Here is a 57,319-nt window from a genome sequence, read left to right as displayed (position 1 = left end):
GGCCGTGCTGAAGCGCGTGCGCGGCCGCCTGCGCGGCGTCTGGCGCTACGGGCTGGCCAACGTGTCGCGGCGCGCGGCGGTCAGCGTGGCGCAGATCAGTGCGCTGGGCCTGGGCCTGATGGTGCTGCTGATGCTCGGACAGGTGCGCGGCCAGCTGCTGGACCGCTGGCAGCAGGCCATTCCCGAGGACGCGCCGAACCGCTTCGTGGTCGGCGTGCAGGCCGACCAGGTCGAGGGCGCGCTGGAAGTCATGCAGGCGCGCGGCGTCGAAGCGCCGGGCCTGCTGCCGATGGTGCGCGGGCGCCTGGTGCAGCACAACGGCGAGGCGGTCACCGGCGAAAGCTATGCAGAGCGCGGCCAGCGCGCGCGCCGGCTGGCCGAGCGCGAGTTCAACCTGAGCTGGGCCCAGGATCTGGCCGTCGACGGCAACCCCGTGGTCGCCGGCCGCGCCTGGGATCCGGCCGGCACCGCGCCCGAAGTCTCGGTGGAGCAGGGCATTGCAGAGACGCTGGGCTGGTCGCTCGGCGACCGCATCGCCTTCGATGTGGCGGGTCGCGTGTTCGAGGCCGAGATCACCAGCCTGCGCGAGGTCACCTGGGAGGGCTTCCGACCCAACTTCTTCGTGATCGCCAACGCGCCCGCGCTGAAGGATTCGGCGGCCAGCTACATCACCGCGGTCAATGTGCCCCGCGGCGATGTCGAGTTCACGCGGGCCCTGGTCGGGCGCTTTCCCAATGTGTCGGTGATCGACGTCGACGCCATCATCGAGCAGGTCCAGCGCACCGCGCGCCAGGCCACGCTGGCGGTGGAGTACGTGTTCTTCTTCACCCTGGGCGCCGGACTGCTGGTGCTGGTGGCCGCGGTCACCAGCAGCCAGGACGAGCGCCTGCTCGAGGGTGGGGTGATGCGCGTGCTCGGCGCGCGGGGTCTGCAGCTGAGGCTGGCGCAGGCCAGCGAATTCCTGGCGATTGGCGTCATCGCGGGCGGTATCGCCGCGCTGGCGGCGACCGGGCTGACCGCGCTGGTGGCGGACATCGTGTTCGAGCTGCCCTTCGCGCCCGATTGGGGGCACGTGGCTGCAGGCTTCGGCGCCGGCGTGCTGGCGGTGCTGGTGACCGGGCTGGCCGCCACGCGGCGTGTGGTCAGCACCCCGCCGGCCATCACCCTGCGGGCGCTGCAGGGGTGAGACCCGTCGCCGGAGCATAGGGTGGGGCCCTGGCCCACCGCGGCATCAAGTCTCGCCGGAGGCTCGGAGAGACGAGTCATAGGGTGGGCCCTGGCCCACCGTGAGCTTTGTGCTCGTCTCGGTCCGCCGTGTTTGTCGCCCCGTTGTTCGCGCACCGGGGCAAGGTTCAAGGCCATGGTGGGCCAAGGCCCACCCTATGCCCTCGGCGTTGGCTCGCGCCGCGCCATGCTCCGGCGAATCCCGAATCCCGAATCCCGAATCCCGAATCCCGAATCCCGAATCGCCGATCCCCCGCCGCAGCGTTGAGTTTCGCTGGGGCAGGACCCACCCTATGCAGGCTCGAAACACCGCCGTGACGCAGCACCTGCCCGCGGCACGCCCCAAGGAACTGGAATGCCCGACATCAAGATCTACAGCACGGCCGTCTGCCCCTACTGCGTGGCGGCCAAGAACTTCCTGAAGCAGCGCGGCCAGAGCTGGGAGGAGGTCCGTGTCGATCTCGACCCTGCCGTCCGCAAGGAAATCGTGGAGAAGACCGGCCGTACCTCGGTGCCGCAGATCTTCATCAACGGCCAGCACATCGGTGGCTTCGACGACATGGTGGCGCTGGACCGCGCGGGCGGCCTCGCGCCCCTGCTGGAGGCAGGCGCATGAGCAGCCGCGTGCAGGAGTTCACCGATTTCCGCAAGCGCATGAACGAGCGCATCTTGTCCGAGGACAACCAGGTGGTGCGCCGTTTCTTCGCGCTCGACACCCAGACCTACAAGGACGGCGCGCTCGACCACAAGACCAAGGAGCTGCTGGGTCTGGTCGCCTCGATGGTGCTGCGCTGCGACGACTGCATCAGCTACCACATCGCCCAGTGCAAGGAAGCCGGCGTCAATCGCGAGGAGTTCTTCGAGACCTTCTCGGTGGCGCTGGTGGTGGGCGGATCGATCGTGATCCCGCACCTGCGCCGCGGCGTGGATTTCCTGGATCAGCTGGAGGCTCCGGAGAGCACCTGACGGTGCTTCTCGGAGCCGGGATTCGGGAGTGGGGATTCGGGATTCGCTCGCGGCCTTCGGTTGAGTAGCGACGCATGCATCGATCGATGCATGTGGTGGTCGCCCAAGCGAAGCCCTTCTGGACCAAGGCGTGGCCGCCCCGAAGCGGCTTGCCTCAGACGCAGGAACGCTGGATCCCGTCCCCGCCTCCGCGAAAACAGGCTCTTTGCGGGGATGACCCGCCAAGGTTCCTCAAGGACAGCTGATCCCGCAAGCGGGGTACGCAAGCTCGCCGGTCAAGCAAGGGCTTGGCAGTCACGCCGCGGCACACTCTCATCCGAATCCCGAATCCCGAATCCCGAATCCCGAATCCCGAATCCCGCGCAACACATCGCCCAACATCAACGCACCCACAGCGAGGCCGCGCCCCATGAGTTCCCTCTACGACTTCAGCGTGCAGGACATCGATGCGAAGCCGCAGTCCCTGCGCGACTTCGCCGGCCGCGTGCTGCTCATCGTCAACACCGCAAGCAAGTGCGGCTTCACGCCGCAGTACAAGGGGCTTGAGGCCCTGCACCGCAAGTACGAGGGCAAGGGGCTCACGGTCATGGGCTTCCCCTGCGACCAGTTCGGCCATCAGGAGCCCGGCGACGAGGCCGAGATCAAGAACTTCTGCAGCCTGAACTACGACGTGCGCTTCCCGCTGTTCGCCAAGGTCGAGGTCAACGGCAAGGGCGCGCATCCGCTGTTCCAGTACCTGAAGAAGGAGGCCAAGGGCATCCTCGGTAGCGAGGCGATCAAGTGGAACTTCACCAAGTTCCTGATCGACCGCGAGGGCAGGGTGGTGCGGCGCTATGCGCCGACCGATACGCCGGAGTCGATCGAGCGGGATATCGTCGAGCTGCTGGGCTGAGACGCCGCCGCGGGTTCATGGGGTGGGCCCTGGCCCAACATGGGCTCCGCTCTCGCCTCGGTATTGCTTCGTCGCTTCGTCGCGCGAAGCTCGAAGCGAACGGCAACAGCTTTCGGTCAGTCCTCCGGGCTGCCCGACCTCGGTGCTGTCATAGGGTGGGCCCTGGCCCACCATGAGCTGCACGCTCGCCTCGGTATTGCTTCGTCGCGTTGTTGCTCGAAGCAAAGAGCAAGAGCTTTCGGTCAGCCCTTCGAGCTGCCGCTCCCCGCGACGGATATAGGGTGGGCCCTGGCCCACCATAAGCTCCAGGCTCGCCTCTGTCGTGTTTCGCCGCTTCGCCGCTCGAAGCGAAGAGCAAGAGCTTTCGGTCAGCCCTTCGGGCTGCCCGACCTACCTTTCTTTGCGTGGCCAAAGAAAGGTAGGCCAAAGAAAGGCCACCCCTCGTCCGCGCCCTTCGCGCATCCGTGCGCGAAGGGTTCGCGTGAGTCCGTGGGTGTTCGTGGACAGGCCGTCCCTGGCCTGTCACGAACATCGGCCGCATCCCTGCGGCCGCCCCTGCGGGCTGATCCACGGCCTCCCGCCGCTCCCCAGGGGCCCCGAGAAGAGCGCGGGCTCCTGCCCGCAGAAGCAGCAGCAAGAGCATGAAGCCGAAGCGCAGAGCCGAAGCGCAGAGCCAAAGCGCAGAGCCAAAGCGCAGAGCCAAAGCGCAGGGCAAGAAACGCCTCGCGTCCTGCGATCCCACAGGCCGAACCACGCCACTGCCCGCCCCAACGCCTTCGTGCCGCACAATACGCGGCTGCGCTCTTGAACCCCTCTCCCCACGGGAGGGGGGCAGGGGTGAGGGGCCGGTCAGGCGACAGCCCTGACGCCGCCGGCTCCGAATCCCCACTCCCGAATCCCCAATCCCGGCCTCCCAATGCCCCTACTGCAACTGCTCAACCTCAGCCACAGCGTCGGCGGTCCGCCGCTGCTCGACCGCATCGACCTCACCATCGAAGCCGGCGAGCGCGTCTGCATCGTCGGCCGCAACGGCGCGGGCAAGTCGACCCTGCTGCGCATCATCGCGGGTGAGATCACACCGGATGAAGGCGAGCGCCGGGTGTCCTCGGGCGTGCGCGTGGCGCGGCTGGCGCAGGAAGTGCCGCAGGCGACCTCGGGCAGCATCTTCGAGGTCGTGACCGCGGGCCTGGGCGATCTCGGTCACTGGCTGGCGCGCTACCACGCGCTGCTGCCGCGAATCGAAGAGCCCGCCATCGCCAACGAGATCTCCGACCTGCAGGAGCGCATCGAGTCCGCCCAGGGCTGGGATCTCGACCAGCGCGTCGAGGCCGTGCTGACGCGCCTCGGCCTCGACGGTGAAGCGCAGTTCGCGGCGCTCTCGGGCGGCATGAAGCGTCGCGTGCTGCTGGGCCAGGCGCTGGTGTCGGCGCCGGACATCCTGCTGCTGGACGAGCCCACCAACCACCTGGACATCGACTCGATCGACTGGCTGGAAGAGACGCTGAAATCGCTGCAGACCGCGCTGGTCTTCATCACCCACGACCGCCGCTTCCTGCGCGCGCTGGCCACGCGGATTCTCGAGATCGATCGCGGCCAGCTGACCAGCTGGCCCGGCGACTTCGACAACTACCTGCGCCGGCGCGAGGAGCGCCTGCATGCCGAGGCCCAGGCTGCTGCGCATTTCGATCGCAAGCTGGCCGAGGAAGAGGTGTGGATCCGCCAGGGCATCAAGGCCCGCCGCACCCGCAACGAGGGCCGCGTGCGCGCGCTGAAGGCGATGCGCCGCGAGCGCATGCAGCGCCGCGAGCTGCAGGGTCAGGTCAACATCCAGATGGCGGCAGCCGCGCCGTCCGGCAAGCGCGTGGCCGAGGCCAAGAATGTCACTCATGGTTACAACGGTCGGGTGCTGCTGCGCGACTTCTCGGTGAGCATCCAGCGCGGCGATCGCATCGGCCTGGTCGGCCCCAACGGCGTCGGCAAGACCACCCTGATCCGACTGTTGCTCGGTGAAACAAAACCCGATGCTGGCGAGATCGAGCTCGGCACCCAGCTGGAGATCGCCTACTTCGATCAGCACCGCCTGAGCCTGCGCGAGGACTGGAACGCGCTGGAGAACGTCGCCGAAGGCCGCGAGTACATCGAGCTCGACGGCCGCCGCAAGCACGCGCTGGGTTACCTGCAGGACTTCCTGTTCACGCCCGAGCGCGCGCGTGCGCCAATCACCATGCTCTCCGGCGGCGAGCGCAACCGCCTGCTGCTGGCCAAGCTGTTCGCCCAGCCCAGCAACCTGCTGGTGATGGATGAGCCGACCAACGACCTCGATGTCGAAACCCTGGAGCTGCTCGAAGAGAAGCTCGGCGAGTACCCCGGCACGCTGATCCTGGTCTCGCACGATCGCGAGTTCCTCGACAACGTGGTGACCAGCTGTCTGGTCTTCGAAGGCGATGGCGTGGTGCGCGACTACGTCGGCGGCTACAGCGACTGGCTGGTGACGCGCGATGCGCAGAAGGCGGCAGGCGCGGCCACGTCAGCCGCTACTGCCTCGACCGCCAGCGCATCGACGGCGAGTGCCGTGACGGCTGCCGCCGCCGCGCCCAGGAAGAAGCTGAGCTACAAGGACCAGCGCGAGCTCGATCTGCTACCTGCACGCATCGAAGAGCTCGAAACCCGCATCGCTGGCTTGGGTCAGCGCATGGCTGATCCCGGCTTCTATCAGCAGCCTGCCGCCGAGGTCGCGGCGGCCGGTGCCGAGCTGTCGAGCCTGCAGGCCGCGCTGGAGGTGGCCTATGCCCGCTGGGCCGAGCTGGACGGCTGACACGCGACTGCAGAGGCGGCAGCGCCTCCCCGTTTGCCGCCCGCTGCCGCTGTGCTGTCAGCGAAGGACCTCTGAACGCGACGAGGTCCGCAGCTGGATCAGTCGCTCGGACGCGGCGGCATCCAGCCGGTTGCGCGCGGCATCGAGCAGGTCCGGCAGGTCGCTGGAAGTGAGGCCCGCAGCAGGCTCAAGAATCACCCAGCCGTCGCGCCCGCGGCGCTTGGCGGCGTAGACCGCCGCATCGGCGAGATCGACCACCTGGGCCCAGTCGAGCGCGTCCGGATCGCCGGGCAGGAAGGGCAGCGCGGCGGCGCCCACCGAGCAGGTGCACTGCAGGCGTTCACCGGAGTCGAGCAGGAATTCGCGCTCGCGCGCCGCGCTGACGATGCGTTCGGCCAGCACGTGGGCCTGTGCGGCGTCCGCCTGTCTGGCCACGACCAGGAACTCCTCGCCGCCCCAGCGCACCGCATAGTCGGATTCGCGTACGGCCTCCGACAGCAGGTGCGCGAACTGCCGCAGCACGCAGTCACCGGCGGCATGGCCGTAGCGGTCGTTGATCGCCTTGAAGTGGTCGATGTCGACCAGCAGGAACAGGATGTCGCGCTGCAGCCCGGGTGCCGCCGGCGCGCGATAGCTGCGACGGCACTGCGCGAGGTCGGCCTGGATCTGCCGCAGCAGGTAGCGGCGGTTGGCGAGTCCCGTCAGTGGGTCGGTCAGCGAGGCCTGCTCCAGCTGCGCGTTGGCCTGCGCCAGGGCCTGCGTGCGCTGCTCGACCAGCAGTTCGAGCGCCTGCCTGCGCGCGGCCAGCTGGCGCAGGCGCAGGCGCACCAGCAGAGCCGCGAGCAGTACCAGCACGAGGGCTGCCAGCAGGCGCGAGGACAGGCGCTGCCACGGCGCCGGTTCGATGGCGAAGGCGAACTCGCTGGACGGCCCCCATTCGCGCAGACCCTCGCGTGCCTGCACTTCGAACACATAGCTTCCGGGCGCCAGGGCGGGGAAGGTGATCGGCTGGTAGGGCTGCGGCGTCGACCACTCGCCACCGTCTCCGCGCAGGCGATAGCGGTAGCGCAGCTGCGTGCTGTGGCCCAGCCTGAGCGCCGCGAAGCTGAAGCTGATGTCGCGCGTGCCGGCGGCAAGCTGAGCGCCGGGCAGGGTGCGCTCCCCGGCGGCGGTGACCTGCTCGATGAGCACCCGTGGCGGTGCTTCCGCGCCGCGCTCGCTGCCGACATGGCGGACCAGGCCGAACCCGCTGCCGAACCACAGGCTGCCGTCCGAGGCCCGCAGCGCTGCCGTGGCGGTGCCTTCGGGATGCAGCAGCCCGTCCGCCTCGGAATAGGCCTGGACCTCATCACCGCGGATGCGCGCCAGCCCCCGGCTGGTGTAGGCCCAGACCTGGCTCTCGGCGTCGACCAGGACGCTCCAGACAAAGTTGTCGGGCAGGCCTTCCGCGCGTGTGTACTGCCGGATGCTGCCGTCCGCGCCGAGTCGGAACACGCCGTCGCCATTGCTGCCGATCCAGACGCCGTCCTCTGCGTCGACATCGAGATCCCAGAGGATTTCGTTGCTCAGGCCCTCATCGCGGCCGAGGCGCTGGACGCTGCCGTCCGGCCGCATCCGCAGCAGGCCGTGATGCAGCGACGCGAACCAGCGGCTGCCGTCGCGGGTGGCGTCGATGGCAAGCACGCGCGCGACCGACAGCAGCGGGTCCGCGGCGCGCCGGAGCACGTCGTCCTGGAGGACGGCCACGCCGGTCATGGTGCCGATCCAGAGGCGGCCGTCGGGCTCGGCGCGCAGCGATCGCACCGCATTGGCGGGCAGGCCCTCGCTCTCGGTCAACAGGCGAACGATGCCGCGGCCTGCGCGCCATTCGGCCAGGCCATGCTCGGTGCCGATCCAGGCCTGGTCCGCGGCTGGCAGCTCGATGTCGTAGACGCGTTCGTCGATCAGCCCGTCCGCTGCCCTCAAGGTGAAGCTGCGGCGCGGGTCCGGCTCGCCCGCGTGCAGGGGCAATACCTGCACGCCCTCGCGGGTGCCCAGCCAGAGCCGCCCGGCATCGTCCTCGTCGAGCGTGCGTACGAAATCGGCCAGCAGTCCCTCGCGACGCGTGTAGGCGCCGAAGCTGCCGACCTTGAAACGGCTAAGGCCGCCGTCGCCACCGACCCAGATCGCGCCCTCGCTGTCGCGCAGCACGCTGTGATTGACGAGGCTCGCCAGGCCGTCCTCGGGCGTCTCCAGACGCAAACGGTCCTGCGGCCCGCGCAGCAGTCCGCGATTGCCGGTGATCCACAGCTCGCCTGCGCTGTCGCGCGCGATGCCGCTGATCGCCATGCCCTCGGCCGCCGGCGGCAGCCCGGCAGGCGGGCCGAGCGCTTCGCCTTCGAGCAGCAGCAGGCCTGAGCTGGTGCCGATCCACACCTGTTCGCCATCGACGTGCAGGGCCGACACCATCGGCGCGCTGGCCAGGGGCAGATGCACGGAGGCGTACTGCCCGGTGACCGCGAACCAGCGCAGCAGGCCGTTGGGCGTGCCCACCCAGACGCTGCCGTCCTCAGCGCGGGCCAGGCTGGTGATGTTCAGATCGGAAATGATCGTGTGGACCGCAGGCGGGTCGAGTCCATCGGAGCCCGCGACCGGCTCCAGCTGGTAGAGACCCTGCGAGGTGCCGACCAACAGGTTGGCGCCGCGCGCGCTCAGGGCCTGCACCGAACTGGTGGAGATGCCCGGCAGGTCGGGGCAGGCGAAGCGCGTCGCGCCGCGCTTGAGGCTGCACAGGCCGCGCGTGCTGCCGATCCACACCTGGCCGTCGGCGCTGCTGGCGATCGCCTGCACCGAATTGCTGGCCAGGCCCTCGGCGGTGCTGTAGATCCTGAACTCGCGGCCGTTGAAGCGGCCGAGGCCGCTGTAAGTGCCGACCCAGAGGTAGCCGTCCTGATCCTGGTGCAGGGCCAGCACCTGCTGCTGCGGCAGGCCATCGCCGGTGTCGTAGTGCTGGGGTCGCGCCTGGGCGCCGCCAATGATTGCCAGCAGCGCTAAGCAGCCCGGCAGCCAGCTCGCGAGCCTTCGCAGGCAGACCGATGCCGGAGCGTTCGACCGCTGCTGCGACGCGCGTGGGTGGGTCTGGCGATCGGGCATGGGCGGCGCGGTGGTCGAGGCGGGAAGGCGCCGGCCAAAATGCGAGCCAGACACCCGTCGCGCTGTGCGGCAGCGCACATTTCCCGCCGGACCCGCCCCGAGCCCTGTAGGAGATTTCCTGCCTGCGCCCTGTGCCAGGCGTGTCCGCCGCGCGCGCCGCGGGCTCAGCGCGTCCAGGGCGCGGCGTGGATCTCCCCGCGCCCGTAGCGATGCCGTGCAGACGCCACAGCCGCAGCGGGCACCGCGCCCTCCGCGTGCAGCGCCTGCAGGGCCGCGATCACGATCGATTCGGCATCGACCTCGAAGAAGGCGCGCAGGCCCTCGCGGGTGTCGCTGCGGCCGAAGCCGTCGGTGCCGAGCGTGGTGTAGCGACGCGGCAGGTAAGCGCGGATCAGCTCGGGCCAGGCGCGCACGTAGTCGCTGGCGGCGATGATCGGCCCGCAGGAATCGGCGAAGGCGCGGGTGACGAAGGGCGCATCCGCTTCCATGCCCAGCCGGGCCTCGCGCTCGCGCGCCATGCCCTCGCGCTGCAGCTCGCTGTAGCTGGTCGCGCTCCACACGGCCGCCTCGATGCCGAAGTCCTCGCGCAGCAGGCGCTGGGCGCGCTGCACTTCGGCTAGGATCGCGCCCGAGCCCAGCAGCTGCACCTGCGCATTCCCGGCATGGGCATCCGGCAGCCGGTACAGGCCGCGGACGATGTCGGCGCTGTCCACGCCGGGCGGCAGCGAGGGCTGCTGCAGGTTCTGGTTGACCACCGTAAGGTAGTAGAAGACGTCCTCCTGCCGCTCCAGCATGGCCTGCATGCCGTGCTCGAACAGCACCGCGAGCTCGTAGGCGAAGGCCGGGTCGTAGCTGCGGCAGTTGGGTACGCTGGCGAACATCGGCAGCGAGCTGCCGTCCTGGTGCTGCAGGCCCTCGCCGTTGAGCGTGGTGCGGCCGCTGGTCGCGCCCAGCAGGAAACCGCGCGCACGCTGGTCGGCGGCCGCCCACACCAGATCGCCGACGCGCTGGAAGCCGAATATCGAGTAGTAGATGTAGAACGGCAGCATCGGCACGTCGTGGGTGCTGTAGCTGGTCGCAGCGGCAATCCACGAGCTGATGGCGCCCGCTTCGGAGATGCCTTCCTCCAGGATCTGCCCGCGCGTCTCCTCGCGGTAGTAGAGCATCGAGCCGAGGTCCTCCGGCTCATAGAGCTGGCCCTGCGGCGAGTAGATGCCGACCTGGCGGAACAGGCTGGCCATGCCGAAGGTGCGCGCCTCATCAGCCACGATCGGCACGATGCGCGGGCCAAGCACGCCATCCTTCAGCAGGTTGCCGAGCATGCGCACCGCCGCCATCGTGGTCGACATCTCCTTGCCCTCGGCCTCGAGCGCGAAGCCCGCCCACTGCGCGCGCGGCGGCACAGGCACCGGCGCGCTGGCCTGCGGCCGGCGGCGCGGCAGATAGCCGCCCAGCGCCTGCCGCCGCGCATGCAGGTAGCGCAGCTCGGGGCTGTCCTCGGCAGGGCGGTAGAAGGGCAGGGCGTCCAGATCCTCATCGCGCAGCGGCAGGCCGAAGCGGTCGCGAAACTCGCGCAGGTGCTCGACGTCGAGCTTCTTCTGCTGGTGCGTGGTCATGCGGCCCTGGCCCAAGCTGCCCATGCCATAGCCCTTCATGGTCTTGGCGAGGATGACGGTCGGCTGGCCGCGATGCGCCACGGCCGCGGCGTAGGCTGCGTAGAGCTTGCGCGCGTCGTGGCCGCCGCGGCGCAGGCGGTCGATGTCGGCGTCCGACAGATCCGCGACCAGCGCGGCCAGCTCGGGCGACTGCGCAAAGAACCGCTCACGGTTGTAGGCGCCGTCATTGGCCGAAAGCGTCTGGAACTGGCCGTCGACGGTCTGCGCGAACGCGCGCAGCAGCTCGCCGGTGGCGTCGCGGGCGAACAGCAGGTCCCAGTCCGAGCTCCACAGCACCTTGATCACGTGCCAGCCGGCGCCGGTGAACAGGGCTTCGAGTTCGTCGACGATGCGGCCATTGCCGCGGACCGGGCCATCCAGCCGCTGCAGGTTGCAGTTGATGACGAAGGTCAGGTGGTCGAGGCCTTCGCGGGCGGCGAGGCCGAGCGCGCCGATCGACTCCGGCTCGTCCATCTCGCCGTCGCCGAAGAAACCCCAGACGCGGCGCTCGCCGCCCTCGCGCAGACCGCGATGATGCAGATAGCGCAGGAAGCGCGCCTGGTAGATCGCATTGATCGGGCCCAGCCCCATCGAGCCGGTGGGGAACTGCCAGAAGCCCGGCATCAACCAGGGATGCGGATACGAGCTCAGGCCCTGTCCGCTGATCTCGCGGCGGTAGTGGTCGAGCTGGGCCTCGCTCAAGTGCCCTTCGAGAAAGGCGCGGGCGTACACGCCGGGCGCGGAGTGCGGCTGGAAGAACACCAGGTCGCCGCCTTCGGCGTGGCCATCGCCCTTGAAGAAATGCTGGAAGCCGACTTCGAACAGATCGGCGGCGGAAGCATACGAAGCGATATGCCCGCCCTGCTCCAGCCCGTCGCGGTTGGCGCGCATCACCATGGCCATCGCGTTCCAGCGCAGGGCCGCGTTGAGCTTGGCCTCCAGCGCCTCGTCGCCGGGATAATGCGGCTGCCGCGCCAGCGGAATGCTGTTGCAGTAGGGCGTGACCCTTGCGCGCGCCGACTGCACGCCGCGGCCCAGCGCGTGGTCGGCCAGCCGATCGAACAGGAACTGCGCGCGCTCGCGGCCCTCGCGCGCGATCAGCGCATCGAAGGCATCGAGCCACTCGCGGGTTTCCGTAGGATCGATGTCGGCCTGGCCGTGGCTGGCTGAGATCAGATGGCCGGAGGCGTTGAAGCGGGGCTGCATGCGGGGCTCGCTGGACTCGAGAACAAGCCGCGCAGCCTGCCGTGCGGCCGCCGCGCTGTCACCTGCTTCTGCAGTGGTATCGACCGCGCACGTCCGGCGATCGGCAGCACCTGCCACGCGCGCGTGTCGTAGGGTGGGCCCCGGCCCACCATGGCCTCCACCCCGCATCGAGCCGCGTGTCCGCGGGGCGATCGCAACGGCGCTGGCGCGAAAAACAAAAGGCCCCGGCGTGAGCCGAGGCCTTTGTCTGGAGCTGGTGGGCAGTACAGGGATCGAACCTGTGACCCCTACCATGTCAAGGTAGTGCTCTACCGCTGAGCTAACTGCCCGTCGATGCGGGGCGCGCACTCTAACACAGCGTCTTCGCGAATCACAACGCCCGTCGTGAAACGCCCCGCTTCGCGGCGGTGTCAGGCCATCTGGCTCTCGACGAAGTCCCAGTTGACCAGGTTCCAGAAGGCCTCGACGTACTTGGCGCGGGCGTTGCGGTAGTCGACGTAGTAGGCGTGCTCCCACACATCGCAGGTCAGCAGGGCGCGATCCTCGCCGGTCAGCGGGGTGGCCGCGTTCGAGGTCGAGACCAGCGCCAGGCTGCCGTCCGGACGCTGCACCAGCCAGGCCCAGCCGGAGCCGAAGGTGGTCAGCGCGGTCTGGGTGAACTTCTCCTTGAAGGCCTCGAAGCTGCCGAAGGCGGCGTTGATCGCGTCCGCCAGCTTGCCGGTCGGCGCGCCGCCGCCGTTCGGCTTCAGGCAGTGCCAGTAGAAGGTGTGGTTCCACACCTGGGCGGCGTTGTTGAACATGCCGCCGCTGCTGGTCTTGATGATGGTTTCCAGGTCCTTGCCCTCGAACTCGGTACCAGCGATCTGGTTGTTCAAGTTGGTGACATAGGTCTGGTGGTGCTTGCCGTAGTGATACTCGATGGTCTCGGCCGAGATGTGCGGGGCAAGAGCGTCGCGGGCGTAGGGCAGGGCTGGCAGTTCGATGGCCATGACGGTTCCTTCAGGCGAGCGTGGAAAGGGAAGGGTGCTTCGCATCGCGCCCGGCGGCGATGCCGGCGGGCCACGCAGCCGGCGAGGCGGGTGGCCGAGCAGGATGAAATCGCTGCAGGGCCGGCTGGTGTGGGAAAATTGTAGCAAGCAGGCCGTGTGACCCGTTTGTGAGGTTCGCGCAGGGCCGCTCCCGACTTTCCCCGCAACCGTGCCCGTGCCTGCGCCGGGCCGTGATGGAGACCGCATGAACGCCACCGTCGATCGCATCAAGGCCGTGCTGGCCGAACACCCCATCGTGCTCTTCATGAAGGGCACCCCGCAGTTCCCGATGTGCGGCTTCTCTTCGCGCACGGTCGAGGCATTGAAGGCCTGCAAGGCCCAGTTCCATGCGGTCAACGTGCTGCAGGACCCGGAAGTGCGCGCCAACCTGCCGCGCTTCTCGAACTGGCCGACCTTCCCGCAGCTGTTCATCAATGGCGAGCTGATCGGCGGCTGCGACATCACCCTGGAGCTGCACCAGGCCGGCGAGCTGGCGCGCATCGTCAGCGAAGCGCAGAAGCCGGCATGAGCGAGGCGGCCAAGCCACTGGCAGGGCGCTCGCTGCTGGTCGTCGGCGCGCACGGCGCCTTCGGCTCCGAGGTTGCGCGTGCGGCCGGGCGTGGCGGCGCGCAGGTGGTGCTGCTCGGGCGCCGCGTGCCCAAGCTGGGCCAGGTCTACGACCAGCTGGTGGCCGATGGCTCGCCCGAGCCGGCCATCTATCCGCTGGATCTGGAAGGCGCCACGCCCGCCGACTACGAGCAGCTCGCCACCACGCTGCGCGCCGAACTTGGCGGCCTGCACGGCGTGCTGCACGCCGCTGCCGACTTCAAGCATCTGGCCTCGATCGAGAACAGCGAGCCCTTGGACCTGGTGCGCGCCATCCACGTCAACCTGACCGCGCCGCTGATGCTGAGCCGCGCGCTGCTGCCCCTGCTGCGCGAGAGCGGCAGCTCGGAGCGGCCGTCCTCGCTGGTGTTCATGCTCGACGACCTTGAGCGCGTCAGCCGCGCCTACTGGGGCGGCTACGGCATCGGCAAGCACGGGCTCGAAGGTGCCTTCCGGATTCTCGCCCAGGAGCTTGAGGGTTCGACAGTGCGGGTGAACGCGGTGCGGCCGGAACCCACCCGCACCAACCTGCGCTCGCGCGCCTATTTCGGCGAAGACCCGGGCCTCTTGCCGCCGGCGGCCGAGCGCGCACCGGCCATCGTCTCGCTGTTCGACACCTCCGCCACATCGCCCCATGGCGAGGTCATCGCCCCGTGAGCACCCTGTCGGCGGCGATCCTGCTGTTCATGATCCTCGACCCACTGGGCAATGTTCCGATCTTCCTGAACCTGCTCAAGAGCCTGCCGCCCGCGCGGCGGCGCTGGGTGCTGGCGCGTGAACTGTTGATCGCCCTGGTGGTGTTGTTCGCTTTCCTGTGGGGCGGCCAGCACATCCTCTCGGCCATGCACTTGCGCCAGGAATCGGTGGCGATCGCCGGCGGCATCGTGTTGTTCCTGATCGGCATCAAGATGATCTTCCCGACACCGGAAGGCCTGTTCGGCGAGACCCCCGAGGGCGAGCCCTTCATCGTGCCGATGGCAATCCCGCTGATCGCCGGCCCCTCCGGCATGGCCGCGGTGATGCTGATGTCCAGCAACGAGCCCGAGCGCATGGGCGACTTCAGCCTGGCCCTGTTCCTGGCCTGGCTGGCGACGGCGGTGATCCTGTTCTCCTCGACCTATCTCTACCGTCTGCTGGGCCGCCGCGCGCTGGCCGCGATCGAGCGCCTGATGGGCATGCTGCTGGTGGCGCTGTCGGTGCAGATGTTCCTCGACGGCATCGGCGCATATCTGGCGCGCTCTGCCGGGGCGGCCTGAAGTTCAGTCGGGGAACGTCCGCCATCCGCGTTTCATCGATGGCCTGCATGCTGTGCCGGACACGGAGATGCGCATGAGTTGGAAGACACTGGACGGACAGCCCCCGCAGGTCATCGCCCATCGCGGCGCCAGTGGGCTGCTGCCCGAACACACCCTGGCGGCCTATGCGCTGGGCCTCGGCCAAGGCGCCGACGTGATCGAGCCGGACCTCGTGCCGACCCGCGATGGCGCGCTGATCGCTCGCCACGAGCCCGGTCTTGCGCGCAGCACTGACGTCTTCGACCGCGGCGAGTTCTCGCACCTGAAGCGCGAGGGCGACTGGTGGAGTACGGACCTCACGCTTGACGAGAGTCGTCGCCTGCGTGCACGCCAGCCCTTCGAGGGCCGCAGCGACCGCCACGATGGCCATCACGCGGTGCCGAGCTGGCAGGACGTGATCGACTGGGCTGCGCAGGCGGCGCTGGAGCGTGGGCAGACGCTGCGCCTGTACCCGGAGCTCAAGCACCCTGCGCGATTCGCCGCGCTCGGGCTCGACCCTGTCGCCCTGTTCGCGGAATCAGTGCGCGCTCTGCCGTCGGGAGTGGAAGTGCGCGTGCAGTGCTTCGAGGCTGACGCGCTGCGGCGCGTGCGTGAAGCGACGGGCCTGCCTTGCACCCTGCTGCTGGAGCAGGGCGCGGACTGGCGCGCTTCCATCGCCGAACACGGTGCGTGGCTGTGGGGGCTCGGGGTCGACAAGCGCCTGCTCTGGAGTGCGCCGGCCCGTGCCAGCGGGCTCGTCGAGGCGGCCCATGCTGCGAGCCTTCGCGTGCACCCGTGGACCTATCGCGATGACCGCGTGGGCGAGGGCCATGCAGATGTGAGAGAAGAGCTGCGCGCGGCTTTCAGGCTCGGCGTGGACGGCGCGTTCTGCGACTTCCCGGCGACCGGTGTGGAGGTGCGCGACAGTCTGCGTGCTGCTTTCGATTGACTCCGGTTTCCGTCTGCACTTCCGGCAGGCGACGTATCGCTGCGCGCCTGTCGCGGGCCCGCGCGATGCGAGTTGCGAGTTACGGGCGGCCATCCACCGGGCGGAGCCTTGGATCAGAGCCCCGCCGACCCGCCGCGCTACTCCTGGTCCAGATTCAACCGCACACCCTCGACGCTGTTGCTGACCAGGCTCACGTTGAAGCGCGGCCGGCCCCAGCGCCGCTTGACCAGCACGTCCTCGCCGTCATCGACCTCGATGCGGTAGTTCTCACCGATGGCCTCGCGCAGCGCGTCGCGGACGCGGCGGGCGACGCCGTTCTCGCTGGTGCGGTGCTCGACCTCGACGCGCACTTCGGTGGCAGCACCATCCTTGGGCGTGAATGCCAGCACCAGCTCACCGCTGGACTCGGCATTGCCGCTGAACTGCAGGCGCCACTTGTTCTCGATGGGAGCGCCTTGGGCGATGCCGGCGAGAAGCAGCAGGAAGGTCGGCAGGATCAGGCGCATAGGGGCGCTCCGCGCGGGGTTGAGTGGGCGCACATCATCGCTCCGAATGCCCAGCCTCGTCATAGCCGCCGCGGGCGAAGGCGGCGGGTTTGATCTGGTCGACGAAGGCGCGGGCCTGGGGGCTCAGGTACTTGCCCTTGCGGATCACCACGCCGTAGCTGCGCGGCGGGAAGTATTCGCGCATGTTGTGCACGAACAGGCGCTGGCGGTCGGCCTCGTTGATGCAGATGCTGGTGACGATGCTGATGCCGAGCCCCATCGCCACGTACTGTTTGATGACCTCCCAGCCGCCGACTTCCAGCGCGACGGTGTAGGGCACCTTGCGCTGCTGGAAGATCAGGTCGACCAGACGATAGGTGGTCAGGCGCTTGGGCGGCAGGATCAGCCCATAGGGCGAGAGGTCCTCCAGCGTCGGGTGCTTCGCGCGCGCCAGCGGATGGTCGGGCGGGGTGATCAGCACCGGGTCGAAGGAGTACAGCGGTGCGTAGTCGATGTCGTTGGGCACGTCGAGCATCGAGCCCACGGCGAGGTCGACCTCGTCGGAGCGGATGAGCGCCAGCCCATCCTTGCCGGTGACGTTGTGCAGGCGCAGTTGGACCTCGGGATGGCTGCGGCGGAACTCGGCGATCAGCTCCGGCAGCAGATAGAGGATGGTCGAGGCGCCGGCGGCGATGTTGAGTTCGCCGCCTTCCAGGCCCTTCAAGCGGCTGTTGAACTCGGTCTCCAGGCCGTCCAATCCATCCACCAGCGGACGCGCCAGTTCGTAGAGCACCTGGCCTTCGCGGGTCAGGTTGAGTCGCCGACCGTGGCGCTCGAACAGGCTGTGGCCGAGCTCGCTTTCGAGCGCGCCCAACTGCAGCGAGACCGCCGGCTGGCTCAGGAACAGCGCCTCGGCCGCGCGCGTGACCGAGCCCAGACGCGCAGCGTGGCAAAAGGCGCGCAGCTGTTTGAGCCGGCTGCCCTTGTAGTAGAAGCGCGCGGGCGATTTGCTCATCGCCGCGGCGGCTTCAGGCGTTCTCGAAAGCGTCGGCGGCGGCCTGTGCCTGCCACCAGTGGCCGAGCTGGCGCAGGCCTTCCAGCACGCTGACCCGCGGCTGGTAGCCGAAGTCGCGGCGCGCGGCGCTGATGTCGTAAAAGTGGGTGGTCGACAGCTGTTCGGCGAGGAAGCGCGTCATCAGCGGCTCGCCCTTCAGAGGCAGCACGGTCCACGCCGCCTCCATCGCGGCGCCGATCCAGTAGGCGGCGCGGAAGGGCATGAGGTCCTTGACGATCGGCGCACCGGCCGCGCGCAGCAGGCCGTTGACGATTTCCGAGATCGGCTTGGGCTCACCGTTGGAGATGAAGTAAGCCTTGCCCGCGCAGCGCGCGCCGGGGTTGCCGTGCAGGGCGTCGAAGGCATCGAGGTGCGCCTGGGCGGCGTTGTCGATATAGGTGGTGTCGATCTTGTTCTGGCCGTCGCCGACAAAACGCAGCCGTCCCGCCTTGGCGCGCTCGACCATGCGCGGCAGCAGGTGGTTGTCGCCGGGGCCCCAGATCAGGCGCGGGCGCAGGGCCACGGTCGCGAGGTCCTTGCCGTTCGCTTCCAGCACGGTTTCTTCGGCAATGCGCTTGGTCGCCGGATACCAGGCCTTGAAGCCCGAGGCCAGCGGCACCTTGGCCTCGGACAGGCCGACCACCGGCGTCGAGGCGTGGTGGGTGACGCTGGGCGTGCTGGTGTACACCAGGGTGCGCACCTCGTTGAGTCGACAGGCCGCGAGCACGTTGCGGGTGCCGCGCACGTTGGCGTCGAAGTAGTCGCGGAAGCTGCCCCAGGCGCCGGCCTTGGCGCCGACATGGAAGACCGCGTCGACGCCGACGCTGGCCTCGGCCAACGCATCGAAGTTGGCGAGGTCGGCCTGCACCTGCTTGACGCCCAGCGCCGCCAGGCCCGGATACAGGCCGCGATTGAAGCTCACGACGGTGAGCCCGCGATTGACCAGGCGCGTGCAGATCGCCTGTCCGAGAAAGCCGCCGCCGCCGGTGACCAGAATCTTCATGCCTTGCCCCTGCCAAGGATGTCCGCAGCCCAGCGCGCCAGCGCTTCGCGGCCGATCTTGGCATTGTGCCGGATGTCGACCGGGAAGCCTGCGTGGAAGAGCACGCGCTGGATGCCGCGCGTGTGTGCGTGCTGGCCGCCCAGGTTCAGCAGCTCGGCCTCGATGGCCGAGCGCTCGCGGGTGGTGCCGGGCTTCAGCTCGACGCACAGCACGGGTGTCTGCGCGCCAAAGCTGCCGACGCCCACGAGGGCCGTGCGCCGCACATCGGCGTGGGTGTTGAACACGGGTTCGACCTGCTCCGTGTAGAGCGGGCCGCTCGCGGTTTCCACGCGCTGGCTCTTGCGGCCGCAGAACCACAGCCGGCCGGTCTCGTCGAACCAGCCGAGATCGCCCATGCGGTGGACGATGCGCTCGCCGCCGTCGGGCAGGCGCTCTCGGATCTTTGCGAGCCGCGTGGCCGCCTCCCGTTCGAAGTAGGCGTCGGTGGCGCTGGGGCCGGCGACCGTGATCTCGCCAATCGTGCCGTGTGCCAGCTCCTGCACCCCGCTCCAATCGGCGATGGCTTCGTCGGTGATCGCGATGACGCGCACCGTATTGGCGGCGACCGGCCGGCCCACGCAGGTGCCGGCGCCAGCCTCGGTGGCGGCGCGGGTCTCGGCCAGCTCGCGGCCTTCGATCACCGCCACCGGCAGGCATTCGGTGGCGCCGTAGGGCGTCCAGATCTGCGCGTCGGCCGGCAGCATGGCCTGCATGCGCTGGACCACGGCGAAGGGCACCGGCGCACCGGCCGAAGTCACGCGCTTCAGCGACGGCAGGGTGACACCGTGCTGCTCGCCATGGCGCGAGAGCGTGTCCAGCAGGGCTGGCGAGCCGAACATCTGGCCGACGCCGAACTCCTTGATCGCAGCGATCAGCTTTTTCGGATCGGCCTTGGCCGGGCGCGTCGGGTCCATGTCCGGGATCACGCTGGTCAGGCCGAGTGCCGGATCGAACAACGCGAAGGGCGGGAAGGTCGGCAGGTCGACGCCACCGGGCTCGATGCCGAAGGCGCTGCCGAGCAGATCGATCTGGGCGACGAAATGGCGGTGGCGGTAGACCACGCCCTTGGGCACGCCGGTCGATCCGGAGGTGAACAGGATGGCCGCGACTTCATCGGGTGCGGTGTCCGCCAGCTGCGGCCCGGCGCCTGCACCCAGCGCCTCGATTTCGGCCAGGCTGTGGCCGCCGAAGGGAAAGCGCCGGCCGACGGTGACGATGTGCCGCACATGGCCACGCCCCCAGCCCAGCAGCACGCGCGCCAGCTGTGCCAGTGGAATGCCGATGAAGCCCGCGGGCGCGGATTCACCGAGGCACTGCTTGAGCGCGCGTTTGTCGATGCCCGGGTCGATCAGCACCGGCACCGCACCCGACTTGAACAGTGCGAACATCAGCAGGAAGAGTTCGGGCGAGGGCCGCACCATCAGCGCCGTGCGTACCCCACGGCCGATGCCGATCCTCGCTAGACCCGCGGCGATCGCATCGCTGCGGCGGTCGAGTTCGGCATAGCTCAGGGTGAGGCCGTACTCGGCGCTGCCGTCCGCGCGCCGGCCGGACGGGCAGCGGATCGCGATCTGATCGGGGCGCTCTTGCGCCAGCCGCGGCAGGCTCGCGGCGATATTGCAGGGGGAGGTCATGCGGGGGATTCTAGCCGCTGGGCGTGGGTCAGGCCCGCGCTGCTACCATCCTCCAGCACGCATCCAGTGGGAGCCCACCATGGCCCATGCCCAGCCTCGAAGCGGTGAGTTCAGCTACGCCGACTACCTCGCCTGGCCGGAGAGTGAGCGCTGGCAGCTGCTGGATGGCCACGCCTACGCCATGGCACCGCCCAGCACGGCACATCAGCGTGTGGTGTTCGAGCTCGGCGCGCAGATTCGCAACCAGCTGCAGGGCACACCTTGCCAAGGGTTCTCAGCGCCGATGGGCGTGCGTTTCCCGGTCGGTGATGAAGCGGACGATGACATCCGCACCGTCTTCGAACCTGACCTGCTCGTCGTCTGCGATGCGTCCAGGATCGATGCGCGCGGCGTCCGTGGCGCGCCTGACTTCATCATCGACGTGCTGTCGCCGAGCACGGCCGCGTTCGACTTGGTCGACAAACGTCAACGCTACGAGCAGGCCGGCGTCGGCGAGCTGTGGCTGATCGACCCGGTGTCCAGCGTGCTCACCGTGTACCGGCGCGAGGGCGAACAGTTCGCAGCCGCCGACATCCGCGTCGGGCAGGGTCGGCTCGCAGTGCAGTCGGTGCCGGGACTGGCGCTGGAGCTGGACTTCCTGCAGTCGATTCGCAGCGCTGAAATCGCGGAAGAAGCCGCGGCCTACGAGGCCTTCATGGCCTGAGCGCGTCTCTGCCCTCCATCGCGGTCCAGGTGTTCCCCGAGAAATCCGACTTCATCCGATTGCGCGACCGGTAGGAGCCTGCTTGCAGGCGACTGCAGCCTGCATCCTGCAGCCAGGCTTTGGGTCGCGAGCAAGCTCGCTCCTACAAACAGCCGGTCCGCGCAAGGCGACTGCAGCTGGTGTTGTGGCGAGCCGACTCTTGCGTGAGCGCGCGGTGTCGCCGCTTCAGCCCCGCCACTCCAGCCCGAGGACATAACTGCGCGGCGCGCCCGGGAAATAGCGGCGCTCGCCGAAGCCGAAGTCGGCGCGCTCGGCGTAGCGGATGTCGCCGAGGTTGCGGATCGCCGCGCTCACCCGCCAGCCCTCGCGGAGTGCGCGCGACCAGCGCAGATGGGCGAGGTCGTGGCCGGCGTGCCAGAAGGTGTTGCCCGCATCGGCGAAGTAGCCGCCCTGGTGCTGCCACTCCAGCTCGAACTCGCCCAAGCCATCGAAGGCGCGGCGCAGGCGCAGGCCGCCCAGCCATTCGGGCGCGGTGTCGACGCGGTTGCCGCGGCGAATGGTTTCGCCGCCGCCGAGCGCGCGTTCGAAGCGGTAGGTCTGCTCCGACCAGCCGAGATTGGCATCGAGCTGAACATCCAGCGGCAGGGTCAGCGACAGCTCCAGCTCGACGCCGACATGCCGGCTGCGGCCGTCGCCGACGTTGAAACCCGCGGCATCGCGGAAGATGCTGCCGCGCTTGTCCATCGCGTACACGACGCCCTCGATGCGGCCGCCGGGCAGGGGCAGCCCGCCGCCGAGCTCCAGCGATTCGGCGCGCTCGGGGCCGAGATCCGCCACCGACTGTCCGCGCTGCAGGCGGTAGAGCTCTCCGGCCTGCGGGGCGCGGAAGGCGCTGGCCGCGCGCAGGAACAGCCGACGCCCGTCCTCGTCGACACGCAGCAGGCCGAGGTTGGCCGTCGGGCGGGTGTAGCGGTCGCTGCGGTCTTCCGGGCGCTGGTAGAGGCAGCCGCCGAAGCCGCAGGCGCTGCCGTCCTCGGCGAGGTTGCCGGCGTCCATGCGATTGTCGTAGCGGTAGCCGATCGACTCGATGCGCGCGCCGCTCTGCAGGCTCCACAGCGCGCTGAGCACGGCGTCCCACTGCACGAAAGCTGCAGTGCTGTCCGAGCGCACGCGATAGTCGTAGTGGCGGCCGGCGGGGCGGATGGCGTTCTGCGCCGCCGTGCCGCTCGTGAGCGCTTGCGCCTGGCGCTGCAGCAGATCGCCCTCGGCGAACTCGAGGTCGATGCCGCTGCGCAGTGCGCCGCCCAGCGCGGCCACGCCCAGCTGCAGGCCGAGGCTGTCGCTGCCGTTGTCCTCGATCGGCTTGCCAAGCAGGAAGTGCTGGATGAACTCGCCGCGATCACTGCGCGCATACGGCGTCAGCGAGAGATCGAGCGCGTCGAGCGCGAATTGCCAGCGCCCGGACAGTCGCGCCGACTGCGCTTTCCGATAGGCCTCGGGATTCGGATTCAGGCGCCGCCGCGCATCGGCGAAGGCGCGGTCGCCGGTGATGTAGCCGGCGGTGTCCTGGTCCAAGGCCTGCGCCGAGAACAGGAACTCCGGCGCGCCCGGCGCCTGCGGCAGCGCGAACTGCGCCAGTGCGCGCTGCTGGGTGTAGCCCTCGTCCTCGCGGAAGCTGCCGCTGTCGGTGGCCGAGACGTCGATTCGGAAGGGGCGCGCCGCGCTGCCGCCGGGCAGGCCGGCGATCAGCTGTGCATAGTCGAAGCTGCCGGCGCGCAGGGCGACGCGCGCCGGCGCGTCGATGCGCGGCGCACGCAGCTCGATGACCCCGTGCAGGGCATTGCTGCCGTGAACCGCAGCGCCGGGGCCGCGCAGCACCTCGACGGCGCCGGCCAGTTCGATCGGCAGCTCGAACAGCTGGTTGACGTTGCAGAAGCCGGCCGGTCGGATCGGGATGCCCTGTTCCAGCACCAGGAAGGCACCGCAGGCACCGGTGCCGGCCAGCACGGGCGAGCGGATGGCGAGCAGCTGTTCCTGCCCGCTGCCGCGGCTGGCCCAGGCGCCGGGCACGCGGGCGAAGGCCTCCTGTGCGTGTTGGGGCGCGATGCGGTCGAGCGTGTCTGCGTCAAGGCGCGAGGCCGAGGCGGTCTCGGCGGCGGCCGCGCGCGGCGCGCGGGCGGTGACGTGGATGGCATCGAGTGCAGCCGGGTCTTGCGCGGCCAGCAGCAGGGGCAGGGCGATCAGCACAGAGGTCTTCGCAGGTTCTAATTCGCCGCGCAGGTTAGTCGCGGCGAGGTGGTGGCCACGGCAAGGCCAGCAGCTGGGCGTGCACCTCCTCGGCCCAGCGCGCATGGCCAAGCTCGGAGGGATGGAAGCCATCGCTGGCGAACAGCTCTGGCGCGGGCTGCACGCGCACCGGCGAGTGCAGGGCCTGGTGCCTTTGCGCTGCGGCGACGCCGAGCGCTTCGAGCCTGCGACTGCGGCCGCCGAGCCAGGCGCGCAGCGGCTGCGGCAGCAGCGGGAAGGCCTGCATTGGCGGAATGCCGAGCAGCACGATCTGCGCCTGTGGCGAATGCGCGCGCAGGTCCGACAGCAGGCCATCGAGCGCCTGCGCAAACCTGCGCCCGAGAGTCAGCCCGGTAACGTCGTTGACGCCGATCGAGACGAGGATCAGATCGAAGGGCTGGGCCTCGATCTTGGGCAGCAGGCGCTCGCGCAGGCTGCCTGCGGTGGCGCCGTTCTTCGCGAGGATTCGCCAGTCCACGCGCAGGCCGTGAGCCTCTGCGATCAACCCAGCCAAGCGCACCGGCAGCGTATCCACGATGCGCGCGATGCCCACGCCTTCGAAAGGCGAATCGCCCAGTGCGAGCAGGCGCAGGCGCGGTGCACCAGTGGCACCTTCAGAGCCCTCGCGCGCGCCTTCGGCCGCGGCCGCGCGCGGTGCCGAGCGCTTCAGCCACAGCGCCTGCGGCAGCATCAGCGGCAGGGCTGGCCAGAACAGCGCACTGCGTGCGAACAGGCGATGCACGCAGGGATCAGTCGAGGTCGATGATCACCGGGGCGTGGTCGGACGGCCGCTCCCAGGTGCGCGGCTCGCGGTCGATGATCGAGGCCTTGCAGCGGGCCTTGAGCGCTTCTGAGACCAGGATCAGATCGATGCGCAGGCCGAGGTTGCGGCGGAAGCCGGCGGCGCGGTAATCCCACCAGCTGAACTGGCCTGCTTCATCGGAGTGCAGCCGGAAGCTGTCGTGCAGGCCCAGGCCGCACAGCCGCTGCAGCGCCTCGCGCTCGGGCGTGGAGCAGAGGATCTGCTCGTGCCAGGCGACCGGGTCGTGCACGTCGCGATCGTCCGGCGCGATGTTGAAGTCGCCCAGCACGATCAGGTTCGGATGCCGCGCGATCTCCTGCGCCACCCAGTCCTGCACCGCGGCCAGCCAGCGCAATTTGTACTCGTACTTCTCGTCGCCCACGGCCTTGCCGTTGACCACGTAGAGATCGATCACCCGCAGCTCGCCGAAGCTCGCCGCGATCACGCGCTTCTGCTCGTCCTCGAAGCCGGGAATGCCGACCTGCACCTCGCTCGCCGGCGTCTTCGAGAGCAGCGCCACGCCGTTGTAGGTCTTCTGCCCGGCGAACACGCTGCGGTAGCCGAGCGCGGCCAGCTCGGAGTCCGGGAACTTCGGATCCTCCAGCTTGGTTTCCTGCAGACCGACGATGTCGGGCTGCGCCGACTTCAGCCAGTCCGACAGATGCGGCAGACGTACGTTGAGCGAGTTGACGTTCCAGCTGGCGATGCGCATTTGGGGGCCGGGAATGGGGAATCGGGAATGGGGAATCGTGGGCTGCGCTTCAGGATGGGACGAGCCCTCGCGGGACCAGGACTATAGCCTCTGCGTGCCGGGCATCGGCAGCTGGGCCCGGCCCACGCAATGGGATCACCCACTGGCAAAGGCCTGCGATCGTCGATTCCGGATTCCCGGCCTCAGGGGCTCACCGCGCCGTCCAGCCCCCATCCAACGTCAGGGTCGTCCCCGTGATGTTGTCCGCCGCCGCGCTGCAGAGGAACACCGCCGCACCGCCGATGTCCTCGGGGCGGGTGAAGCGCAGGCTGGGCTGCTTCTCGGCCAGCAGGGCGCGTTCGGCTGCCGGGCCATCGAGGCCTTCGCGCTCGGCGCGGGCGTCGATCTGCTTCTGCACCAGCGGGGTCAGCACCCAGCCCGGGCAGATCGCGTTGCAGGTGATGTTGGCCTCGGCGTTCTCCAGCGCGGTCACCTTGGTCAGGCCGACGATGCCGTGCTTGGCGGCGACGTAGGCCGACTTCTCCACCGAGGCCACCAGCCCGTGCACCGAGGCGATGTTGATGATCCGGCCATAGCCGCGCGTCTGCATACCGGGCAGGGCGCAGCGCAGGGCGTGGAAAGTGGCGGAGAGATTGATCGCGAGGATCGCGTCCCAGCGCTCGGCCGGGAAGTCCTCGATGCGTGCGGTGTGCTGGATGCCGGCGTTGTTGACCAGGATGTCGAGGCGACCGAAGCGTGCCTCGGTGGCGCGCACCAGGGCTTCGACGCCCTCGGCGCTGGAGAGATCGGCGCCATGGAAAGCGACCTCGACCCCATGGGCCGCGACCCTCGCGCGCGCGGCCTCGATCTGCTCGGGCGCGCCGAGCCCGTTCAGCATGATCCGGCAGCCAGCCTGGGCCAGCGCTTCGGCCACGGCCAGGCCGATGCCGCTGGTGGAGCCGGTGACGAGTGCGATGCGGGGCTGATCCATGGCTTCGTCCTTTTGCGAGAAGTGGAAAGTGGCAGTCTGTCAGCGGATCGCCGCCGCTGCCATCGTGCTTTGGGCCAGTCACGAGCTTCAGCGCGTCGCATCGCATCCATGCGCGGCGGTGGGCTTCGCGGTGTCGGTCAGCACGAGCACGAGGCGACAGAACTGTCTTTGCAAACGGCTGTCTTGCTGGCAACCTGCGCGCGCTCAATCGCCGCGTGTGCCCGTGGCGGGGCGTGGGCCTGTGTCCGCTGTGATCACTTCCATAGGGGTTTCATCGATGTTGACTGCATTCCTGCGCGCGCCCAGCGCGCTCGCCTGTGCGCTCCTGCTGCCGGCGTTGGCGCTGGCCGAATCACCGGCTCCGGCGGCTGCTGCTGCGCCGCCGCCGATCGAACATTTCGTCGAGCGCGACGCCTTCTTCGACATCAAGATCTCGCCTGACGGCAAGCATCTCGCCGCCAGCGTGCCCCAGGAAGAGGGCAGCGCGCTGCTCGTGCTGGAGACCGATTCCCTCAAGAAGGCCGGGCATTTCTTCGCGGGACGCCGCAGCGAGATCGCGGATTTCTGGTGGTCCAGCGATGAGCGTCTGCTGATGTCGATGGCGGAACGCTTTCTCGGCAGCGAGGCGCCCGGCCTCACCGGTGAGATCTACGCCGCCAACTTCGATGGCACCCGGCCCATCGCGCTGGCTGGCGTGCGCGCGGGCGATGGGCGGCAGGGCAGCCGCATCAAGGTGCGTGAGAGCGAATTGGTGGCCGTGTTTCCAATTGACCTGCTGCCAGGCGACAGTCGCCAGGCGCTGGTGCAGGTGCTGCCGCCCTCGGGACGCAGCGAGGCCTATGCTTCGATCGAACGCATGGACACCGAGAATGGACGGCGCAGCCGCCTGGGCACCTCGCCTGCCCAGCGCGCCGAGTTCACCACCGATGCCGAGGGGCAACTGCGATTCGTCGCCGGCCTCAAGGTCACCAACGACGCCGTGCTCCACTACCGGGAGAACGACTCCGCCGATTGGCAGCTGCTGAACGACGAGACCAAGAGTGGTCAGCGGGTGTCCGTGCTCGGTTTCGCTACGGGCTGCAAGAGCGCCTACCTGAGGGTTTCCCGTCCGGAGGGGCCTGACGCTATCGAGCGGTTCGAAGTGGACAGCGGGACGCGCTCGGAGGTCTTCCGGCACGCGCGTCGGGACCCTGCCAGCGCGATCCGCACCCTGGACGGCCGGTCGGTGATCGGCGTGAAGTACTTCGACCCGATGCCGCAGATGCACTTCTTCGAGCCAGACCACCCGGAGGCGCTGCTGCGTCTCAGCCTGGCTGCGGCCTTCAAGGGCTACAGCGTGGACATTACGTCCGCCACGCAGGACGGGCGTCGCGCCATCCTTTTCGTACAGAGCGACCGCAACCCCGGCGAGTACTTCCTGTTTGACCGCGAGACCAAGAACGCTCGCCATATCGGCAGCCGCGGCCGGCAGATCGTTCCTGAGCAGTTGGGCGAGACCCGCGCCATCCAGATCACGGCGCGCGACGGGCTCGTACTCGATGGCCTGCTGACCCTGCCGCCCGGCGCGGACGAGCGCGCACTACCGCTGGTCGTGCATCCGCACGGCGGGCCTTTTGGCATCGAGGATCGCTGGGGCTTCGATCGCCAGGTGCAGTTGCTGGCGACCCGCGGCTATGCCGTGCTGCAGCTCAACTTCCGTGGCTCCGGCGGGTTCGGCCAGGCGTTCGTGCGCGCCGGCTATCGCCAGTGGGGTGGCGCCATGCAGGATGACCTCACCGATGCGACCCGCTGGGCCATCGAGCAGGGGATCGCCGATGCGCGGCGGATCTGCATCTATGGTGCGAGCTACGGCGGCTACGCCAGCCTGATGGCGGTGGCGAAGGAGCCGGATCTGTACGCTTGTGCGGCCGGCGATGTCGGCGTCTACGATCTTGCGCTCATGCATCGCCGTGGCGATGTGCCCTACAGCTTCTCGGGCCGCAACTTCCTCAAGGACGCTCTGGGCGAAAAGGACCTTGCCGAACACTCCCCCAACCTGCTGGCGGATCGCATCCGCGTGCCGGTGATGTTGTCGGCCGGTGAGAACGACCGCCGAGCCCCGATCATCCACACCGAGCGCATGGAGTCCGCGCTCAAGAAAGCAGGCGTGCCCGTCGAGGCGCTGTACTTCCGGGGCGAAGGCCACGGCTACTACGCGACGGACAACCAGCTCAAGTTCCAGCAGCAGCTGCTGGCTTTCCTCGATCGCCACATCGGCAGCGGCTGGCAGGCACCGGGGCAGGCGCCTGCAGCACCCTGAGATCGCAGCGCAGTTTCAAGCCCAGCGGCCCGGCGTGCCTCGCACACGCCGGGCCGCTACACTTTGCGGCCTTCGCGCGACTGTCAGCGCGGCACCCTTCAAGGCCTGGAGCCACGCATGAGCATCAAGTCCGACCGCTGGATCCGCCGCATGGCCGAGCAGGGCATGATCGAGCCCTTCGAGCCGGGCCAGGTCAAGCAGAACGCGGCCGGCGAGCGCATCGTCAGTTACGGCACTTCGAGCTACGGCTACGACGTGCGCTGCGCGCGCGAGTTCAAGATTTTCACCAACATCAACAGCACGATCGTCGACCCCAAGCATTTCGACCCCAGCAGCTTTGTCGACGTGGTCGGCGACACCTGCATCATCCCGCCGAATTCGTTCGCACTGGCGCGCACGGTGGAGTATTTCCGGATCCCGCGCGACGTGCTGGTGGTGTGCCTCGGCAAGAGCACCTATGCGCGCTGCGGCATCATCGTCAACGTGACCCCGCTGGAGCCCGAATGGGAAGGGCATGTCACCCTGGAGTTCAGCAACACCACCCCGCTGCCCGCGCGCATCTATGCGGGTGAGGGCGTGGCGCAGATGCTGTTCTACCAGTCGGATGAAGTCTGCGAGACGAGCTACAAGGACCGCGGCGGCAAGTACCAGGGCCAGACCGGGGTGACGCTGCCGCGGACCTGAGGGCACGCGGCCGGCGGATTCGTTCGGAGCGTCACTTCCAAGCTGCGGGAAGCCGTGCGGTCGGTCCGGCTTGCTCGCGACGCTTGCCCTTCGAAGTGGCACAGATTCGAGTCGCCCGCGAAGTGACTGAGGCGGTGACGAGGACCGGGGCTGGCGCGGGGCTCATGGTGGGCCAGGGCCCACCCTATCCGATGGGCTTGACCGCGAGCCCCGCTTCGCGAGGCTTGCCCCGAATCCCGAATCCCGAATCCCGAATCCCGAATCCCGCCGCGCCAAGGGCGCGAATCACACCTCGTCCGAACCCTCGTTGATGCCCTCGAACAGGAAAGTCGAGAGGTAGCGCTCGCCGGTGTCGGGCAGCATCACCAGCACCTGGCTGCCGGGTTCCAGATCCTTGGCCAGCTCCAGCGCGGCGGCATAGGTCGCGCCCGCCGAGATGCCGACGAAGATGCCTTCCTTGCGCGCCAGCTCCAGCGAGGTGTCGCGGGCGACCACGTCATCGACCGGGATGTTGCGATCGAAGATCTCGCGGTTCAGCACCGGCGGAATGAAGTCCGGCGTCCAGCCCTGGATCTTGTGCGGCTTCCACTCGTTGCCGGCGAGCAGCGCCGCACCCGCGGGTTCGGTGGTGCAGATCTTCAGATCAGGCCGCGCCAGCTTGAGGATCTCGCCGGCGCCGGTCATGGTGCCGCCCGTGCCGTAGCCGGTGACGTACCAGTCGAGGCGCTTGCCGGCGAAGTCCGACAGGATCTCCGGTCCCGTGGTGTTGCGGTGGAAGGCCGGATTGGCCGGGTTCTCGAACTGCCGCGCGAGGAAACCGCCGACGCGCTCGGCGTACTCCTTGGCCGCGCGCACCATGCCGGTGGCGCGCTCGGCGGCCGGTGTCAGCACCACCTTGGCGCCGAGTGCGCGCATCAGCTTGCGGCGCTCGATCGAGAAGGTCTCGACCATGAAGGCGACGAAGGGGTAGCCGCGCGCGGCGCAGACCATGGCCAGCGCGATGCCGGTGTTGCCGGAGGTGGCCTCGACCACCGTCTGGCCCGGCTTCAGCAGGCCCTTCTGTTCGGCATCCAGGATGATCGCCAGCGCCAGGCGGTCCTTCACCGAAGCCATCGGGTTGAAGGCCTCGATCTTGACGAACAGATCGACGTGTTCGGGCTTGTAGCGGTTGATGCGGACGATCGGCGTGCGGCCGATGGTGTCGAGGATGCTGTTGTAGATCATGGCGGGGCCTTGGATTGCAGTCGGGGGATTGCACGCGGTGCGACAGGGGGCGGACCAGTGTTGCCCTCGCCTATAGTCCGGCGCGTCATGTCGAGCCGGCGCGTGGGTGCCGTGGTGGACTAGCGCGCACGCGCGGGCGGCGCGACCGCCATCAAGCTTCGGAGGGAGTGGGCGACAGCAGTTGCAGAACCGTCTGGCGCTGCTCGGCGGACATGAACGCGGCATCGGGAATCGGCATCGCCAGCCCCGAGCGCAGCAGCAGCACCAGCGTGGCCCGACTCTCCACCACGGCGACGTAGCTGCGGGCCGGGTAGCGGCCCTCGCCGTGGAGACTGCGAGCCGTGATGCCCGACGCATCGATTCCGAGCTGCACCCGCAGCGGGAACGGACCCTGCAGATCGACCAGGCGCAGGTTCATGCGCCGGGCGCGAGCGACTTCGGCGGCGTAGGCCAGACAGCCGGCCAGCAGCAGCCCCGCCAATCCCAGCCACGCAGGCGCTCGCAAGGGCTCCGCGGCGGTCTTCAGCGCCGCGAACACAAACATCAGGCTCGCGGCGATCAAGACCCAGAGGAAGAGGTTCGCCAGCATGGGCCGCCAGGCGCCCTGGGTGGCCGTCGCGCAGAGGTAGCCTTGGGACACCGCCTGCGCGGCCTGCAGGTGCGAGCGTTCGAGGTCGTACTCGAGGTGCACGGCTGTGTCGGAACGCTCGGGGCCAGTCGCCATGGGTCTCGGGTCTCTTCTGCTCGCATGTGGGCTTGCAGCATGCAGCGAAGCCGCGCCTGGCCCAAGTGCGGTGCCGCAAACGCAGACGCCCGCCGTGAAGGCGGGCGTCTGCGTTCAACACCGGAGCCGAGGGATCAGTCGATCGTCTCGAAGCCGTTGGCGAAGATCGCGTCCGGCAGCGGCGGGCTGACGAAGAGCACGAAGCCGTCGTGGTCGGAGCTGCCGGTGGGCACCCAGCTGCCCGGGCCCTGCGGACAGAAGGTCGCGTCACGCAGGGTGTAGTTGCAGGTGCGGAAGCGCTGGGTCGACGCGTCGACGTTGGCGCGGCCAAAGGCCATGCCGGTCACATAGGGCGCCGCAACGCTGTTGAACAGGCCGTGGTCCAGCACTTGGTTGGTGGCCAGGTCGCGGCCGGTGCTCCCCTGGATCGGACCGAAGTCCTCGGTGAACTTGTAGGAGTAGCGCTCGTCCTCGTCGATCACGTCGACCGCGTTAACCAGCGCGGGCACCACGATGTTGGCGCCGCCCGGCAGCTTGCAGGTGGTGACCTGGTTGGCCGGGGCGCAGGTGTTCTCGGCATTCACGTAGGTACCGGCGATCAGGCCCACCACGTCCACATAGCCATCGGTGAACTGGAAGGCATTGTGGTCGCCGATCACGAACAGCGGGACATCGGCGGTGGCTTCATCCGTCTGCAGGTCCTGCACCAGGTTCGCGATCGATACCGCCTGCAGGTAGCGCTTGGCGCGGATGCGCTCGCCGTTCGCGTCGCTGACGTCGACACCACCGCGCGAGCGGGTGTGGTTGTTGATCACATGGAAGCGGAACGGCCGCCCGTTGCCGATGAAATCGGCGGCCAGCAGCAGCGGCGGGCGATCGTGCAGGGTCGCGGTCGCGGAGCCACCCGGATCGTTCCAGGTTTCGGCATCCGCCAGCTGGGTCACGGTGATGCCCGTGACGCGTGCGGTGTTGACCAGGTAGCCGACATCGATGCCGCCCACGTCATTGCCTTCGACCAGATGCGCTGAATAGGTCGGGCCGCCGTCCGCTGCGATCTGCGTCGCCAGGGCCTCCAGGATTCCAAGGTTCTCCACCTCCTGCATGCCGATCACGTCGGGGCTGCGCAGGACCTGGCGGATATACGCGCTGACCTGGCCGAGCTGATGGGTCACGCGGTTCGGATCCGTTTCGAGCGCGGCCGTGGCGGCACACAGGACCGTGCTGGGCGGCGGGTTGTCGCGCACCGCGTCGCACAGGCGGAAGGCGTTGAAACTGCCGATGGTCAGCTCACCTTCGCTCGCTGCGGGCACCGGGCGCACAGCTTCGTTCGTACCATCGACGATGGTGAGCTCGCTGGCCCAGAACTCGTAGTCGCCGAAGTCGTAGCCGATCACGCCGGTCGCACTGAAGCGGGTGCCGCCCGCCAGCTCGACGCCGGGGCTGGTCGGCGCCGACAGGAAGTCGGCGTCGAACTCGATGATCTCCGGGTTGCCGTCCCACACGCCGGCAGCGGCGTTGTCGGGGGTGAGTACGGTGCCGGGCAGTGCGCCCTTCTCGCGCACGCCGCGCTCGCCGTAGGGCGAGATCCAGGTTTCGGCGTACAGCTTGGCCGCACGCCGCTGGTTGGCAACGGTCACCGCGCCATTGGGGATGGAAACGCGCATGCCTTCGAAGCACTCGAAGTTGCCGAGCGCACCGCAGCTCAGGTTGTCCGGATCCTTCGAGGGGATCAGCACGCTGCCGCGCGTCGGCGCCTCGCCGAACACGATCGCGGTCGGCAGGGTCTGGTTGCTGGCCTGGGTGAGGATGCTGTTGGCGGTATCGCGGGTGCTGTTGACCACGATCTGGGTCATGCTGAAGAACTCGGCCGCACGCCCCACCACTTCGACCTGGTCGCCGACCGCCAGCAGCTCGCCGGCGTCATTGCGCGGCGCCACCGAGGTGAATACGTAGATGCCGTTCGAGGTGCTGGCGTCGCCGTCATCGCGCGCGTCCGGAGTCTGCATGGTGAAGCCGGCGGTGCCAACGGCCGTGACGACATTGGCCTGGGTGCGGACCGGCTCGCCAGTGACGTTGGCGGCGATGTTGCAGGGGGTAACGAAAGGCGAGCAGACGCCATTGCCCTGGATGCTGAAGATCTCGGTGAAGGGCAGATCGTCGTCGAGGATCACGCCCTCTGCGGTCGCGGTGCCCAGCGTCACGCCCGGGCTGCTGCTGGCGATGCTGACGCGGTAGGACTCGTTCGCCTCGTCAACGCGGTCGCCGATCACGTCGACCGCGATCTCGACCGAGGTCTGGCCGGCGGCAATCACGAAGGGGCGATCGCTGAAGGCCACGTAGTCCTGGCCGGCGGTCGCGCTGATGTCGGCGGTGCTGGCGGTCAGGTTGACGTCGGTCGGCAGTGGCCCGCTCAGGCTGGCCACGAACACTTGCGGCGTGGTTCCGGTGTTGCCTTCGGCAACGTCGGCGGCCGGCGCGATGCTCAGCACCGCGCTTGAGGCATCGTCGTTGCGGATCGTGCCGATCGCGCTGCCGGCACTGTCGCCAAACGTGGCGCCGCCGTCGGGAAGCGTCAGGCTGACCGTAAGCGTCTCGTCGGGCTCGTCGGTGGTGTCGCCGAGGATCTGCACGACCACATTGGCGGTCGTTGCGCCGGCCGCGATGGTGAACTCGGCGTCGGTCAGCGCGACGTAGTCATCGCCGGCGGTGGCGGTGCCGTTCGAGGTCGTGGCCAGCACGCGCAGCCCGCCGGCGGGCGCCGCGCTGGACAGGGTGAGGGCGAAGTTGAGCGGGGTCTGCCCGGAGTTGCCTTCGAATTCGCTGGCTGCGGCGATGTCGAGTACCGGCGCCGCTGTGGGGCTTGCGGCGAGGGTCACATCGTCCAGCGCCAGACCGTGGTCGTTGCCGGCTTCGTTGATGTCAGTCCAGCGGATCCAAAGCTCTTGACCCGGCATAAGCGGTGCGCCCAGCGCCGCTGAAAGTTCCGCGCGGTTGGCGCTGGCGTTGCCGTCGAGTGCTGCGGCAGTTGTGCTGGTGGTTGGCGATGTGAAGGTCAGCGCGCTGACAGATGACCAATCGGTTGAAGTGTTGCACCCAAGGTCGAAAGTGGTACCAGCTGCGACGATTCGATACTCGATCGTCAGGGTGTTCGCCGTCACTACCCCCCCGTTGCGCCACTGCTCTCCTGTGTAGGAAAGCTGGAAGCCGGGGATCGCGCTTGAGCTGGCGTTCTGGACTCGGAGCCCGTGGCAGAACACGCCTAGGGCATTGGTGGGCAGCGCACCGAGCGCGCGTTCGCTGCTCCCAGTGCTACCAAAGCTGTATACGCCACCGTTCGTGGTCCCACCATTGCCTGCGAGATAGACAGTGTTGGCTCCTGGTCCGCCGGTGCCGCCAGCTCGCGCCGAGTACCACCCCAAGAGGGTCGAATTGTCGGCGAACGCATTGGTCGTTCCCGTATTCGCCAACGAATTGAAGTCTTGCGAGTAAGTTTGTCCGGGCGCCAGCGCAACCTGAGCCGATCCGGTCGCAGCCCCCGCAAGCCCCAGCGCCACCAGCGCCGTCTGTACCGCCCTCAAACCCTTCATGCCGCAACCCCTGCAAACGATGGAAAACCGCCGGAGTGTAGCGGTCGGGGCTTACAGATTCATGTCAGGTTTAGTGAAGACGTCACAAAGCCGCCTTCCGTGTGCGCCCCGTCACGCTTCGCGCGTTCGATCTTTGTCGCGCCTGCGTGAGAGGCTCCCAGCCCCGCGCGGCGAGCCAGGTGTTCCTGAAGAAACATTGATACGTCATCCCCGCGTAGAGCCTGCCCTCGCGAAGGCGGGGGGCGGGGATCCAGGACTCGTGCGACTGAGGCAAGCAGCACTGGGCCCCCACCTGCGTGGGGGCGACGATCAATGGGGTCGCAAGCGTTCTGTTTCTTGAGAGAGGTCGGTGCTGCAGGCTCAGCGCGGTACCGTCGCGACCGTGATCTCCTCGCGGTCGTGGTAGAGCTGGCGGGCGCGCAGTTCGAGGTTCAGGCCGGCCTGTTTCAGGCGTGCGTCGAGTACCTCCATCTGTTCGCGGACTTCCTGCCAGCGCTTCTTCATCGGCAGCTTCAGGTTGAAGATCGCGCGCCGGGCATCGCCCTCGACCAGCCAGTCGCCCATCAGTGCGGCCACGCGCTTGGGCTGCTCGACCATGTCGCAGACCAACCAGTCGATCGGATGCGGCGGCCTCCAGCGGAAGCCGTCCGAGCGCAGGTGCTTGATCAGGCCGGTGCCCATCGCGCTCTCGGCCAGCGGGCCGTTGTCGATGGCGGTGACCGACAGGCCGGCGCGCGCCAGCACCCAGCTCCAGCCGCCGGGCGCAGCACCGAGATCGACCGCCTGCTGGCCGGCCTTCATCCAGCGGGTGCGTTCGTCGGGGCTGAGCAGGGTGAGCAGGGCTTCCTCGAGCTTCAGCGCCGAGCGGCTGGGCGCGTCGTGGGCGAGCTTCAAGCGCGGGATGCCGCCGGTCCACGGTGCCGTGCGTTCGCCCTGGCCGCGCATCGGCGGGGTGTCATCGGCGTCGCCTGCCGCCAGCAGCAGGTGCGTGCCAGACAGCAGCACCACGTGCAGGGTCGGCTTGCGTGGGTCGTCTTTCGCGCTCAGGTGTCCCGGCTTGCGCAGGCCCGCGCGCAGGGCGTTGCCGAAGCTGCGCGCCAGGCCCGCGAGATCGCGGCCGACGTCGGCATCGGGGTGCTCCATGCTGAGCTGGCCGAAGACCTGGCCGCTGCCGGCCATGGCGTCGAGCACCGGGCTCAGCCGATCCTTGGGGTCGAGGTTCTGCAGCTCGGCGAACACCGACAGCCGCTGGCGGGCGAAGATCAGCGCATGCCAGGGCAGGGCGCGGCAGAGCTGCGACTGCGATTCGGCGTCGAGGCCCAGAAAGCGCACATAGCCCGAGTCGCGCTCGGTCTTCGCATAGCCGCCCACGCCGAAAGTTGCCGCACGCTCGCTGATTTCGGCCGCGCACTCGGGTTCGAAGCCGGCGCGGCAGGGCAGGTAGAGGCCGGCGTCGCCCAGGGGTTTCATCAGTACATGCGCCCGGCGCTGTCGGTGTAGTGCTTGAGCACCGCGCAGGCGTCCTCGCGCAGCAGGTCGCGGCGCACCGCGATGCCGCGCTGCTCCAGCTCGCCCTTCCAGTCGGCCGGCAGCGGGCCTTCGTCGAACTGGGTCAGCGTCATCACGTCTTCGGCGCGGGCGCCAATCAACAGCGTGTCGATACCGGCCCAGAAGGTGGCGCCGTAGCACATGCAGCAGGGCTGGGACGAGGTCGCGAGCGTCACGCCCGGCGCGCCCTCGTTGAGGCGGAAGCGCTGCAGGCGCTGCTGGGCGGTCATGTAGGCCATCATCTCGGCGTGTGCGACCGAGCAGGTGTGCGGCTCGACGCGATTGACGCCGACGGCGACCAGCCGATGCTGGGCATCGAACACGGCGGCGCCGAAGGGGCCGCCGCTGCGCGCATCGACATTGCGGCGTGAGAGCTCGATCGCCAGCCGCATCTTGTCTTCATCGCTGGCGTAAACGCTGCCGGCGGGCGCGAGTTCGTGCACCCAGGCGGGCAGGGTGAGGTGGACTTGGGCGTACAGCATGGGAGGGCTTACTTCAGTTCGCCACCGCCCGGTGCCGCCTCGCACCGACCTTCGATGCAGGCGCAGGCAGTGATCTCTTGGAACCCGCAGATGCCGGAAAGCCCCTGCGCCTCGCAGGCGGCCTTCACTTGCTCGGGGAAGGTGTCAGCCTGCGCGTTGACGCAGGCGGGGTAGTAGCCACAGCAGTTGCCGACATCCTTGACCGCGCAGTCGTCGTCGGTCTGGCAGCTGCGGTCGGGGTCGGCGGGCGTCGCCTTGGCGGCGAGGTCGTCGCGCGATGCGTCTGGTGCGGAACAGCCGACGTCGCCGTTGGCGCCGCAGGTGCCCGCCGGGCCGCGGCCGTCGTCGAACTGGAAGGACGGTTTCGCTGGCGTTTCGGCCATCGCCGGCGGCGGTGGCGCCTCAGCGAACTCCGGCGCCTTGGGCTCGTTTGGTGCCTGCGAGCAGGCGGCCAGGGTCAGCAGAAAACAGACCGCCACGAGCTTCTCGGCCCCGCGCCTCAGACGGAAGAGGCTTGCGAGTTCACTTGCCCGGCTTCGCCGATCAGGTGCTCTCGAGAAAGCCTGATTCGTCATCCCCGCGAAGGCGGGGATCCAGCACTCGTGCGACAGGAGAGAACGACCCTGGGTGGCTGCCGGGATCAAAGAGCCACCGAGAACGCTCGCGACCGCGGCAATTCCTGGCTGGGCCCCCGCCTTCGCGGGGGCGACGGCAGAGAGCAGGCGAGTGACCCTACGGCCGGAGCGCGATCGGACACCAACGCGGAGCGTGTGCATCAACCCGCCGCCCAGGTGTCGCGCAGGGTCACCGCGCGGTTGAACACCGGCCTGGCCGCGCTGTGATCGCGGCGGTCGGCCACGAAGAAGCCGGTGCGCTCGAACTGCAGATGGGTTTCCGGCGCGACTTCAGCGGCGCTCGGCTCGATCCACGCCTGCACGGTGCGGATCGAGTCGGGGTTCAGATGATCCTTGTACGAGCCGCCGTGGCTCTCGTCATCGGGATCGGCGACCTTGAACAGGCGGTCGTACAGGCGCACCTCGGCGGCGATCGCGTGGCGCGCGCTGACCCAGTGGATCGTGCCCTTGACCTTGCGGTCGGCGCCGGCCATGCCGGGGCGGGTGTCGAGGTCCAGCGTGCAGCGCAGCTCGACGACCGCTTCGCCATCCTTGATGACCTCGTCACAGCGGACGATGCCCACGCCGCGCAGGCGGACTTCGCCCTCGGGCTTCAGGCGATGGAATCCCTTGGGCGGCACTTCGGCGAAGTCCTCGCGCTCGATCCACAGCTCGCGCGAGAACGGCACGCGGCGCGTGCCGAAGTCGGGGTTCTTGGGGTGGTTCGAGAACTCGAGCGATTCCTCGTGGCTGGCATCGAGATTGCTGATGACCAGCTTGATCGGATCGAGCACCGCGAGGCGACGCGCGGCATGGGCGTCGAGATCCTCGCGCACGCAGCCTTCCAGCACCGAGAAGTCGATCAGCGAGTTCTGCTTGCTGATACCGATGCGCTCGGCGAACAGCCTCAGCGCGCCCGGCGTGTAGCCGCGGCGGCGGATGCCCTGCAGGGTCGGCATGCGCGGGTCGTCCCAGCCGCTGACCAGCCCTTCCTGCACGAGTGCCATCAATTTGCGCTTGCTCATCACCGTGTAGTTGATGTTGAGCCGCGAGAACTCGATCTGCCGCGGTTTGGCGGCGCGGTCGTGCCAGCCGCGGGCGCGCAGCGGCTCCAGCAGCTCCGGGTGGCCAGCCAGGTCGACCTTGTCCACGCACCAGTCGTAGAGCGGGCGGTGGTCCTCGAACTCCAGCGTGCACAGCGAATGCGTGATGCCTTCGATGGCGTCGCTGAGCGCGTGCGCGAAGTCGTACATCGGGTAGATGCACCAGGCGTCGCCGGTGTTCTGGTGCGGCACGTGCTTGATGCGGTAAAGGGCCGGGTCGCGCAGGTTGATGTTGCCGCTGGCCATGTCGATCTTCGCGCGCAGGGTGCGCGCGCCGTCGGGGAACTCACCGGCGCGCATGCGGCGGAACAGGTCGAGGTTCTCATCGACGCTGCGATTCCGGTACGGCGACTCGCGGCCGGGCTCGGTCAGGGTGCCGCGATAGGCGCGCACCTCTTCCGCGTTCAGATCGCAGACGTAGGCCAGCCCCTCGCGGATCAGCTTCTCGGCGGCCAAGTAGAACACCTCGAAGTAGTCCGAGGCGTGGCGCAGCTCGCTCCACTCGAAGCCCAGCCAGCGCACATCGTCTTTGATCGCCTCGACGTATTCCGGGTCTTCCTTGGCCGGGTTGGTGTCGTCGAAGCGCAGGTTGCAGCGCCCGCCGAACTCCTCGCCGATGCCGAAGTTCAGGCAGATCGACTTGGCGTGGCCGATGTGCAGGTAGCCGTTGGGCTCGGGCGGAAAGCGCGTCTGGATCGCCGTGTGCTTGCCCGAGGCCAGGTCCTCGCGGACGATCTGGCGGATGAAGTCGTTGCGGGCAGGGCGGCTGTCGGCGGTGTCGGCGGGAGCGGCGTCGGACATGGGAGCGAGGCTGGATTCGGGTAGCCGCGCAGTCTAGCAGCCCCGGCGCGGGCTCTTGACCGCTCCCGGCAGCCCTCCGCCGCGGGTTGTTGACGCTTTCGCGGTAGAGCGGTGCGCCGCAGGCGCACCCTATCGCGACTGTCGCGCAGGCTCCGATCATCGCAGGGCGTCGTTTGCGGTCGTAGGGTGCGCGTGTCGCGCACCTACAATTCCGAGTGACGCCAAACTTCGATCGAAGCCGAAGCCGCTATGCGCGCGAGCCACACACCCCTCGAGGCTGGCTGGCGGCGGCTAGAGCAAAGCTTGCTGCCCCCTGTCAGCGCCAGGGTCTGCTTCGAGTGACGCCGAACCCCGATCAACGCCCAAGCCGCTGTGCGTCTTGGCTGCGCATGAGCCGCTCACTCCCTCCATGGCTGGCCGGCGCCGGCTGGAACAAAGCCCTCAGCCCTTGGGTCAAGGGCCGCGTCTGCGCGCGGCTGTCGCCACTGGCCGACAGTGCGCCTGCGAGCGCGCGGCGGAAGGGCAGGGCGCGGGCGCCGAAGGCGATGCCGGCCCGGCGCAGCAGTCGGGCCGGCGCGCTGTCGCTGGTGTAGAGGCGGGCGATCGCGCGCGTGGCCAGATACAGCGGCCGGGTGGCGCGGCGCAGCTCGCGCTGGTAGCCGGACAGGTCGCGGGCGTTGGCGATGTCGAGCCCGGCGGCGTGGGCTCGGCGGATGCGCAGCGCCAGCAGGTCGACGCCGAGCAGGCCGAAGTTGAAGCCGTGCGCGGTCACCGGGTGCATGCCCACGGCGGCATCGCCGACCAGGGCGAAGCGGGTGCCGACGAACTGCCGTGGATACACGCCGACCAGCGGATAGGCGTGGCGGCTGCTGATCGGCTGCATCGCGCCCAGGCGGCCGTCGAAGCGGCGGGTGATCTCGGCGCCGAAGGCGGCCTCGTCCATCGCCAGCAGGCGCTGGATCTCGCAGGCCGGCAGGGTCAGCACGGCCGAGGCGGTGCGCTCGCCCAGCGGCAGCAGGGCCAGGGTCTGGCCGAAGCCGAACCACTCCCAGGCGGTCTGCTCGTGCCCGAGCTCGTGCTGCATGCGGCAGACCAGCATCGTCTTGCCGAAGTCTTCCATGTCGGCCGCGACGCCCAGCGCGCGGCGCGTCTCGGAGAAGCGACTGTCGGCCGCCACCAGCAGACGGGCGCGCAGCAGGCGGCCATCGCTCAGCTGCACCTCGACGCCGTGCGAACGTGCGTCGACCGCGATCGGGCGCAGGCCGTCGAACCAGTGCAGGCCCGCCTGGTCCTCAAGCGCCGCGTAGGCGGCGCGGCGAATCAGGTGATTCGGCACCAGCCAGCCCAGACGATCCGAGCGGCCGCCCGGTGGCTCGATCTCCATGCCCTGGGTGGCATCGCCGTTGAGCACTCGCGCCGCCCGCAGTTCGTGGCGTTCATCGTTGGCGATCCGCTCCCACAGGCCCATGCGCTTCAGCAGCTCGACGCTGTGGCGGGTGAGCGCGATCTCGCGGCCGTCGAAGGCGGGCTCGGCCAGCTGGGCGCGGGCTTGCTGGTCGACCAGGGCGATGCGCAGGCCGGTATCGGCGAGCGCGCGCGCCAGGCACAGGCCGCTGGGGCCGGCGCCGATCACGATCAGGTCGAAGTCCATGGCTCTGCCTCCACGGGTGCACGCAACAGGGTCGCTCAGGCTGCCGCAGGTGCGCGCCCGGATCGATGATCCGGATCAAGTCGCGGCTTGCAGCAAGGCTGTGCTACTCAGCGTTGTCGCGCGCAATGCAGGGCGCGACCACGGAGCAAGCACAGGATGGAATTGATCAGCGTTGCCGTGGAGCGGAGCCCCGGCGCCGGCTTCTTGTGGCTGGCGTCCGGGGTCGCAGGGGAGGGCGTCGCGCTTGCTCGCATCCTTCAGGGATAGCGGCGGCCGTTGACCTCGGCCTCGACCAGCACGCTGGTCGTGCGCGAGGTCTGGGTGGTCGGCGGCGCGCCGGCCGCCGTGGTGGTGCTGGTCGACTCCTGCTCGCTGCGCACCACGCCGACGCTGGGGTGCGCCGACTGCAGGGTGCGGCCCTCGGTGCGCGTGCTGACGGAGAAGCCCGCCACGCTGACCGTGCTGTTGAGGGTGACTCGCGTGTCGAAGCTGCAGGCGCCGCTGAAACTGCCGGCCGGCACCGTGACATCGGCGCTGCCCGTGCGCACCGTGAGCTGCTCGGTCTGCACGTCGGCGGCGACCTGCACGCCCATCGCGGTGTAGCGGTTCTTCACCACGTAGCTGCGGCGCAGCTCGGTGCCGACCGGGGTCAGCCGCGGGATCTCCACCGGCGGGTCGTACTCGTAGGTGCCCTGGGCGTTGGCTGCGCGGATGAAGCCTTCGCCGCCCAGATACACGCGATGGGTGTCGGTCTGTTCGATGAACTCGCGCACGGTCGCGCTGTTGTCGCCGACGATGCGGTCTTCGAGCACGAACACGGGGCGGCCCTTGTAGGTGCTGGTGCCGGTGACGCGCTGCTCGATGCGACCGCCTTGGTCGTCCTGCAGCAGGAAGCGGTCGCCGACGCGCAGCGGCGGATAGCATTCGTCGCCCGAGGACGGCCCGCCGACCGGCGTCACCGGTACGGTGCGGCATTCGCTGCGGCGGTTGCCGAACTCCGCGCGGCTGATCTGCACACTGCGGGTGCTGCCGCCGATCGTGTAGCTGAACTCACCGGCGGCGCCGTTGCTGAACCTCAGGCTGACCGTGCCGACTTCGTCGATCTGGCCCATCGCAGGTTGGCCGTTGATCTGGTCGAAGCGCGTGCCGGTGCGTCCGCGCAGCAGCGGGCCGGTGTAGCGGCCGTCGGCCTGGCGGGTGGCGTTGAAGATGAACCAGGCCGGCTTGCGGTCCTCGCCATAGGTGTACCAGGTGGCGGAGAGCAGGTCGCCGACGTGGTTGATCTGCACGCCCCAGCCGCTCTGGTTCGGGTTCCACCACAGCGCGGTGTAGTTGCTGAAGCCGGCCGGGTCGGCGCTGCTGGCCGAGCACTCCAGCTGCTTGTCGCCGAACACGAAGCGGTTGAGCTCCTTGCTCTGGCTGATGCCGTCGACCGTGTAGTCGAAGACCATGCGATCGCGCGCCGGGAAGCGCAGGCGCGCGCTGCCAACCACCGTGCCGTTTTCGGAGGCGCGTCCGTTGATCTGGGCGAAGGGCACGCCGGTATAGCGGTAGACGTCGCCGCGGTAGCTGCCGTCGCCCTGCAGCGTGGTCGCGCCGATCACGAACCAGCTGGCCTGGCCTTGGGCGTCATAGGTGAACCAGGTCGGCAGCAGCACATTGCCCTGGTCGATGGCGAACAGACCCCAGCCGGACTCGTCGGCGCGCCACCAGCCGCCGGTGTAGTCGACGCTTTGGGCAAGACCGGCCGAAGCCGGCAGCAGCAGGGCCAGCGACAGCGCCAGACGGCGACGGGTGAAGGTGCGGCGGATCTGCTCGAACATGGGGCGCCCCCTGTAGGCGTGGTTGGACACGCGCAGGCTAGAGGCGCACGGAGGGCCGCAGTACCCCCTGAACAGGGGGGCTCAAGTGGCGGCAAGCCGCAGCGAGAAATCGATCGCCTGCACGTGCTTGGTCAGCCCACCGATCGAGATGCAGTCGACGCCGCTTTCGGCGATGGCGCGGATGCCGTCGAGGCCGACGCCGCCCGAGACTTCCAGCGGCACGCGGCCGGCGGTGAACTCGACCGCGCGGCGGCGATCTTCCGCGCTGAAGTCGTCGATCAGGATGCGGTCGGCGCGGGCCTCGATGGCCTGGGCCAGCTCCTCGAAGCTTTCGACTTCGACGATGATGGGTAGGCCCGGCGACAGGCTGCGCGCCCTTGCCACGATGGCGGCGATGCCGCCGGCCGCGGCGATGTGGTTCTCCTTGACCATCACCGCGTCGTAGAGGCCGATGCGGTGGTTGTGGCCGCCGCCACAGCGCACCGCATACTTCTGCGCGAGCCGCAGGCCGGGAAGCGTCTTGCGGGTGTCGAGGATGCGCGCGCGGGTACCGGCGACAGCCTCGACGAAGGCGGCAGTGCGGGTGGCCGTGGCCGAGAGGGTCTGCAGGAAGTTGATCGCGCTGCGTTCGGCCGACAACAGTGCGCGGCTGGCGCCTGCGATGGCGCAGACCTCGCTGCCGGGCTCAAGCCATTGGCCATCGACCGCATGCCAGGTGATCCGCAGCTCGGGGTCGAGCGCACGGAAGCAGGTTTCGAACCAGTCGCGGCCGGCCAGCACGGCGCGCTCGCGGCAGACCAGCGTGGCGCGCGAGCGCGCGTCCGCCGCGATCAGGGCGGCGGTGGCGTCGCCACTGCCGATGTCCTCTTCGAGCGCGCGCACCACGTCCAGCGCGATGCGTGCGCGTTCATCGGGCGTGAGTTCGGGGTGGGCGGCGAACTGTGGCATGCGGGGACACTCGGACGCGGGCCGCATAGGGTAGGCGCGCGCACGCTGCGCGCCTACCCGTGCGCGGTCCGGCTACTTGCCGAGCCGCGCCACCAGCGCCTTCAGCACGCCCTGCGTTTCTGGGTGGTACCAGCCCTCGATGAAGGGGCCGAGGTCGATGGCCTTGGGCGCGCAGATCGCCTGGATCAGGGCCTCGCGCGACATCGCGCGGGTGACCAGCATGGCCCGCCGTGGCAGGTTGAGGTGGGCTTCCAGCCAGGCGATCGCGCGCGGCACCACCTGGTCGAGTTCGACCACCTCGTCGACCATGCCGATCTCGGCGGCGCGCGTCGATTCGATCATCTCGCCTGCGACCAGCAGGCGCTCGCCAATGCGTTCGCCGACCAGGCGCTTCAGCGCGTACTGGATCGGCCCCGGCACCACCAGGCCGACCTGGGTTTCGTTGAGGCCAATGCGATACGGCCCTTTCTCGCCAGCCCGCGCCATCACGCGGTAGTCGGCGAACAGGCTGATCACCGCACCGCCCGCCGGGCTGTGGCCGGTCAGCGCCGCGACCACCGGCACCGGACAGGCCGCGAGCTTGGCGCAGACCTGCATGAAGGCGCCCCAGGTGGCCAGCACGCCCTCGCGATCCAGCGTGAGCAGGGTCGGCACATCGAGGCCGCCAGAGAACAGGCCCGGGCTGCCGGAGATCACCAGGCCTTCGGCGCCTTCGCCCGGAGCGGCGTCGATGGCCTCGATCAGGGCCGAGAGCAGGGCGTGGTTGAAGGCGTTGGCGGGCGGGCGGTCGAAGCGCAGCTCAAGGACACGGCCGTGGGTAATCTTCTGCAGCATGCATACGCCTCCGTAGGGTGGGGCGGCTAGCATAGCCGCGCGGTCGCGCCGGCGCCTGTTGCGCTGCGGTCTGCGGGGGTGGTCGCCTCACTCCGCGTGCGGCAGGCGACGGGTGGCGAGCTGGATGACGTCCTGCGCCGGCATCGGCCGGGCGAAGTGGTAGCCCTGCATCTGGTCAACGCCCATGCGCACCAGCAGGTTGCGCTGGGCCAGGGTCTCGACGCCTTCGGCCACCACGGCGATGTCGAGCGAGCGGCACAGCGTCACCATGCCCTCCAGCAGCCGCAGGGCGCGCGCATCGGTGTCGATGTCGTCCATGAAGCAGCGGTCGATCTTGATCGTGTTGAAGGGCAGCCGGCGCAGGTAGGCCAGCGAGGAGAAGCCGGTGCCAAAGTCGTCCAGGGCCAGCTTGAAGCCCTGCTCGGACAGGCGGCGCAGAAAGCCGCGGCCGGCCTCGATGTTCTCCAGCAGGGCGGACTCGGTGAGCTCGATCTCGAGCATGTCGTGCGGCAGGCCGCGCTGGCGGCAGATCTCCACCAGCTGCACTTCGGTGTCCGGGTCGAACACCTGGCGCGGCGAAAGATTGAGCGCGACCGGCGTTTGCAGGCCACGACGCAGCAGCTCGGACGCGAAATCGGCTGCGTGCGCCATTGCGATGCGGCCGAGCCGACCGACCAGGCCGAACTCCTCGGACAGGGGAATGAAAGCCGCCGGCGAGACTGGCCCCATGCGCTCGTTGTGCCAGCGCAGCAGGATCTCGTAGCCGACCACGAAACCGGCCGCGCTGACCTTGGGCTGCAGTACGGTGCTCAGGGCATCGCGCTCGATGTCGCGACGCAGCTCGGTGATCAGCTCCAGCCGCCGCGAAGCTTCGCTGCTCAGCTCGCCGCGGTGGAACTCGGCGCGCGCGCGGCCGCGCTGCTTGGCCTTGCGCATGGCGGTCTCGGCCTGCTGCAGCAGCAGGTCCGGCGCGCGCGAATCCTCGGGGTGCAGGGCGATGCCGACGCTGGCGCTGACGCTGAGCATGCGCTCGCCCATCTGCATCGGCGCGCCGACCACATCGATCACCTGCCGCGCCAGCGCCGACGCGCGGCCGCTGATGTCCTCGCCGGTGATGAGGATGGCGAATTCGTCGCCGGAGATGCGCGCCAGCTCGTCGCGCTCGCCGGGCAGGTCCTGCAGACGCTGCGCCGCCTCGTAGAGGAAGGCATCGCCAGCGGCGTGGCCGAGCAGATCGTTGATCGCGCGGAAGCCGTCGAGGTTGATCCACAGCAGGGCCAGGGGCTCGTCCTCGCTGCGCGCCATCAGCAGCTTCAGCCGACTCTCGAAATGGGCGCGGTTGGCCAGGCCAGTCAGGCCGTCCTGCAGTGCGGCGCGCTGCACGCGCGCCTGTTCGCTGCGGCGGCGGCTCTGGTCCTCGATCGAGGCCACCAGCAGCGGTGGCCCGTCGCTCAGCTCGAAGACGCGCGCTACCGCGAGCTCCACCGGCACCTGCGAGCCGTTGGTGTGGCGCAGCTCCAGCGCTTCGCGCCAGCCCTCCGTGGCCTGTTCCAGCAGCAGGTCCATCTGCTCGCCATCGATCAGCGCCAGCTCGTGCAGCGTGGCGCCTGTGGCTAGCGCCGGCAGGCCCAGCAGGTCGAGAAAGGCCTGGTTGCAGCCGTGCAGGCGGGCTTCGCGATCGAACATCAGCATCGGTTCGCGGGTGTTGTCGAAGGCGTCGCTGAGCAGGCGCAGATCTTCCTCGGCCCGGCGCTGCGCGGTGATGTCGCGCAGGGTGCCGACGATGCGCTCGACCCGGCCCTTGGCGTCGCGCTCGACCGCGCGCCCGCGCACGCGCACCCAGCACCAGCCGCGCGGCAGATTCATCCGGAAGGCGATGTCGAGCTCGCTGCGCTCGCCGCGCAGGTGCTCGCGCCAGGCGGCATGGGCGATCTCGCGATCCAGCGGATGGATGGAGTCGGCGTCGTCCAGCAGGAGCTGGGGCGCGTCTTCGAGCTCGCGCAGGCTGTCGTCGCCGAAGTTGCGCACCTCGACCCGGCGCGTGCTGTTGCGCCACTCCCAGATGCTTTCGCCGCTGGCCCACAGCGCCAGGCCAAGCTGGCGCTCGGTCTCGCGGGCCTGCTGCAGGGCCACGAACAGCTCGCGGCTGCGTGTTTCCAGCAGCTGTTCGGCCTGTTTGCGGGCGTCGCGTTCGCGGCCCAGCCGTCGCTCCAACGCCTCCATCGCTGCGCGCAGGCGCTCCAGGGTGTCGGTCCGCGTCGGCGCCTCGCCCGTGGGCGTGGTCGCGGTCGCCGCCACCGGTGCACCGGCGGCGTGCTGCGGATCGGGTTCGGGCTTGGGACCCATCAGCGCGGACAGTCCATGGCGGAGTGCGCGCGCGCGTTCACGGCTGCGCCCTCAGCTCGATCACCAGGGTGTCCTCGCCCAGGGTCGGGTCGGGAACGCAGCGCACCGCCTGCGGTTCTCCGAAGTGGCGCGCCGCGCCGGCGATCAGACCCTCGGCCAGGGCGCCCATCTGGCGGGGCGAGCGGTAGGCGAGCCGCAGATGCGCGCTGCTGCGCTCCAGCACCTCGAAGCGTGGTAGCTGCGCTTCCGGGTAGAGCTTGTGCACTTCGACGTGGATGTGGCCATCGATACTGGCCAGAAAGTCATAGAGCGTCGCCTTGCCGGCGAACAGCTCGGGAAAAGCCGTCGCGAAGCGCCCCAACAGATGCTCGCCAAAGGCGCGGATCAGCGCGTCGGCGCTGAGGCCGGATTCCTCCGCCACCGCCTGCACGATCCGCTCGATTTCCTGGTGCGGGTAGTAGCCCACCGAGGTGTAGGCGCCGCCATGGGGCAGGTCGGCCCGCTGCAGGGCGCGGTCGACGAGCTCCGGCGTGAACCGGCTCTCGACCATGTCCAGCAGTTCGGTGAACACCAGCCCCAGCATTCCGACCCTCCGCAGTGCGCAGCCCGGACCGGGCATGCAAGGCCTGGGCCGCGATGGCGCGACCGGTATGACGAGGGCAGCTGTCTCCCCAACGGTGGCTTGACGCTGCAGGGGCGGGCTGCGACGGTCGCGGTCTTTACTGGCCGTCCGAGAGTTCCGCCATGTCCGCCGCCCCCACCCTGCCGCACCGATCCTTCGATCCACCGCAGCGCCTGCTGCTCGGCCCGGGGCCGTCGACCGTGCCGCAGCGCGTGCTCGACGCGCTGGCGCGGCCCACCCTGGGCCATCTCGACCCTGCGTTCGTCGGCCTGATGGACGAGATCAAGCTGCTGCTGCGGCATGCCTTCCGCACGCAGAACGCGCTGACCTTCCCGATTTCCGCGCCCGGTTCGGCCGGCATGGAAGCCTGCGTGGTGAACCTGGTCGAGCCCGGTGACCGCGTCGTGGTCTGCGTCAATGGCGTGTTCGGCGGGCGCATGCGCGAGAACGTGCTGCGCGCCGGCGGCGTGCCGATCGTGGTCGAGGACGCTTTCGGCCAGCCGGTCAGCGTCGACAAGGTCGAGGCGGCGCTGAAGGCCAACCCGGGCGTCAAGGCGCTGGGCTTTGTCCACGCCGAGACCTCGACCGGCGCGCGCTCGGATGCGCAGGCGCTGTGTGCGCTGGCGGCGGCGCACGGCGCGCTGTCCATCGTCGACGCCGTGACCAGCCTCGCCGGCATCCCGCTCGAGGTCGATGCCTGGGGCATCGATGCGATCTACTCGGGTTCGCAGAAGTGCCTGTCCTGCCCGCCGGGACTGTCGCCGGTGAGCTTCTCCGAGCGCGCGGTGGCCGCCGTGCGTGCGCGCAAATCACCGGTGCAGAGCTGGTTCCTCGATCTTTCGCTGGTGATGAACTACTGGCAGGGCGAGGGCGGCCGCAGCTACCACCACACCGCGCCGGTCAACATGCTCTACGCCCTGCACGAAAGCCTGCTGATGCTGGCCGAGGAAGGGCTCGAAGCCGCCTGGGCGCGGCACCAGGGCAACCACCTTCGCCTGCGCGCCGGCCTTGATGCGCTGGGGCTGGAGCTGCTGGTGCCCGAGGCCGCGCGTCTGCCGCAGCTCAATGCCATCCGCATTCCCGAGGGCGTCGACGATCCCGGCGTACGCCGCGCCCTGCTCAACGAGCACCGCATCGAGATCGGCGCCGGCCTGGGCCCCCTGGCCGGCAAGGTCTGGCGCATCGGATTGATGGGCGAGAGCAGCCGCCCGGAGTGCGTCGACCGCGTGCTGGCGGCACTGGGGCACGTGCTGGGGCGCTGATTCGCGTCGCTGCAGCGCCGGCGCGTGATGTCCGTCACGCGACCGCGATCATCGCAGGCGCCAGCATGCGCAGCGTCAGGGGCCAAGGGCGCGGAGTGCGGTGATGACCGAACAGAACGAGACGGACCTGCTGCTGGCCATGCGTGGTGACTGGCAGGGCCTGACCCGACTGCACGCAGGCCACGCGGACCAGGCCGAGCATGCATCGCCGGCGTGGCTGCGCTGCGTGCAGGCGGGCACGCCGATGCGCGCGCGCCTGCGCTACGTCTGGACATTCGAGGACCGCATCCGCGAGGGGCACGTCCTGCTGGCGATGGATCCCGCCACCCGCCGCGCCAGCGCGGCCTGGATGGACAGCGGCGTGGGCGGTGCGGTGGGCGGCGCCGAGGTGCTGTCCCTGCGCGGCTGGCTCGACGACACCGGCCTGCTGCGTCTCAGCGGGCAAAGCAGTGACGACGAGGCCGCCGGTTGGACCTGGCGACTGGAGCTGGACTGTCCCGAGCCGGGCCAGCTCGAGCTGCGGCTCTACACCACCTCGCCGCAGGGCGAGGAAGAACTCGCGGCCTCGTCGGAGTACCGGCGCTGAGGGGGGCTTGGGCGCCTGTGTGCTGTCCGCAGTGCGGCACACGTCGCTGCCGCATGGTCGGAGAGTGCGGCGAGGTTCTGCCGCATGGGTCGGGGCGTGGGGCGAGGCTCTGGTACATGCGCTGCGCTTATGTACCCTACGCGCACATCGGTCCGTCGCTTCGTTCAAGGCAGCGCGTCACTCGCGGTGGAATGAGGGACAAGCGCAGCTCATCGGCCAGCGGGTCGCGATGAGGCCGGGCCTCAAGCGCAGCGAGCTTGCGACTACGATGGATGCAATGCGTATTTCGAATTCGTAGGGCGAGTAAGCGCAGCGCCTCCGCCGGCCGGTCCCGCGGAAGCCGGACCTTGAGCGGAGCGGGCTTCCGACTTCGACGGAGACAAAGCGTCGTTCGAGTTCGTAGGGCGGATAAGCGCAGCGCATCCGCCGGCGGGTCTCTCGGAAGCCGGACCTAGAGCGAAACGGGCATTCGAGCAGGGCTCATGCTGCAGCCCGCGCATCCAACGCCGTCCAATCAGTCGAGCAGTTCCAGCACGCGCTCCGGCGGGCGCCCGATCACCGCGTGCGCGCCCCGGACTGCAATGGGCCGCTCCAGCAGGGCAGGGTGCTCGGCGATCAGGGCGATCCACTCCTCGCGGCTGCGCGGGTCGTCGGCCGACAGCCCCAGCGACTTCGCCAGCTCGTCCCTGAAGCGGATCGCGGCTGGTGGTTCCAGCCGAAGCCGGGTGAACAGGGTCTCGAGCTCGGCGGCCTGCAGGGGCGCCTTCAGATACTCGCGTATCTCGACCTCGATGCCGCGCTCGATGAGGAGGGCGAGCGCACCGCGGGACTTGCTGCAGCGGGGGTTGTGGATGAGGAGCATGGGATTGGGGATTCGGGATTCGCAAGAGCTGGCTATCGCGGGTGAGGGGGCTTTGCAGTCTTGGCTCCGCTCGATGGCTTGGGCGGCTGCCAATGGGTGGACTTCAGGCTGCCTATCAGCCCTGAGGAATCGAGCTCGCCAGATTGGTGGTTGGATGAAGCGATCGTGGGCTGCCGCTGCGTGTGCTTGGCTCACCCGACCGGTTAGAAGGCCATGGGTCCTTGCGCGGCACTCGACCCAATGCGCTTCTACGAATCCCCAATCCCGAATTCCGAATCCCGGCTGATCCACGGCGAAGCCGCGGATCAGCCCGGCAGCGCCAGATCGTCCAGCACGGCGCGCAGGAAGCGTGCCGCTTCGCCGCCCGTCGCGGCGCGGTGGTCGAAGGTGAGGCTCAGCGGAATGATCCGGTGGGTTTCGATGCCGCCCATCACAGGGACCAGCTGATGACGGCCGCGGCCGGCGGCGAGGATGGCGACGCAGGGCGGCACGATCACCGGCGTCGCGTACTTGCCGGCGAACATGCCGAAGTTGCTGAGCGAGATGGTGTAGCCCGACAGCTCGGATGACGGAATGCTGCGCTCCATCACCTGCGCGCGCAGGCGGTCCACCGACTGGCGGATGCCAGCGGCGTCCAGCACGTCGGCATTGCGCAGGGCCGGGACGAACAGGCCGTCGTCGGTGTCGACCGCGATGCCGATATCGACGTGCGGATGCAGGGTGCGGGTCAGGTTCTCGCCGTCGAACCAAGCGTTCAGGGCCGGGACGGTCTTGCAGGCGCGGACGATGGCGCGGATCAGGCGCACGGTGATGTCGTTGCCAGGCGTCCAGGCGTGGATGTCGGCGTCGTCGGTCAGCGTGGTCGGCACCACCTGCGCGTGTGCCGCGGCCATCACCCGCGCCATGTTGCGGCGGACGCCCTTCAGCTGCTCCGGCTGGCCGGTGGCGGCCGCGGATGAGGGCGGGCGGGTGGCCATGGGCCTGCCGGAGGCGGAGAGGGGGGTGCGGGTGGCAGCAGGCTGGGGCTGTACCTGGGCGGTGGCCGACTGCGGTGCGAGACCCGGACCCTCTCCCCCAGCCCCTCCCCCACGGGGAGAGGGGAGCGAAGCCGGAGCGTTCGAGCGCGCGGAGGCAGGCGCACTGCCCTCGGCCGCGGCGCGCTTGACGTCGTCCATCGAGACCACGCCTTCGGGGCCGGTGGCGCGCACGCGGCTCAAGTCGACGCCGAGCTTCTTCGCCAGCGCGCGCACCGCAGGCATGGCGCGCACGCCGCCGACGCTGACGGCCGCCTCGCTGCGCACCTGGTCGCTGACCTGCATGGCGCCGACCACGGTGCCGGCATCGGCGCGCTCGGCCTTGGCAGGCGCGGTGGAGCCCGTTTCGGCTGCGGCGGGCGTGGCATTGCCGGAGGTCGAGCGCGCTGATGCGCTGGCGTTGGCGGGCGATGCGCTCGCTTCGGCAGCAGGGGCCGATTGCGAAGCGGGCGCGTGGTGATGCCCGTGCCCGGTGTCCTGCGCATCCGCACGCTGCGGCAGGCTGGGATCGATCTGGAACTCCGCCAGCACCGCGCCGGTGTTGATGACGTCGCCCGGGCCGCCGGCCAGCTTGAGCACCGTGCCCGAGCAGGGCGCCGGCACCTCGACCACCGCCTTGGCGGTTTCCATGGACACCAGCGGCTCATCGAGCTTGATGACATCGCCGACCTTGACGAACCACTCGACGATGGTGGCGTCGGGCAGGCCTTCGCCCAAGTCGGGCAGGTGGAAGGATTTGTTCGAACTCATTGCGGACTCCAGCGCGCGCGGCGCGTCGTGGGGTGGAAATCGGGCGGCGCGGTGTCGCCAGCGCGGCGCCTCAGGGGCTGCTTTTCGCCCCTCTCCCACAAGGGGAGAGGGGCTCATCTGTGTCGTGCGTTGCGCTTACGGCGCCCGCTTTCTGGATTTCTCCCCTCTCCCCTTGTGGGAGAGGGGTCGGGGGAGAGGGGTGGAACGCTTGCGGCGAGTTTTCTCCCCCTCTCCCCAACCCCTCTCCCACAAGGGGAGAGGGGCTCAGCTGTAGCGAACGTTGAGCTGGCGGTGCTCGCTTCCAACCGTTTGCTCGCAGAGCAATGAAGGTGGCGCAGCAGTGGAGGAATCCGCCATGCGACACCGATACGCCCGTATTGCGCCGATCAGCCGTACTGCATCGCCCTGCGCGCGGCCGCCAGGATCTTTTCCACGCTCGGCAGGAACTTCATTTCCAGCCTGAACAATGGAATGTGGGTGTCGTAGCCGGTGACGCGCTCGACCGGGGCTTTCAGATCGAACATCGATTGCTCGGCCAGCCGCGCCGCGATCTCGGCGCCGAAGCCGGCGGTTTTCGCGGCCTCGTGCACGATCACGCAGCGGCCGGTCTTGGCCACCGATTCGGCGATGGTGTCGAAGTCGAGCGGCTTCAGCGTGGCGACATCGATGACCTCGGCGCTGATGCCCTCGCGTGCGAGCGCTTCGGCCGCCTCCAGCGTTTCCTTGACCTGCGCACCCCAGCTCACCAGGGTGATGTCGCTGCCATCGCGCAGCACAAAGCACACGTCCAGCGGCAGGGCCTCGCCGTCGTCGGGCACCTCCTCCTTGTACTGGCGGTAGATGCGCTTGGGCTCCAGATAGATCACCGGATCCGGGTCGCGGATCGCCGCCAGCAGCAGGCCGTAGGCGCGCTGCGGGCTGCTCGGCATCACCACGCGCAGGCCGGGCACGTTGGTGAACATCGACTCGTTCGCTTCGCTGTGGTGCTCGGGCGCGCGAATGCCGCCGCCCCAGGGCACGCGCAGCACCATCGGGCAGTGCAGGCGCCCGCGGGTGCGATTGCGGAAGCGCGCGGCGTGGCAGATCAGGTGGTCGAGCATCGGGTAGACGAAGCCGTCGAACTGCACCTCGGCGACGGGCTTCATGCCCTGCGTGGCCAGGCCGACGGTGAGGCCGGCGATGGTGGTTTCATCCAGCGGCGTATCCAGCACCTTGTCCGCGCCGAAGCGCTGCTGCAGGCCGGCGGTGGCGCGGAACACGCCGCCGTTGACGCCGACGTCCTCGCCCAGCACCAGCACGCTCGGGTCGTGCTGGATCTCGTAGGCCAGGGCCTGGGTGATCGCTTCGATCAGGGTGATCGCATGGCTGCTCATCGGCCGCGGCCCTCCCACTGCAGCGCGTCCGCGCGCTGGGCGGCGAGATCGGCGGGCAGCTCGGCGTAGAGGTAGTCGAACATGGCTTCCACGGGCTGGCTGCGGGTTTCCAGATAGGCATTGACCTCGACGTCGACCTCGGCGTCGCAGGCGCGTTTCCATTCGGCCTCCTGCGCGTCGTCCCACAGGCCCTTGGATGTCAGCCAGCTGCGCAGGCGCAGGAAAGGCTCGCGCGCCCAGCCGGCCTTCACTTCTTCCTCGCCACGGTAGCGGCGTGCGTCGTCGGCGGTGGTGTGGTCGGACAGGCGATAGGTCACCAGCTCCAGCACCGTGCCGCCTTCGCCGCTGCGCGCGCGTTCAAGAGCGCGGCGCACGGCCTCGTAGACGGCGATGATGTCGTTGCCGTCGACCTGCAGGCTGTGCAGGCCGCCGGCCAGACCCTTCTGCGCCAGCGTCTGCGCGCCGGTCTGGGCCGAGCGCGGCACCGAGATCGCCCACTGGTTGTTGACGATGCACAGCACGAAGGGCAGGCCGTAGGCGCCGGCCGAATTGATTGCCGCATAGGTGTCGGACTTCGAGCTGCCGCCGTCGCCGACGCAGGCCACCGCCACGCGGGCTTCGCCGCGCAGCTTGAAGGCCAGCGCGGCACCGGCGGCATGCAGGCACTGGGTGCCGATCGGCACGCACCAGGGGTAGTCGTGCTTCGGACCGGCGAAATCGTTGCCGCGCTCGTCGCCGCCCCAGTACATCAGCACATCGCGCGGCCGCACGCCGCGCATGAACTGCGCGCCGTACTCACGATACGAGGGGGCGAACACGTCCTCTTGGCGCATCGCCGCGCCGATGCCGACATGCGCAGCCTCGTGGCCGAGGCAGCTGGCATAGGTGCCGAGCTTGCCGGTGCGCTGCAGGGCCACGGCCTTGGCGTCGAAGCTGCGCACGCGCAGCATCTGCTTGAACAGTTCCAGCACCGGCCGGCCGTCGCCGACGAAGTCCGGAAGCGGGGCCACCTCGCGGCCCTCGGGGTCGAGGAACTGCAGGTGCTCGATGGAGAACTGCGCGACGGTACTCATGCGCGGGGGGCATCCATGCGGATAGCGGAAGGAAGTTGCACAGGAAACGATTTTGCTGCGTCGCGGGCAAGGTGCACTGCCGCAAAACGCTGTCGAACGGTCGCTTCACGCAAGCATGACCGGGCGTTCGCGCTGCTGTGCGCAAGAAACTGTCGCTGCGGCCGGGTGGCCGCCTGCGGTATCGTTGCGCGCTTTTGACGGTGCCCGCAGGGCGCCGCGGCCGTCGGGGAGCGGCAGACCATGCACGTCGAGACCAACCAGCGCGAGCTCGAAGCGGGCATCACCCGCGACTTCAAGGACCGCCTCAGCTATGGCGGCTACCTGCAGCTCGACACCCTGCTGTCGGCGCAGCAGCCGGTGTCCGAGCCCGGCAACCACGACGAACTGCTGTTCATCATCCAGCACCAGGTCTCCGAGCTGTGGATGAAGCTGATCATCCACGAGCTGCGTCTGGCCATCACGCATCTGCAGCGCGACGAGCTGGGCCCGGTGCAGAAGATCCTGGCGCGGGTGAAGCAGGTGCAGCGCCAGCTGTTCGAGCAGTGGTCGGTGCTGGAGACGCTGACACCGTCCGAGTACCTGCGCTTCCGCGATTCGCTGGGGCCTTCCTCGGGCTTCCAGTCGCACCAGTACCGGCTGATCGAGTTCATGCTCGGCAACAAGAACGCCGACATGCTGGACGTGTTCGAGCACGCACCGGCGATCCGCGCCGAGCTCGCCGCTGCGCTGTCTGCGCCCAGCCTGTACGACGAATTCCTGCGCCATCTGGCGCGCTGCGGCCACGCGGTGCCGCCGGCCTGCGTGGAGCGCGATTTCAGTCAGACGCATACCCGCGAGCCCGACCTGATTCCGGTGTTCAAGCGCATCTACGAGGACACCGACACGCACTGGGCGGCCTACGCGCTGTGCGAGCAGCTGGTCGATGTCGAGGAGAGCTTCCAGCTCTGGCGCTTCCGCCACATGAAGACGGTCGAGCGCATCATCGGCTACCGTCGCGGCACCGGCGGCAGCTCGGGCGTGGGCTTTCTGAAGCAGGCGCTGGAGCTGACCTTTTTCCCCGAACTGCTGGACGTGCGCACCGTGCTGGGGCGCTGAGCACCGCCATCGATTCCTGCTGCAAACCCAAGGAGACCCGAATGTCGCAACCCTCTGAACTGCAAGCCCCGCGCGGCGCGCTTGCGCGTGCGCTCGACGTGGTCGAACGCGTCGGCAACAAGCTGCCCGATCCGGCGGTGCTGTTCCTGCTGCTGATGTTCGTGGTCTGGGTGGTGAGCTGGCTGCTGTCCAGCGTGAGCTTCAGTGAAGTGGATCCGCGCAGCGGCCAGCCGATCGTGGTCAAGAGCCTGCTGGACGGCAGCGCCCTGACCAGCTTCATGGCGACCATGGTCAACACCTTCGTCACCTTCCATCCGCTGGGCGTGGTGCTGGTGGCGATGCTGGGCCTGGGCGTGGCCGAGCACACCGGCTTCATCAATGCCGGCCTGCGCAAGATCCTCGGCTTCACTCCGCGCATGCTGCTGACGCCGGTGCTGATCGCCGTCGGCGTGCTCAGCCACGTCGCGGTCGACGCCGGCTACGTGCTGGTGATCCCGCTGGGCGCGGTGATCTTCTACGCCGCCGGCCGGCATCCGCTGGCGGGCATCGCCGCGGCCTTCGCCGGCGTCTCGGGCGGCTTCTCGGCCACCATGGGCATCCCCAGCAGCCTCGACCCGCTGCTCTCGGGCCTGACCCAGACCGCCGCGCACCTCACCGACCCGTCGGTGACGGTGAACCCGCTCAACAACTTCTTCTTCACCACCGCCTCGAGCGTGCTGATCATCCTGGTGGGCTGGTTCCTCACCGACCGCATTATCGAGCCGCGCCTGCGCGGCACGCCGGTGGACGGCGACGCCTCGCAGATGCCCAAGCTCGACCCGCTGGCAGCCGGCGAGAAGAACGGCCTGGTCTGGGCCGGCGCGGCGATGGGCGTCACGGCGCTGCTGTTCCTGCTGACCCTGCTGCCCGAGGCCTCGCCCTGGCGCGCGCCGGAGGGCACGCCGCTGCTGCCCGGCCAGAGCAACCTGCTGGTGGCCCAGGCGCCGCTGATGCAGTCGATCGTGCCGCTGATCTTCATCTTCTTCCTGGTGCCGGGCGTGGTCTACGGCATGGTTTCGGGCACGGTGAAGACGCATCGCGACGTGGTACAGGGCATGGCCAAGGCGATGAGCGGCATGGGCTACTACATCGTGATGGCCTTCTTCTGCGCCCAGTTCATCTGGGCCTTCGGCCAGAGCAACCTCGGCGCGCTGATCGCGGTGGAAGGCGCCGGTGGCCTGCGCGCGCTCGGCCTGCCGACCTCGGTGACGCTGATCGGCATCATCCTGCTCACCGCTTCGGTGAACCTCCTGATCGGCTCGGCCTCGGCCAAGTGGGCGCTGATCAGCGCGATCATGGTGCCGATGCTGATGGAGCTGGGGGTGTCGCCCGACCTCACCCAGGCCGCCTACCGCGTGGGCGATTCCACCACCAACATCATCACCCCGCTGCTGCCCTACTTCCCGCTGATCGTGGTGTTCTGCCAGAAGTACGTGAAGTCCTCGGGCATCGGCACCCTGGTGGCGCTGATGCTGCCGTACTCGATCAGTCTGCTGGTGATCTGGACCAGCTTCCTGCTGGGCTTCTGGGCGCTGGATATTCCGCTGGGCATCGGCTCCACCTACGACTACGTGGCCCCGGCTGCAGCGGGCGCCGCGCAGTAAGCGCCACCCGGTTTCGAGCCCATGACCGCCCCCACGCTGCCGACGGTGTTCCAAGTCGCCGCGTGGGGGCTGTCGCTTCTCGCCCTGGCGCTGGCCGCACGCCGGCTGCCCTGGTTCAAGCTGCGCGGCGACAGCGAGGCCCAGCACGTGCTGTTCGCTGCGCTCCTGGCCGTCTGCGTGCTGCGCTTCGCGGTCTTCGACCGTATCCCCGGGTTGCACCTGCATTTCCTGGGTGCCGGCATCGTCTGCCTGATGTTCGGCTCGGCCTTTGCGCTGTGGGTCATGGCCCTGGCTTCGCTGGCCGCGGCGCTGTCACCGGCCGGCGTGTGGCTGGGGCTCGCCCCGGACTTCCTCGCCTGCGGCTTGATCCCCGTGCTGTGCCTGCACTTCGTGCGTGCGCAGGTCGAGCGCCGCCTGCCGGGCAACCCCTTCGTCTACGTCTTCCTGATCGCCTTCTTCGGTGCCGGCGCGGCCGTGCTGCTCGGCCAGCTGTTCAAGGCTGGGGTCACGCACGCGCTCGTTGAAGGCGCGGCGCGCGACGCCGCGATGGGCTACGTGGTGTCCGCACCTCTGATGGTGTTCGGCGAGGCTTTTCTCACCGGCGGCGCGCTGGCGCTGATGGTGGTTTACCGGCCGCAGTGGGTGGCCAGCTTCGAGGACGCGCGCTGGCTGAAGCCCGGGGACTGAGAGCCCGTGCAGAAACCATCCGCCTGCTGCGGCCGCCGCTGGACGCCCGTGTCGGCAGCGCGCTCCGCGAATTCCGCGGTCACTGCCTCGCCGGGCTTCATTGAATTCACGCAACGCGCTTTGCCTCGAACGCCAGCAACGCCCTCGCCAAGGCGTTCGGTTTTTTCACACGCTCTGAGAGGGTGTCTACATAATTGGCTACACTTGCGGCACCGTCCGTGAAGTGACA

At 69.1% G+C, this 57,319-nt stretch carries 45 protein-coding genes and 1 tRNA gene (1 of these 46 cut by a window edge); 17 read left to right on the top strand and 29 right to left on the bottom strand.

The features are described from left to right. The 5 genes from Q0654_RS02590 to Q0654_RS02570 form a co-directional block, all read left to right on the top strand. A protein-coding gene (locus tag Q0654_RS02590) for an FtsX-like permease family protein (RefSeq protein ID WP_298850182.1) crosses the window boundary here: on the top strand, positions 1–1,186 show its 3' end. Its footprint begins 1,313 nt before the window's first position; only the last 1,186 of its 2,499 coding nucleotides appear in the window; its start codon lies beyond the left edge, outside the window; the stop codon is at positions 1,184–1,186. 393 nt (positions 1,187–1,579) lie between these two features. Further along, positions 1,580–1,840: a glutaredoxin 3 gene (grxC, locus tag Q0654_RS02585; protein WP_091237773.1), complete on the top strand. Its 261-nt coding sequence runs from the start codon at positions 1,580–1,582 to the stop codon at positions 1,838–1,840. Beyond that, entirely contained in the window at positions 1,837–2,190 is a 354-nt protein-coding gene (locus Q0654_RS02580; protein ID WP_091237774.1) for a carboxymuconolactone decarboxylase family protein, read from the top strand. Before grxC ends, Q0654_RS02580 begins: the two co-directional genes overlap by 4 nt. Before the next feature lie 409 nt (positions 2,191–2,599). Further along, positions 2,600–3,082, top strand: coding sequence for a glutathione peroxidase (locus tag Q0654_RS02575; protein ID WP_298850172.1), 483 nt, complete (start codon positions 2,600–2,602; stop codon positions 3,080–3,082). Positions 3,083–3,998: 916 nt separating this feature from the next. Further along, positions 3,999–5,897, top strand: coding sequence for an ATP-binding cassette domain-containing protein (locus Q0654_RS02570; RefSeq protein ID WP_298850170.1), 1,899 nt, complete (start codon positions 3,999–4,001; stop codon positions 5,895–5,897). A 57-nt stretch (positions 5,898–5,954) separates the two neighbouring features. On the opposite strand, the gene Q0654_RS02565 is transcribed toward Q0654_RS02570, so the two are convergent. The 4 genes from Q0654_RS02565 to sodB form a co-directional block, all read right to left on the bottom strand. Further along, positions 5,955–9,029 (bottom strand): ligand-binding sensor domain-containing diguanylate cyclase, encoded by a 3,075-nt coding sequence (locus tag Q0654_RS02565; RefSeq protein WP_298850167.1) that lies wholly within the window; start codon positions 9,027–9,029, stop codon positions 5,955–5,957. A gap of 164 nt (positions 9,030–9,193) precedes the next feature. Beyond that, entirely contained in the window at positions 9,194–11,890 is a 2,697-nt protein-coding gene (gene mdeB, locus Q0654_RS02560; RefSeq protein WP_298850165.1) for an alpha-ketoglutarate dehydrogenase, read from the bottom strand. A gap of 254 nt (positions 11,891–12,144) precedes the next feature. After that, a tRNA-Val gene (locus Q0654_RS02555) sits at positions 12,145–12,219 on the bottom strand. 81 nt (positions 12,220–12,300) lie between these two features. Then, entirely contained in the window at positions 12,301–12,879 is a 579-nt protein-coding gene (gene sodB / locus Q0654_RS02550; protein WP_298850163.1) for a superoxide dismutase [Fe], read from the bottom strand. A 244-nt stretch (positions 12,880–13,123) separates the two neighbouring features. On the opposite strand from sodB, the gene grxD reads away from it, so the two are divergent. From grxD to Q0654_RS02530, 4 genes are all read left to right on the top strand, one after another. Beyond that, on the top strand, positions 13,124–13,447 hold the full coding sequence (gene grxD, locus Q0654_RS02545; RefSeq protein ID WP_298850161.1) for a Grx4 family monothiol glutaredoxin: 324 nt from the start codon (positions 13,124–13,126) through the stop codon (positions 13,445–13,447). Then, complete coding sequence (locus Q0654_RS02540; protein ID WP_298850159.1) at positions 13,444–14,181, top strand: SDR family oxidoreductase; 738 nt, start codon at positions 13,444–13,446, stop codon at positions 14,179–14,181. The genes grxD and Q0654_RS02540 overlap by 4 nt, the downstream gene beginning before the upstream one ends. Beyond that, positions 14,178–14,780, top strand: a complete 603-nt coding sequence (locus Q0654_RS02535; RefSeq protein ID WP_298850157.1) for a YhgN family NAAT transporter — start codon at positions 14,178–14,180, stop codon at positions 14,778–14,780. Before Q0654_RS02540 ends, Q0654_RS02535 begins: the two co-directional genes overlap by 4 nt. Positions 14,781–14,853: 73 nt before the next feature. After that, positions 14,854–15,747 (top strand): glycerophosphodiester phosphodiesterase family protein, encoded by an 894-nt coding sequence (locus tag Q0654_RS02530; protein ID WP_298850155.1) that lies wholly within the window; start codon positions 14,854–14,856, stop codon positions 15,745–15,747. 137 nt (positions 15,748–15,884) lie between these two features. Here Q0654_RS02530 and Q0654_RS02525 read toward each other — a convergent pair whose 3' ends face one another. From Q0654_RS02525 to oleC, 4 genes are read right to left on the bottom strand one after another with little or no spacing between them, the layout of a single operon-like run. Beyond that, the gene (locus Q0654_RS02525) at positions 15,885–16,253 is read right to left on the bottom strand and encodes a hypothetical protein (RefSeq protein WP_298850152.1); all 369 of its coding nucleotides are present in this window, start codon (positions 16,251–16,253) and stop codon (positions 15,885–15,887) included. Between the two features lie 34 nt (positions 16,254–16,287). Continuing rightward, positions 16,288–17,247, bottom strand: a complete 960-nt coding sequence (locus tag Q0654_RS02520) for a LysR family transcriptional regulator (RefSeq protein ID WP_298850150.1) — start codon at positions 17,245–17,247, stop codon at positions 16,288–16,290. 13 nt (positions 17,248–17,260) lie between these two features. Next, a complete protein-coding gene (locus Q0654_RS02515; protein WP_298850148.1) occupies positions 17,261–18,289 on the bottom strand; it encodes an NAD-dependent epimerase/dehydratase family protein in 1,029 nt (342 codons plus the stop codon). Further along, positions 18,286–19,962, bottom strand: a complete 1,677-nt coding sequence (oleC, locus tag Q0654_RS02510; RefSeq protein WP_298850146.1) for an olefin beta-lactone synthetase — start codon at positions 19,960–19,962, stop codon at positions 18,286–18,288. The genes Q0654_RS02515 and oleC overlap by 4 nt, the downstream gene beginning before the upstream one ends. A gap of 79 nt (positions 19,963–20,041) precedes the next feature. Here oleC and Q0654_RS02505 point away from each other — a divergent pair, with 79 nt between their 5' ends. Further along, on the top strand, positions 20,042–20,665 hold the full coding sequence (locus Q0654_RS02505) for a Uma2 family endonuclease (RefSeq protein ID WP_298850144.1): 624 nt from the start codon (positions 20,042–20,044) through the stop codon (positions 20,663–20,665). 225 nt (positions 20,666–20,890) lie between these two features. Here the strand turns inward: Q0654_RS02505 and Q0654_RS02500 are convergent, their stop codons facing one another. The 4 genes from Q0654_RS02500 to Q0654_RS02485 form a co-directional block, all read right to left on the bottom strand. Continuing rightward, complete coding sequence (locus tag Q0654_RS02500; protein WP_298850141.1) at positions 20,891–22,912, bottom strand: TonB-dependent receptor; 2,022 nt, start codon at positions 22,910–22,912, stop codon at positions 20,891–20,893. Positions 22,913–22,946: 34 nt separating this feature from the next. Beyond that, positions 22,947–23,693, bottom strand: coding sequence for an SGNH/GDSL hydrolase family protein (locus Q0654_RS02495; RefSeq protein WP_298850139.1), 747 nt, complete (start codon positions 23,691–23,693; stop codon positions 22,947–22,949). 7 nt (positions 23,694–23,700) lie between these two features. Further along, the gene (gene xth, locus Q0654_RS02490) at positions 23,701–24,465 is read right to left on the bottom strand and encodes an exodeoxyribonuclease III (RefSeq protein WP_298850137.1); all 765 of its coding nucleotides are present in this window, start codon (positions 24,463–24,465) and stop codon (positions 23,701–23,703) included. 190 nt (positions 24,466–24,655) lie between these two features. Then, entirely contained in the window at positions 24,656–25,435 is a 780-nt protein-coding gene (locus Q0654_RS02485) for a 3-hydroxybutyrate dehydrogenase (protein WP_298850136.1), read from the bottom strand. A gap of 277 nt (positions 25,436–25,712) precedes the next feature. Between Q0654_RS02485 and Q0654_RS02480 the strand changes: the two genes are divergently transcribed. After that, on the top strand, positions 25,713–27,734 hold the full coding sequence (locus Q0654_RS02480) for a S9 family peptidase (RefSeq protein ID WP_298850133.1): 2,022 nt from the start codon (positions 25,713–25,715) through the stop codon (positions 27,732–27,734). A 117-nt stretch (positions 27,735–27,851) separates the two neighbouring features. Beyond that, positions 27,852–28,418, top strand: coding sequence for a dCTP deaminase (dcd, locus tag Q0654_RS02475; RefSeq protein WP_298850131.1), 567 nt, complete (start codon positions 27,852–27,854; stop codon positions 28,416–28,418). A gap of 285 nt (positions 28,419–28,703) precedes the next feature. Here the strand turns inward: dcd and cysK are convergent, their stop codons facing one another. The 13 genes from cysK to Q0654_RS02410 form a co-directional block, all read right to left on the bottom strand. Continuing rightward, positions 28,704–29,642 (bottom strand): cysteine synthase A, encoded by a 939-nt coding sequence (gene cysK, locus Q0654_RS02470; protein WP_298850129.1) that lies wholly within the window; start codon positions 29,640–29,642, stop codon positions 28,704–28,706. Positions 29,643–29,793: 151 nt separating this feature from the next. Continuing rightward, positions 29,794–30,366, bottom strand: a complete 573-nt coding sequence (locus Q0654_RS02465) for a YcxB family protein (protein ID WP_298850127.1) — start codon at positions 30,364–30,366, stop codon at positions 29,794–29,796. 134 nt (positions 30,367–30,500) lie between these two features. After that, positions 30,501–33,320, bottom strand: a complete 2,820-nt coding sequence (locus tag Q0654_RS02460) for a Calx-beta domain-containing protein (protein ID WP_298850125.1) — start codon at positions 33,318–33,320, stop codon at positions 30,501–30,503. A gap of 993 nt (positions 33,321–34,313) precedes the next feature. Beyond that, positions 34,314–35,423 (bottom strand): 23S rRNA (cytidine(2498)-2'-O)-methyltransferase RlmM, encoded by a 1,110-nt coding sequence (gene rlmM / locus Q0654_RS02455; protein WP_298850123.1) that lies wholly within the window; start codon positions 35,421–35,423, stop codon positions 34,314–34,316. Continuing rightward, entirely contained in the window at positions 35,423–35,983 is a 561-nt protein-coding gene (locus tag Q0654_RS02450) for a nucleoside deaminase (RefSeq protein WP_298850121.1), read from the bottom strand. The genes rlmM and Q0654_RS02450 overlap by 1 nt, the downstream gene beginning before the upstream one ends. Positions 35,984–35,991: 8 nt before the next feature. Further along, positions 35,992–36,462, bottom strand: a complete 471-nt coding sequence (locus Q0654_RS02445; RefSeq protein WP_298850119.1) for a hypothetical protein — start codon at positions 36,460–36,462, stop codon at positions 35,992–35,994. 296 nt (positions 36,463–36,758) lie between these two features. Further along, entirely contained in the window at positions 36,759–38,501 is a 1,743-nt protein-coding gene (locus tag Q0654_RS02440; RefSeq protein WP_298850117.1) for a glutamine--tRNA ligase/YqeY domain fusion protein, read from the bottom strand. A gap of 355 nt (positions 38,502–38,856) precedes the next feature. Further along, on the bottom strand, positions 38,857–40,152 hold the full coding sequence (ubiM, locus tag Q0654_RS02435) for a 5-demethoxyubiquinol-8 5-hydroxylase UbiM (protein ID WP_298850115.1): 1,296 nt from the start codon (positions 40,150–40,152) through the stop codon (positions 38,857–38,859). Between the two features lie 257 nt (positions 40,153–40,409). Beyond that, entirely contained in the window at positions 40,410–41,975 is a 1,566-nt protein-coding gene (locus tag Q0654_RS02430) for a hypothetical protein (protein ID WP_298850113.1), read from the bottom strand. 81 nt (positions 41,976–42,056) lie between these two features. After that, entirely contained in the window at positions 42,057–42,923 is an 867-nt protein-coding gene (gene nadC / locus Q0654_RS02425; protein ID WP_298850111.1) for a carboxylating nicotinate-nucleotide diphosphorylase, read from the bottom strand. 72 nt (positions 42,924–42,995) lie between these two features. Beyond that, positions 42,996–43,757: an enoyl-CoA hydratase/isomerase family protein gene (locus Q0654_RS02420; protein ID WP_298850109.1), complete on the bottom strand. Its 762-nt coding sequence runs from the start codon at positions 43,755–43,757 to the stop codon at positions 42,996–42,998. 87 nt (positions 43,758–43,844) lie between these two features. Beyond that, positions 43,845–46,103, bottom strand: coding sequence for a GGDEF domain-containing phosphodiesterase (locus Q0654_RS02415; RefSeq protein ID WP_298850108.1), 2,259 nt, complete (start codon positions 46,101–46,103; stop codon positions 43,845–43,847). Positions 46,104–46,140: 37 nt separating this feature from the next. Beyond that, the gene (locus Q0654_RS02410; RefSeq protein WP_298850106.1) at positions 46,141–46,686 is read right to left on the bottom strand and encodes a heme NO-binding domain-containing protein; all 546 of its coding nucleotides are present in this window, start codon (positions 46,684–46,686) and stop codon (positions 46,141–46,143) included. 161 nt (positions 46,687–46,847) lie between these two features. On the opposite strand from Q0654_RS02410, the gene Q0654_RS02405 reads away from it, so the two are divergent. Both Q0654_RS02405 and Q0654_RS02400 read left to right on the top strand, forming a co-directional pair. Next, positions 46,848–47,987 (top strand): alanine--glyoxylate aminotransferase family protein, encoded by a 1,140-nt coding sequence (locus Q0654_RS02405; protein ID WP_298850104.1) that lies wholly within the window; start codon positions 46,848–46,850, stop codon positions 47,985–47,987. A gap of 103 nt (positions 47,988–48,090) precedes the next feature. Beyond that, positions 48,091–48,573 carry a DUF1579 family protein gene (locus Q0654_RS02400; protein ID WP_298850101.1) on the top strand — a complete coding sequence of 161 codons (483 nt, stop codon included), beginning with the start codon at positions 48,091–48,093 and terminating at the stop codon, positions 48,571–48,573. Between the two features lie 514 nt (positions 48,574–49,087). Here the strand turns inward: Q0654_RS02400 and arsC are convergent. The 4 genes from arsC to pdhA form a co-directional block, all read right to left on the bottom strand. Then, entirely contained in the window at positions 49,088–49,435 is a 348-nt protein-coding gene (arsC, locus tag Q0654_RS02395) for an arsenate reductase (glutaredoxin) (RefSeq protein WP_298850099.1), read from the bottom strand. 305 nt (positions 49,436–49,740) lie between these two features. Then, a complete protein-coding gene (locus Q0654_RS02390) occupies positions 49,741–51,219 on the bottom strand; it encodes a dihydrolipoamide acetyltransferase family protein (protein ID WP_298850097.1) in 1,479 nt (492 codons plus the stop codon). 386 nt (positions 51,220–51,605) lie between these two features. Beyond that, positions 51,606–52,592, bottom strand: coding sequence for an alpha-ketoacid dehydrogenase subunit beta (locus tag Q0654_RS02385; RefSeq protein WP_298850095.1), 987 nt, complete (start codon positions 52,590–52,592; stop codon positions 51,606–51,608). After that, on the bottom strand, positions 52,589–53,665 hold the full coding sequence (pdhA, locus tag Q0654_RS02380; RefSeq protein WP_298850093.1) for a pyruvate dehydrogenase (acetyl-transferring) E1 component subunit alpha: 1,077 nt from the start codon (positions 53,663–53,665) through the stop codon (positions 52,589–52,591). The genes Q0654_RS02385 and pdhA overlap by 4 nt, the downstream gene beginning before the upstream one ends. Before the next feature lie 240 nt (positions 53,666–53,905). Between pdhA and Q0654_RS02375 the strand changes: the two genes are divergently transcribed. From Q0654_RS02375 to Q0654_RS02365, 3 genes are read left to right on the top strand one after another with little or no spacing between them, the layout of a single operon-like run. Beyond that, the gene (locus Q0654_RS02375; RefSeq protein WP_298850091.1) at positions 53,906–54,760 is read left to right on the top strand and encodes a tryptophan 2,3-dioxygenase family protein; all 855 of its coding nucleotides are present in this window, start codon (positions 53,906–53,908) and stop codon (positions 54,758–54,760) included. 41 nt (positions 54,761–54,801) lie between these two features. Next, positions 54,802–56,403, top strand: a complete 1,602-nt coding sequence (locus tag Q0654_RS02370; RefSeq protein ID WP_298850089.1) for an AbgT family transporter — start codon at positions 54,802–54,804, stop codon at positions 56,401–56,403. 21 nt (positions 56,404–56,424) lie between these two features. Next, the gene (locus Q0654_RS02365; protein WP_298850087.1) at positions 56,425–57,090 is read left to right on the top strand and encodes an energy-coupling factor ABC transporter permease; all 666 of its coding nucleotides are present in this window, start codon (positions 56,425–56,427) and stop codon (positions 57,088–57,090) included. The last annotated feature ends 229 nt before the right edge of the window (positions 57,091–57,319 follow it).

The sequence above is a fragment of the uncultured Aquimonas sp. genome (assembly GCF_937888285.1).
In the GTDB taxonomy this organism is placed as follows: Bacteria; Pseudomonadota; Gammaproteobacteria; order Xanthomonadales; family Xanthomonadaceae; genus Aquimonas.
Note: the sequence above shows the minus strand (reverse complement) of the source record. Positions and strands in the feature narration are given on the sequence as shown.

Coding starts and splice junctions, on each gene's coding strand:
- grxC (WP_091237773.1), top strand. CDS start 1,580: ATGCCCGACATCAAGATCTACAGCACGGCCGTCTGCCCCTACTGCGTG.
- Q0654_RS02580 (WP_091237774.1), top strand. CDS start 1,837: ATGAGCAGCCGCGTGCAGGAGTTCACCGATTTCCGCAAGCGCATGAAC.
- Q0654_RS02575 (WP_298850172.1), top strand. CDS start 2,600: ATGAGTTCCCTCTACGACTTCAGCGTGCAGGACATCGATGCGAAGCCG.
- Q0654_RS02570 (WP_298850170.1), top strand. CDS start 3,999: ATGCCCCTACTGCAACTGCTCAACCTCAGCCACAGCGTCGGCGGTCCG.
- Q0654_RS02565 (WP_298850167.1), bottom strand. CDS start 9,029: ATGCCCGATCGCCAGACCCACCCACGCGCGTCGCAGCAGCGGTCGAAC.
- mdeB (WP_298850165.1), bottom strand. CDS start 11,890: ATGCAGCCCCGCTTCAACGCCTCCGGCCATCTGATCTCAGCCAGCCAC.
- sodB (WP_298850163.1), bottom strand. CDS start 12,879: ATGGCCATCGAACTGCCAGCCCTGCCCTACGCCCGCGACGCTCTTGCC.
- grxD (WP_298850161.1), top strand. CDS start 13,124: ATGAACGCCACCGTCGATCGCATCAAGGCCGTGCTGGCCGAACACCCC.
- Q0654_RS02540 (WP_298850159.1), top strand. CDS start 13,444: ATGAGCGAGGCGGCCAAGCCACTGGCAGGGCGCTCGCTGCTGGTCGTC.
- Q0654_RS02530 (WP_298850155.1), top strand. CDS start 14,854: ATGAGTTGGAAGACACTGGACGGACAGCCCCCGCAGGTCATCGCCCAT.
- Q0654_RS02525 (WP_298850152.1), bottom strand. CDS start 16,253: ATGCGCCTGATCCTGCCGACCTTCCTGCTGCTTCTCGCCGGCATCGCC.
- Q0654_RS02520 (WP_298850150.1), bottom strand. CDS start 17,247: ATGAGCAAATCGCCCGCGCGCTTCTACTACAAGGGCAGCCGGCTCAAA.
- Q0654_RS02515 (WP_298850148.1), bottom strand. CDS start 18,289: ATGAAGATTCTGGTCACCGGCGGCGGCGGCTTTCTCGGACAGGCGATC.
- oleC (WP_298850146.1), bottom strand. CDS start 19,962: ATGACCTCCCCCTGCAATATCGCCGCGAGCCTGCCGCGGCTGGCGCAA.
- Q0654_RS02505 (WP_298850144.1), top strand. CDS start 20,042: ATGGCCCATGCCCAGCCTCGAAGCGGTGAGTTCAGCTACGCCGACTAC.
- xth (WP_298850137.1), bottom strand. CDS start 24,465: ATGCGCATCGCCAGCTGGAACGTCAACTCGCTCAACGTACGTCTGCCG.
- Q0654_RS02485 (WP_298850136.1), bottom strand. CDS start 25,435: ATGGATCAGCCCCGCATCGCACTCGTCACCGGCTCCACCAGCGGCATC.
- Q0654_RS02480 (WP_298850133.1), top strand. CDS start 25,713: ATGTTGACTGCATTCCTGCGCGCGCCCAGCGCGCTCGCCTGTGCGCTC.
- dcd (WP_298850131.1), top strand. CDS start 27,852: ATGAGCATCAAGTCCGACCGCTGGATCCGCCGCATGGCCGAGCAGGGC.
- cysK (WP_298850129.1), bottom strand. CDS start 29,642: ATGATCTACAACAGCATCCTCGACACCATCGGCCGCACGCCGATCGTC.
- Q0654_RS02465 (WP_298850127.1), bottom strand. CDS start 30,366: ATGGCGACTGGCCCCGAGCGTTCCGACACAGCCGTGCACCTCGAGTAC.
- Q0654_RS02460 (WP_298850125.1), bottom strand. CDS start 33,320: ATGCCGGGTCAAGAGCTTTGGATCCGCTGGACTGACATCAACGAAGCC.
- rlmM (WP_298850123.1), bottom strand. CDS start 35,423: ATGAAACCCCTGGGCGACGCCGGCCTCTACCTGCCCTGCCGCGCCGGC.
- Q0654_RS02450 (WP_298850121.1), bottom strand. CDS start 35,983: ATGCTGTACGCCCAAGTCCACCTCACCCTGCCCGCCTGGGTGCACGAA.
- Q0654_RS02440 (WP_298850117.1), bottom strand. CDS start 38,501: ATGTCCGACGCCGCTCCCGCCGACACCGCCGACAGCCGCCCTGCCCGC.
- ubiM (WP_298850115.1), bottom strand. CDS start 40,152: ATGGACTTCGACCTGATCGTGATCGGCGCCGGCCCCAGCGGCCTGTGC.
- Q0654_RS02430 (WP_298850113.1), bottom strand. CDS start 41,975: ATGTTCGAGCAGATCCGCCGCACCTTCACCCGTCGCCGTCTGGCGCTG.
- nadC (WP_298850111.1), bottom strand. CDS start 42,923: ATGCCACAGTTCGCCGCCCACCCCGAACTCACGCCCGATGAACGCGCA.
- Q0654_RS02420 (WP_298850109.1), bottom strand. CDS start 43,757: ATGCTGCAGAAGATTACCCACGGCCGTGTCCTTGAGCTGCGCTTCGAC.
- Q0654_RS02415 (WP_298850108.1), bottom strand. CDS start 46,103: ATGGGTCCCAAGCCCGAACCCGATCCGCAGCACGCCGCCGGTGCACCG.
- Q0654_RS02410 (WP_298850106.1), bottom strand. CDS start 46,686: ATGCTGGGGCTGGTGTTCACCGAACTGCTGGACATGGTCGAGAGCCGG.
- Q0654_RS02405 (WP_298850104.1), top strand. CDS start 46,848: ATGTCCGCCGCCCCCACCCTGCCGCACCGATCCTTCGATCCACCGCAG.
- Q0654_RS02400 (WP_298850101.1), top strand. CDS start 48,091: ATGACCGAACAGAACGAGACGGACCTGCTGCTGGCCATGCGTGGTGAC.
- arsC (WP_298850099.1), bottom strand. CDS start 49,435: ATGCTCCTCATCCACAACCCCCGCTGCAGCAAGTCCCGCGGTGCGCTC.
- Q0654_RS02390 (WP_298850097.1), bottom strand. CDS start 51,219: ATGAGTTCGAACAAATCCTTCCACCTGCCCGACTTGGGCGAAGGCCTG.
- Q0654_RS02385 (WP_298850095.1), bottom strand. CDS start 52,592: ATGAGCAGCCATGCGATCACCCTGATCGAAGCGATCACCCAGGCCCTG.
- pdhA (WP_298850093.1), bottom strand. CDS start 53,665: ATGAGTACCGTCGCGCAGTTCTCCATCGAGCACCTGCAGTTCCTCGAC.
- Q0654_RS02375 (WP_298850091.1), top strand. CDS start 53,906: ATGCACGTCGAGACCAACCAGCGCGAGCTCGAAGCGGGCATCACCCGC.
- Q0654_RS02370 (WP_298850089.1), top strand. CDS start 54,802: ATGTCGCAACCCTCTGAACTGCAAGCCCCGCGCGGCGCGCTTGCGCGT.
- Q0654_RS02365 (WP_298850087.1), top strand. CDS start 56,425: ATGACCGCCCCCACGCTGCCGACGGTGTTCCAAGTCGCCGCGTGGGGG.